Origin of the sequence: Corallococcus sicarius (assembly GCF_003611735.1) — a bacterium.
In the GTDB taxonomy this organism is placed as follows: Bacteria; Myxococcota; Myxococcia; order Myxococcales; family Myxococcaceae; genus Corallococcus; species Corallococcus sicarius.
On the sequence record NZ_RAWG01000027.1, the window covers coordinates 1 to 52,541 of the forward strand.

The following is a 52,541-nucleotide window of genomic DNA, read 5'->3' on the forward strand; positions in this document are numbered from 1 at the left end:
CCCCAGCTCCCGGCCGCCCACCGAGCAGATGTTCTCCACCCACGCCGCCTGGATGAAGCGGTGGTGGGCGCCGACCTTCGCGCGCGAGTCGCGCAGGGGGTCGACCTTGAAGTAGCCCTCGCCCGTCCTCTTCAAGAAGGCCTTCCACTGCGCGGTGAAGATGGCGAACTCGACGAAGGTCTTCCAGGTGGGGAGGCTCCACCAGCACTCGAGCTGGACGAGCGGTTCGGGGTGCGCGGCGGTGTCCACCCACAGCTCGTGCATCGTCACGACCAGCTCGGGGCTCATCTCGAAGGGCGTCACCTCCGGGTTCAGCACCCGGGGCGGCTCGAACAGCATCAGCACGTCGTGCAGCAGCATGAACCAGCCGGCCACGTTGCCGGGCAGCGTGACGCTGGAGCCCTTCCGGTCCGGGTCGCTCAGCGTCAGCACCACGTCGTGGAAGTGCCGCAGGTGCAGCTCGCTGAGCAGCACCCGCTCATCCGCCTCCGCATCGCCGTTGCCCTCGCCCTTCGTCCCCCGGCGCGGCCACTCCAGCACGTCCGACAGGGTGGTCCGCTTGGAGCGGCGCACCGGCTTGCCCGTCAGGTCCAGGAAGATGAGCCCCTTGTCGTCAGAGCGGAGGATCCGGTTGAGCAATTGCTGGCTTGCCCAGGCGGGCAGGTCGCTTTCGTCAGTGGCGTTGCGCAGCATCTCCGTGGCCACCCGGACGGTCCGCTCCTCCTCCAGGACGGCGGCCTCCAGGGAGGAGGCGCGGGTGCTCTGGAGTTCGCGCCGGGCGGCATGCCAGAGGTCCTGCAGGGTGCGCGCCGGCAGGCTGAGGGCGAGCTTTCCCGGGTGGGTGAGGATGACCTTGCGCTGGGGCGCCTCCTTCCCCTCCGCCGTCGCGGCGCGATAGGTCGTCTTCACCGTGTCGGAGAGCCGGGGCGCCAGGTTGATGAGGTCCGCCAGGGAGCGGAGCACCTGCGTCTTCTCCCGCTTGGGAGGACAGGGCAGCCGCAGCTGCTCCAGGAGCACGCCCAGCGTCAGTCCTGCCTCCTCCGGCGCCACCCCCTGGGGGCGGAAGTCCCACGCCCGGTAGGGATCCACGGGCCCCAGGTTGATGCGGTAGCTGGGAGGCAGCGCGCGGCGCAGCGTGGTGGCGGACTGGCGCCGGGCGATGGAGAGCGTCTCGTCCTGGCCCACCGTCCCGATGCCCGTCTGCCCGGAGGTGATGAGCTCCTTCTGGAAGGAGCGCTCCATGAAGAGCTGGAACTCCTGGTGGCCCGCGGCCAGCACGAACCAGAGCCGGGGGCTGGCCACCATGTGCGTGAGCTTCACGATGTTGTGGAGGTGCTCGATGCTGCGGTTCACGTTGTCGATGGGCAGCACGAGGATGATCTGCTCGCCCTGCGCGGTGCCGAAGCGGGGCAGCGCCAGCGTCTTCGCCACGTCCTCCATGGCCCGCGTGAAGCGCGGCTGGAAGGTGGCGTAGATCTCCGCGGCCTTGATCTGCTGCTCCGCCCGCGCCCGCATGTCCAGCGTCGACGCGCTGTCCTCCCACATGAACGAGGCATCCCGGATGAGGTGATCCAACTTTCCCCAGGCCTCCTCCGCGCTCTCCTCGAGGATGGAGGAGGACCACCGGCCGCGTCCGGTGCTGGGGGAGGTGTCCTCCTGCGGGGCATCCAGGGCGGCACGCACGCGCACCAGCAGGGTGGCCAGGAGGTTGGCCCCCGTGGGAACCGGCTCCAGGTCGAGCGGCTCCAGCCAGACGACGCGCCCCTCGATGCGCTCGAGCGTCGTGCACAGGTCCCTGCGCATCGCCTCCCGCCCCGAAGCCACCGCCCCGCTGGCACCGGCCTCCAGCCGCCCTCCGGGCTTCATCCCGAGGAACGCCCGCCAGTGCCGCAGGGCCTGGACGGCGCTGAGCAGCACGGTCGTCTTCCCCGCGCCCCGGGGGCCGGAGATGAGCAGGCTGGTGGAGAGGTGCTCGTCCCGGGTCTCCCTCATGCCCAGGCTGCTTCCGCACGCGGCTTCCAGCCACGAGAGGAGTTCGTACAGGCCCCGCTGCGCAGGCTCCAGCAGGTCGTCCCAGGCAAAGGCCCTGGACTCGGGGAAGGGCGTGGGGACGTAGTGGCGCGTCTCGTCCGCGGGGCTGGGTTTCGCGTCCATTCAGAAGGATAGGGAGGCCCGGCCGGGACGTGCATCACCGGGAGCCCGCTCAGGCGGGGGGCCGGCCCACCGTGAAGTCGAGCACCCGCTCCCACAGCGTATGGAAGTGCTCCTCCTGGAAGCGGGAGCCCGACTTCAGCCAGCTGATGTATTTCTCCGGCTGGTCGAAGTGGCCCATGACGTCCAGGTGGTCGCCTTGGGCGACGTGGATGACCTCTCCCCAGACCTGTGAGCGGCTGGGGACGATGCCGTCGCTCCACGATTCGAACTTCCCGCCAAAGGCCTCCTGGAGCGCCTGCGTCTGCGCTGGCGTGCGCTCGGGAATCCTCAGCTCCGCGGAGTGGGGCGCGCTCTTGCCATACAGGAAGCAGAAGATGGCGTAGAGGAGCGAGTCCGGGGGCAGCAGCAGGTCGGGAGACAGGCGGCTGAAGATACTGGGGGGCGGTGCGCCCGTGACGACGCAGCCGTAGCGCACGCCCTCCCGGTCCGCCGTGTCCGCGTTGAAGGACTGCACGCTGAGCGGCATGAGGTCCCGGATGAGCGTCTGGTCCTCTCCCACCCGGCTGAAGAACCGGAGGAGCTCCTCGCGCTCGCTCTCGGAGAGGTCCGCCGTCAGCCGGGCGATTTCATTGAAGAGGTTGGGCGGCAGCTTCACCTGCTCGCCCAGCAGGATGATCCGGTAGCACGCCTGGAGCGCGGCGGCCCTGAAGGGCATGGCCTTGCGGTGCAGGGTGAGGAAGGTGAAGAGCCACAGGTAGCGCAGCAGCGTCTTCCCCACGTCGCCCTGGTGGAAGTAGGTCGCAAGAGGGGTGCCGTGATGCGGGGTGGAAATGGTCACCACCGACCGCACGCGCTTCACGAAGGCCGGGGCCTCCTGTGCCATGCGCAGGGAGACGACGCTGCGCGCATCCAGCCCGCCCGTGGAGTGCCCGACGAGGTGGAGGTCCGCGTCATCCTCGTTCGCCGTCCGGGCCATCTCCCGGAACACGTCGCGCGCACGCGCCTCCAGCCCGGAGGTGGGGGAGGAGGCGACGGGGTGCACCTGCGCGTCGATGCCCCGCTCCTTGAACCGCTGCTGGAGCAACCCCGGGACGTGCTGGAAATAGGCGATGCGCTCCGTTTCCTTGTCGCCCATCTGGGTGAAGCCGAAGAAGCCCGGGACAAGATAGACGCGGTGCCTTGTGGCCATGAAGCCAGTCTAGCGGCCAGCTCCAACGTCAAGGCCGGGTGGGAGGCTTCACCGTGAAGTCTCGAACCCTTGCGCCCGGGCGCACCAGGGCCTTCTCACCCTCCAGGGCATCCACATGTTGCGTTAGTCTGCGAAACCCCATGGTCAAGATCACCCGCTCACCCGCCCCGAAGCTTTCACAGATCTCGAAGGTGGACGTGCCAGTCACGAAGGCGCCTGCCACGGCGGTGCCCTCGCGCGCTCCCAGCGCGGCTTCATCCATGGCGGCGCCGGTCGCGGCGGGCAAGAAGGCGCCCTCGCAGCAGAAGGTTGAACAGCAGGTCGCCGCGCTCCCGGAAGGGGCGACGCGACAGGCTTTGATGCAGGTGCTCTCCGGAGCGCTGCCGGCCTCCGTCGTCGCCACCGCGGCTGAGGCCATCGCCGGGTTCAGCCCCGCGCAGCAGAAGGAGCTGTCGGCCCTGCTGTCGAAGGCGGGCCTCAGCGCCAAGGCCTCACCCCGCGCTGACGCGGGCGCCGAGCGCGCCTTCCTCTTCAAGGCCATCGCCAGCGGCGCGAAGGGCGCGACGCTCAAGCGCCTGGCCGAGCAGATTCGCGGGCGTCCGCCCACCAACCAGGCCTTCTCCTTCAACCCGATGTCCGTGATGTCCACGAAGCGCACGGCCAACGCCAGCCCCGCGGACGCCGCCGCGGCGAAGTTGAAGGCCGCGATGGATGACATCTGGGGCACCGACGAGGCCGCCGTCCACGAGGTCCTGGAGGGCCTGGACCCGGCCCTGCTGCCGCAGGTGGCGGAGCGCTACGAGAAGCTGACCAGCACCCCGCTGCGTGAAGCGCTCGACCTGGAACTCGAGGGGCCGGACCTGAAGCGCGCGCTCGCGGCGCTCGGGCGAACGGTGTTGGCCGCCCCCACCGGGCCGGCGCAGGCCCCGGCGAAGACCGCCGCCGCAGCGCCGGTACAGGCCCCGGCGAAGGCCGCCGCGACCGCCAGGACTTCGGCTCCCGACGTCCAGAAGAACCTCGACGCCCTCCAGGTGACCTCGAAGGACGAGGGCGTCATCAAGCGTGGCAACGCCGTGGAGTTCAATGACATCATTCCCAGCAACATCGCGAGGTGGAAGCCGTCCAAGGTGGAGATCTACACCCCGCTGAAGAAGGCGGTGGAGGCTCGCGTCAAGGCGCATGCGGCCGTCGCCAAGGCGACCACCGAGCCCGCGAAGCAGGCCGCGCAGGCGAAGCTCGCCGCCGCCGACGCGCAGGTCGCCGCCCAGGGTGAGAAGGTCAAGGCCTGGATGAAGGAGCACATCGGCTCGAACCCGGGGCTTCTGCAGGCCGACAAGGCCGTGAAGGTCGCCGGGGACCGGGTCGCCGCGCTGGAGAAGAGGCACGCGAAGGCGAAGGTGCCGAAGGATGCGACGCAAGCAGAGATGCTCAAGCAGACCCAGAAGGCGGACCTGGACGCGGCGAAGGCGAAGCTCACCGAAGCCCAGACCCACCAGAAGACGCTGAAGGACGGCCTGCTCGCCCGCGTCGCGGCCTACACGCCGATGGTGGACGTGCAGCAGACCCGCACGGACGTCACGGTGGGCGACACGACCGTGCGGATGCGGGATGGCCGTGAGACGGCGTACACGAACTCGTGGTCGGCGGTGGATGGCGGCGCCATCGAGGGGGACCCGGTAGACAATATCGCCACCCAGCTGGAGAAGAGCGGCATCAGCGAGGACCGACAGAAGATCCTCGCGTCGGTCTCCGCTCGGGAGGGCACCTTCAGCAAGGTCAACACCTGGGACACCGGCCGCGTGTCATGGGGCTTCACCCAGTGGACGCTCGGCAAGGACGGCAATGGCACGCTGGCGGATTTCATGCGCGACCTGAAGAAGGACGACCCGGCGCAATACGAGAAGCACTTTGGCAAGTACGGGCTCGACATCGACTCCAAGGGTGTGGTGCTCACGCGCGGGGATGGCACCGTCCTCAAGGGCCTGGAGGCCGCCGAGGCGATCCGCACCGACGTGAAGCTGGCGGCGGTCTTCATGGCCGCGGGCGCGGATCCGGCGATGCAGCAGGCGCAGGTCCACTTCGCCAGCGAGGGGAAGATCTCCAGCATCCGCAACGTCCAGGTGCCGGTGGTGGGCAAGAACGCCGAAGGTCAGCCCGTGAAGGCGAAGCTCCAATTGAAGGACGTCATCACCAGCGAGTATGGCAATGCCCTCATGGTCGACCTCGCGGTCAACGCGGGCTCGGGTCGGCGGGTCGCCGTCGCGGCGCTCGAACAGTACGTGAAGGACAAGGGCGTCGACCCCGCCAAGGTGAAGGAGTGGGGCCCCGACGCCCAGAAGTTCGTCATCAAGGCGCTCGAGGGCGCCTCGCGCAGGGAGCGGGTGACGTTCTACAGCGAGTCCGGCTACAGCAAGGAGCCGGACACGTTCACGGACTGAAGGCGCAGCGGGCATGACATCGCCCCCGGTCAACAGCCCCGGAGGCGACGGTACTGCCGGTGTGCTTGCCGTAGGGCGAAAGCTACACCGTGGGCATGAAGACCTTCAGCCCGGAGCGGCCACCGGCGCCGAGCGTGTTGCGCTCGATGAAGTCGCTCACGGACGAGCGGCCGTCGCCGGTGGTGATGGCGGTGTGGCCGTAGATGCTGCCCAGGCGCGAGGACGTCTTCTCCCAGGTGAGCACGAGGCCCGGCGTCTTCAGCGCCTCCTCGAGCGACATGTTGACCTGCTTGAACTTGTCGCGCGGCAGGTTGTTGTCAATCTGGTTGCCATTGCCCCAGACCTTGACGCCGTAGGCGTTCTGGATGGCCCGGCTCACGCCCGTGGCGCACAGGCCCTGGCTGTTGTACCCGCCCATGCCCATCGCGGCCGCACGGCCCGCATCCGCGAGCTTGCGCATCGCGGGCGTCGCGTTGCCCGGCCCGGCCCCACCGCTGCCCTGGACCTGTCCGCCGCCCTTCGAGCCGCCCGTGCCGCCGGAGCCCTTCGTGCCGCCGGAGCCCTTGGAGGGCTCGAAGCTGTCGCCCTTGCCGGGGATGCGCAGGGACTTGCCCGCGAAGATGAGGTTCGGATTGGAAATGTTGTTGGTGCGCGCCAGCGCCGAGACGCTGGTCTTGAAGCGAGCGGCGAGGGCCGAAAGCGTGTCGCCCTTCTGGATGCGGTAGTTGGACATGAAATCTCCTTGAGCGATTGTCGGGACCTCGCTCGCGGAGTTGCGCTGATTTCCCAGGTTCTTGGAGTTTCCCCGGTTCGATCCGCTATCGCTTGAAAATCTCAGTCATGCCGCTGCGACCTGAAAGGCCGAGAGGGGATGCCTCGCGGCCCGGCCTGCACCTTCAACTCAGGGGACGGTGACCGTCGCGACGTTGCTCCGCTTGCTGTTGCCCGCCCGGTCCACGGCGATGGCGACAATCTGGTGCGTGCCGGACTTGCCGGTGGTGTCCCACGTCTTCGTGAACGGCGAGCTGGTCGAGAAGGGCGTCAGCATCTCGCCGTCGACCTCGAACCGGACGTAGAGCAGCGCCTGGCTGTCGCCCGCATAGGCCGTCAGCGTGACGACGCCGCTGACCTGCGTGCCGTTGGCCGGAGCGACGAGGTTCACCGAGGGCAGCGCGTTGTCCACGATGAGGTTGCGGGTGCTGGTCTGGACGTTGCCGGCGTTGTCGGTCGCCCGGAGGGTGAGGGTGTAGGAGCGATTGCCCAGCACCCGCGTGTCCCACGAGTAGTAGTAGGTGGAGGCGTCCGGGAGGCCGGAGGTCGAACCCATCCAGGCCCCATTCTGGAGGAACTCCACATACGCCACGCCGGAGAGGCTCTGGTCCGTCACGGCCCAGCCCACGTTGACGATGCCGCGCACGTAGTTCTGGTTGCTGGGGTTGTACTGCGGCGGGCCGATGAGAATGATCGGGACGTGGTTGTCCACCAGGACGCTCACCGCGCTGGAGGTGCCCGGGTTGCCGGCCGCGTCGAAGGCCTGCGCCGTCAGCGAGTGCGGGCCCGACGTCGCCGTCGTGTTCCAGTTCACGGTGTACGGGGCCTGGGTGGCGGTGCCGATGACCGTGGCGCCGTCGAGGAGGAAGTCCACGCGGGCCACCCCCACGTCATCGCTGGCGTCCGCCGTGAGCGCCACGGTGCCGCGCAGGAAGCTGTCCAGGGCCGGTGAGGTGAGCTCCACGGTGGGCGGCACGACGTCATCGTCCAGCAGGTTGGCTACGTCGTTGGCAGTGCGCCGCAGCTCCTGCTCACCGGCAGCTCCCGGGGCGGACACCGGATCGTTCGCGCTGACCTGGGCCGCGGTGTTCTCCGGCGTGCCCTGGACCTCACCACAACTCGTGGCAGCCAAGGCCCCCGCACCGACCAGCGCGACGGCGAAGCCACGGGCACCACTCATAAAGATTTTCATCTGGGTTTCCCCTCCGTTCAGGCGCCCGCAGGGAGGTGGGGCGCCCGTGGGAATGGGCATATCAATCTTGTCTGATATTGGTGCCAGGGAAGCCGCGCCGGATGTCGATTGACGCACTGCGTATTGTGGGCGCCCCCTCCGGAGCCTAGAAAACGGGCTATTGGCAGGTTGCCAATAATCACAAGGAGGCCGCGCGCATGAGACTGCGATGGAGCCGTGAGTGGGCATTACCGGGTTCCCTGATCGTCACGCTGTGGGTTGCCAGAGCGGGCGCGGAGCCCCTGCCGCTGCTGGAGTCCACGACGCTGCGCGCGCCGTTCGCGGCGGCGTGTCAGGGGAAGCCGGACTCCACGCCGTTGCCGGTGGACCCGCGCACCCTGGTCGTGCCGGGCGTCAACAAGCCGGGGGCCGCGGTGCAGTTCAACGCCTACTGGTTGGACCTGCACAACCCGCCCGCGCCGTTCGTCTCGACGCTGCCGCCCAATCCCCAGACGTGCGGCGAGTTCCGCGCGAGCGTCAACCGGGGGCGCACGAACATCGAGACGCGCGCCTACTTCCAGCCGTTCAGCACCTCGCTGGCCTACTACAACATCTTCATGCTCTGGGGTTACCCCTTCCGCCCCGCGGACTTCGACGAGCAGGTCATCAAGCGCTACGGGCTCTCCAAGGCGCCGTTCCGCAATCCCTACCCGCTGCCGTGGGAGAACCCCAACCTCACCCAGGGCGGCAGCGGCCAATTGCCCCTCGGGCTCGTGCAGGAGCGGGACTCGAACGGGCGCTTCACGGGCAACATCGCCTCCAGCTGCTCGGGCTGCCACGACTCGCGGCTCGGGACCGAACAGGAAGCAGGCTTTGCCTGGGGCCGCTCTGGCGACGCGGTGGACGCCGGGCTCATCCAATCCGACATGTTCCGCTCGACGGGCATCGGGACCGTGCTGGAGATCATCCCCGTCCCCTGGAGCGTGGGCCGTGGCTCCAGTGACGCCATCGGCATCGTCGACCTGCTGCCCGCGCTCTTCGACATGGACTCGCTGGGACTCGCGCCCAGCTTGCTGGAATACTTCCCGACCCATGCGGGAGGCATGTCCCGCGCGCCCAACTGGTGGCAGCGCGCCTTCAAGACGCGGCAGTTCTGGGACGGGGCCCTCTCCTCGGACAACGTCCGCTCGGAGATGGCCTTCGGGGTCGCGAACCTGACCCGCTCGCCCGCGGAGCGCCGGGCGCTGTCCAACGAGTTCGAGGACAACGACAACTTCTTCACCTCGCTCTCACCCCCGGCCTACCCCAAGGCCATCAACACCGCGCTCGCGGAGCAGGGCGCCATCCTCTTCCACGAGCGCGACCTCTGGGCGAACGGCGCCAACGCCAACATCCCCAAGGCCCCGGGCAATGGCTCCTGCGCGAGCTGCCACGGCGTCTACTCGCCGCGCCACGCGGCGGACCCCGCCTTCCTGCCCGACCCGCGGCTCAAGGGCATCGCGGGCGTCATCACGCCCATTGAGACCATCCGGACGGATCCGGCGCGCAAGGGCCTGATGGCGGATGAGCGCAAGCGCAGGGCCTGGAACACGTCCTTCCTGGCCTACAACGACCAGCACCCCGACCACGGCCCCTTCTACGACGGCATCGTGATGAGCGCGCTGCGCCGCGTGCCGCGCGCCGCCTACGACAACGGCACCGGCCCCGTGTACTCGCCCGTGGGACCGAACGTGTGGAACGAGCCGTTTGGCTACATCGCGCCGCCGCTCTACGGGGCGTGGGCCTCCGCTCCCTACTTCCACAACGGCAGCGTGCCCACCCTCTGGGACGTGCTGAAGCCATCGGACCGGCCCGCGGTGTGGAAGCGCAAGCAGACCGCCCCCAACGCGCTGGGCACCAACGCGGGCTACGACATGAGCTACTCGGCGTATGACTTCGCGAAGCTCGGCTGGAGCGTGACGCCCATGGCCTGCGCCAACAAGCCCGCCAATGATCCGTTCATCCCCTGCACCCAGGACATGGCGACGCCTGACGTCATCTTCGCGAACATCGCGAACCTGGTCGCCAACTACAACTCGCTCGCCTACCAGTCACCGCCCCCCATCACCCAGAAGCAGATCCGCTCGCGGATGATCTTCAACTCGTACCTCTACGGAATGGGCAACGGCGGACATGACTTCAACCAGTCGCTCACGGACAACGAGCGCTGGGCGATCATCGAATACGTGAAGACGCTTTAAGCCCTGACGGAGGGAGGCAGGTGGCGCCAGGAGCCCGGCGCCACCTGCACCCGCCCACCCGTCACAGGAAGCGTTTGAAGAGGCCGAGCTTTCCGACGTACGGCGGGTAGCGCAGCTTCATGTCGAGCGCGAACGGCCGCTTCACCACGCTCTTCTTGTGGCTGAAGGCGTCGAAGCTCGCCTGGCCGTGGTAGCCGCCGGTGCCCGAATCGCCCACGCCGCCGAAGGGGAGCCCCTCCGCGGCGAAGTGGACGCACACGTCATTCGTCACCGCGCCGCCGCTGGACGTCTCAGAGAGGACGCGGTCGTTCACCGCGGCGTCCTGCGCGAAGCTGTAGAGGGCGAGCGGCTTCGGGCGGGCGCGCACGAAGCGGATGGCGTCGTCGATGCTCGGGCAGTCGACGAGCGGCAGCAGGGGACCGAAGATCTCCTCCTGCATCAGCGGGCTCGACAGGGGCGCATCCGTGATGACGGTGGGCGCGAAGTAGCGGCTGGCCGCGTCGCGCTCGCCCCCGAAGGCGATCTTCCCGTCGGCCGCGAGCGCGCAGATGCGCTCGAAGTGGCGGGCATTGATGATGCGTCCGTAGTCGCTGCTCTCGCGCGCGTTCGGGCCGTAGAAGCTCCGGACGGCCTTCTGCACCAGCTCCGTGAAGCGCCCCTTGAGCTCCGGGGGAATCAGCACGTAGTCCGGCGCGATGCAGGTCTGCCCGGCGTTGACGTACTTGCCCCAGGCGATGCGTCGCGCGGTGACCTCCAGGTCCGCGCTCCGGTCGACGATGCAGGGGCTCTTGCCGCCCAGCTCGAGGACGGTGGGGGTGAGGTGCCGGGCCGCGGCTTCCGCCACGACCCGGCCCACGCTGGTGCCTCCGGTGAAGAAGATGAGGTCCCAGCGCTCTTCCAGGAGCCGGCGGCTCTCGTCCGCGGCCCCCTCCACGACGGCGACGACCTCTGGAGGGAAGGCCTGGCCCAGCATCCGCGCGAGCACGCGCGACGTCTCCGGCGCGTGCTCGCTGGGCTTCAACACGGCCGTGCAGCCCGCGGCGAGCGCCCCGATGAGCGGTGCGATGGACAGCTGGTAGGGGTAGTTCCACGGGGCGATGATGAGCGTCACGCCCAGCGGGTCCGCGTACTGGTACGCCCGCGCCGGCTGGATGACGAGCGGCGCGGAGCCCCGTCGTGGCTGCATCCACGCCTTCACGTGCTTGAGCGCGTTCTTGAGCTCGCCGTAGATGCTGCCGACCTCGGTGAGGTACGCCTCCTCCGGGCTCTTCGCCAGGTCCGACTTGAGGGCGGCGAGGATGTCTGCCTCGTGCTCGCGTGCCGCCCGCTCGAGCGCCCGCAGCTGCTCCCGCCTCCATTCGAGCGGGAGCGTGATGCGGGTTTCGAAGAAGGCGCGCTGCCTTGCCACGAGCGCATTCGCGTCGAGAGGTGTTCGGACCATGGGACATCCCCTTCCGTGAGAGGTGGCTACTGGAGGAGTTCGCCTTTTTCGGCCTTCGCGACGAGCGACGCGGGGGGCAGGAAGTGCTTCCCGTAGCGCTCCGCCAGCTGGCGCGCGCGCAGGACGAAGCCGCGCGGCCCCGTGCCGGTGGGCCCTTCGTAGCCGTTGATGTACTGCACGACGCCGCCCGTCCACGGCGGGAAGCCGATGCCGAGGATGGAGCCCACGTTCGCGTCCGCGACGGAGCGCAGCACGCCTTCGTCGAAGCAGCGCACCGTGTCGATGGCCTCGGCGAAGAGCATCCGCTCCTTCATGTCCTCGAAGGGGATGGTGTGGCCGGGCTTCGTGTAGTGCTGGGTGAGCCCCGGCCACAGGCCCGTGCGCTTGCCGTCCGCGTAGTCGTAGAAGCCTCCGCCAGTGGAGCGGCCCTTGCGCCCGTGCTGGTCGATCATCGCGTCCATCACCGCGTAGCTGCCGTGCACCTGCCACGTCTGGCCCGCTGCCTCCACGGCGGCCTGGGTCTCCAGGCGGATCTTCCGGGGCAGCGTCAGCGTCAATTCGTCCACCAGCTGGAGCGGGGCGGCGGGGTAGCCCGCCTGGAGCCCGGCCTGCTCGATGGAGGCGGGCGGGATGCCTTCACCCACCATGGCGATGGCCTCGTTGAGGAACGTGCCAATCACGCGGCTGGTGAAGAAGCCCCGGCTGTCATTGACGACGATGGGCGTCTTGCCAATCTGCACCGCGATGTCGATGGCCTTCGCCAGCGTCGCGTCACTCGTCTGCTTGCCTGCGATGAGCTCCAGCAGCGGCATCTTGTCCACGGGGGAGAAGAAGTGCATCCCGACGAAGTCGGGCGGCCGCGTCACCCCTTCGGCGAGCAGGGAGATGGGCAGCGTGGAGGTGTTGGACCCGAGCACCGCGTCCGGGGCGACCACGCCTTGAATCTCCTGGAAGACCTTGTGCTTGAGCTTCACGTCCTCGAACACGGCCTCGATGACCAGGTCGCAGCCCGCGAGCGCGGCGGGGTCCGCGGCGGGGGTGATGCGCGCGAGCAGCGCGTCTCCCTTCTCCTTCGTGGTGGAGCCCTTCTGGACGGCCTTCTCCACGAGCTTCACCGAGTACTGCTTGCCCTTCTCCGCGGAGGCGAGGCTCACGTCCTTGAGCACCACGTCGATGCCGGCCTTGGCGCACACGTACGCGATGCCCGCGCCCATCATCCCGGCGCCGAGCACGCCGACCTTCTTCGCCGTGTGCTGCGGGAAGCCCTTGGGCCGGCCGCCACCGGAGTTGATGTGCTGCATGTCGAAGAAGAACGCCTGCATCATGTTCTTCGCGACCTGGCCGGTGGCCAGCTCCGTGAAGTAGCGCGACTCGATGGTGAACGCGGTGTCCACGTCCACCTGCGTGCTCTCCACGGCCACGGCCATGATGGCGCGCGGGGCCGGCATGTTCGCGCCCTTCAGCTGCTTGCGCAGGTTGGCCGGGAACGCGGGCAGGTTCGCCGCGAAGGACGGGGAGGACGGGGTGCCGCCCGGAATCTTGTAGCCCTTCGCGTCCCACGGCTGCTGCGAGCTGGGGTTCGCCTTCACCCACGCCCTGGCCGCTGGCAGCAGCGCGTCCACCGACTCCACCACCTCGTGCACGAGGCCCAGCTCCTTGGCCTCCTGCGGGCGGTAGCGCTGGCCCTGGAGCAGGACCTTCATCAGCGCGTCCGTGATGCCCAGCATGCGCACCGTGCGCACCACGCCTCCGCCACCGGGCAGCAGTCCCAGCGTCACCTCCGGCAGGCCCACCTGGGCGCCCTTGACGTCCGCGATGATGCGCCGGTGACACGCGAGGGCGATCTCCAGCCCGCCGCCCATCGCCGCGCCGTTGATGGCCGCGACCACGGGCTTGCCCAGCGTCTCCAGCGTGCGCAGCTGCGACTTGATCTCCTCGCCCAGCTCGAAGACCTGCTTCGCGTCCTCCTTCTTCACGCGGCGCAGGTCGTTCAGGTCGCCGCCCGCGAAGAACGTCTTCTTCGCGGAGGTGATGATGATGCCGGTGATGCTCGCCTTCTCCTGGACCAGCCGGTCCACCGCCGCGCGCATGGACTTCACATAGGCGGCGTTCATCGTGTTCGCGGACTGGCCCGGGTCATCCATCGTCAAGACCACGATGCCGTCGGCGTCTTTTTCCCAGCGCAGGGTGTTCTGTTCGCTCATGGGGCTTGGCTCGAAAGGTGTCGAAAGGGGGAGGGGTTCAGACGCGCTCGACGAGGGTGGCAACGCCCATCCCACCGCCGACGCACAGGGTGACGACCGCGCGGCGCGCCTGGCGCCGCTCCAGCTCGTCCACCACGGTTCCAAGGATCATCGCGCCGGTGGCGCCGAGCGGGTGGCCCATGGCGATGGAGCCGCCGTTGACGTTGAGCTTCTCGTCCGGGATGCCCAGGTCCTTCTGGTACTTGAGGACCACGGAGGCGAAGGCCTCGTTGAGCTCGAAGAGGTCGATGTCCTTCACCGTGAGGCCGGCGATGCCCAGCAGCTTCTGGGTGGCCGGGATGGGACCCGTGAGCATGATGGTGGGGTCCGAACCGGACGTGGCGATGGCGGCGATGCGCGCGCGGGGCGTGAGCCCCATCGCCTTGCCGACCTTCTCCGAGCCCACCAGGACGAGCGCCGCGCCGTCGACGATGCCGGAGGAGTTCCCCGGGGTGTGCACGTGGTGGATCTTCTCCACGAAGTGGTACTTCTGCAGCGCCACCGCGTCGAAGCCGCCCGCCTCGCCCATCGCGGTGAAGGACGCGTTGAGCTGACCGAGCGACGCCACGGTGGAGTCCGGGCGCATGTGCTCATCGCGGTCCAGCACGGTGAGGCTGTTCTGGTCCACCACGGGGACGACGGACTTCTTGAAGTAGCCGTCCGCCCAGGCCTTCGCCGCGAGCGCCTGTGAGCGCGCGGCGTAGCGGTCCACGTCCTCGCGGGTGAAGCCCTCCATCGTCGCGATGAGGTCCGCGGAGATGCCCTGCGGCACGAAGTAGGTGTCGTAGTTGGTGGCCGGGTCCAACGCCCAGGCGCCGCCGTCCGAGCCCATGGGGACGCGCGACATGCTCTCCACGCCGCCCGCGATGACCAGGTGCTCCCAGCCCGAGCGCACCTGCTGCGCGGCCAGGTTCACCGCCGTCAGGCCGGAGGCGCAGAAGCGGTTGAGCTGCACGCCGCCCGTCGTCTCCGCGAGGCCCGCCGCGAGCACCAGCGTCCGGGCGATGTCCGCGCCCTGGTCCCCCACGGGAGACACGACGCCCAGCACCACGTCGTCGATGCGCTGGGGATCCAGGTTCGGGTTGCGCTGCTTGAGCGCCTCCACCAGGCCGACGAGCAGCGACACCGGCTTGGTGCCGTGCAGCGCGCCCTTCTTGCCCTTGCCGCGGGGGGTACGAACGGCGTCGAAGATGAATGCTTCCTGGCTCACTCGGAGCCTCCTTGGAGATGCAGGTGATGGGGCTACAGGGAACGGGCGACGAGCTCTTTCATGACCTCGTTCGCGCCGGCGAAGATCCGCAGGACGCGGGTGTCCGCGAACAGGTGGGCGATAGGGTACTCCTTCATGTAACCGTACCCTCCAAACAGTTGCAGGCATCGGTCCACGACGATGCACGCCTGGTCCGTTACCCAGTACTTCGCCATGGCCGCCGTGGTCACGTCGAGCCTGCCTTCGAGGTGGGCCGTGATGCAGTCGTCAACGAAGGTGCGGCAGACCCGTTGCAGGGTCGCGCACTCCGCCAGCTCGAAGCGCGTGTTCTGCAGGGCGAAGAGCGGCTTGCCGAAGGCGTGACGCTGCTTCGTGTACTCGACGGTCACCTGCACCGCGCGCTCCAGGCTCGCCATCCCGATGATGGCCGTGATCAGCCGCTCCGGCGGAAGCTGCTGCATCAGCTGGACGAAGCCCCGGCCCTCCTCGCCGCCGAGCAGGTTGCCCACCGGGACCTTCAGGTCGTCGAAGAAGAGCTCGGTGGTGTCCTGGCCCTTGCCCCCCAGCTTGTCGAGGATGCGGCCTCGCTGGAAGCCGGGCGTCGTGTCGGAGACCTCCGCGCACACCAGCGAGATGCCCGCGTGGCCCTTCTGGTCCCCGGTCCGCACGACGATGATGATGAAGTCGCAGACGTGGCCGTTGGAGATGAACGTCTTCGCGCCGCTCACCCGGTAGAAGTCACCCTCACGCACCGCGCGGGTGGTGATGGCCTGGAGGTCCGAACCCGTCCCCGGTTCGGTCATGGCGATGGCGCCCACCCACTCGCCGCTCGCGAAGCGGGGCAGCCACCGCTGCTTCTGGGCCTCGGACCCATAGGCGAGCAGGTAGTGCGCGACGATGGTGGAGTGCACGGCGAAGCCCATGGAGGGGTCACCCGCGCGGATCTGCTCCTCGATGAGGATGGCCTCGTGCGCGAACGTGCCGCCGCCGCCGCCGTAGGCCTCCGGAATGGACATGCACAAGAGGCCCAATTCGCCGGCCTTCCGGTAGAGCGCCTTGTCCGGATACCCCTGGGCCACGTGCTTGGGCACGTTGGGGAGGACCTCCTGGGTGAAGTAGCTGGCCGCGAGCCCGCGCACCTGCTCGAGCTCGTCCGAGCTCCATCGGGGACGTGTCGTCATGTCTGCCTCCTAGAGTCCGAACGTCTTGCCAATGATGTCGCGCTGGATCTCGCTCGTGCCGCCGTAGACGGTGGAGATGACCGTGGCGCGCAGGTGCGACTCCATGTCGTATTCGGTGGCGTAGCCGTAGCCCCCCATCATCTGCATGCCCTCCAGGGCCACGCGCTTGGCCGTCTCCGTCGTCTTCAGCTTCGCCATGGAAGCCTCGCGGGGGAGGGTCTGCTCGGGGGCCTCGTCCACCATGGCGGCCACGCGGTAGACGAGCAGCTCACAGCAATCCAGTTCGGTGGCGAGGTCCGCGATGCGGTGCTTGAGCGCCTGGAAGGAGCCGACGGACTGGCCAAATTGCTTGCGCTCCTTCACGTAGGCGACCGCGTCATCGAACGCGCGTCGCCCCCGGCCGAGCATGGCCGCGGCGAGGATGAGCCGCTCGCTGTTGAGCCCCGCCATCAACTGGGGCCAGGCGCGGTCCACGGCGCCCACGACAGAGTCCTCCGGCAGGAAGCAGTCGGTGAAGAAGACGTCGTTGACCTCCTTGCCGCCCATCGTCGGGATGCCGCGAACCTCCATCCCCGGCGTGCCCGCGGGGACGCAGAACAGGGTGAGGCCGTCGTGCCGCGAGCGGGTGGCGTCGGTGCGGGCCACCAGCAGGATGTGGTCCGCGAGGTGCGCGTTGGAGCACCAGGTCTTCTGCCCGTTGACGACGAAGCCCCCGGGGGCGCGGGTGGCGCGGCAGGTGAGCGCGGCGACGTCCGAGCCCGCCCCGGGTTCGGAGATGGAGATGGCCTCCACGCGGCCCCGTGCGATGCCTCCCAGGATGGTCGCGCGCTGCGCCTCGGTCCCGAACCGCGCGTAGGGACCGGCGGCGACCGCCGTGGTGATGTAGCCGCCCACCGGGGCGAGCCCGTAGGCGGTCCGCTCCGCGAAGAGGCAGACGTCGGACATGCCACCGCCGGAGCCGCCATGCTCCGGGGGAAGCCCCACCCCGAGCCAGCCGAGCTCCGCCATCTCCGCGTAGAGGGCGGGGCTGTGGGCTTCGGCGCCGTGGTTCGTCAGGGCGTCTCGCTGCGCGCGCGTCCCCGTCCTGTCGCGACAGAACGCGTCGATGGCGGAGGCGAAGGCAGCCTGCTCCGGGGTTCTCACATGCATGGGGGCTCTCGTGGATCCGGCGGGTGGGGCGTCAGGTGTTCGCGTAGAGCGCGGCGATGCGCTCGGCGTACTGCGCGAGGAGGACGCGGCGCTTGAGCTTGAGGGTGACGGTCAGCTCGCCCGTCGCGGGGGACCACGCCTCCGGCACCACCGCGAAGGACTTGATCTGCTCCGCGCGGGAGAGCCGGGCGTTGGCCGCGGCGACGAGGACCTCCAGCTCCGCGCGGACGCCGGGATGGCGGGCGAGGTCGGCGAGCGACTCCGACGCGAGGCCCTGGGCCCGGGCCCACTGGGGCGCGACTTCCGGGTCCAGCGAGAGGAGCGCCGTCACGTAGGGGTGGCCATCGCCAATCGCAAGCGCCTGTCCCACCAGGGGGTGCGCGCGCAGCATGCCCTCGAGCCTGGAGGGCGCGATGTTCTTCCCGCTCGAGGTGATGAGCAGCTCCTTCTTGCGGTCGGTGATGGTGAGGAACCCGTCCGCATCGAGCGTGCCGATGTCGCCGGTGGCGAGCCACCCGTCCGCGTCCACCCCGCTGACGACCTGACCGTCCGCGGCGAGGTACCCGGAGAACACCACGGGGCCCCGGACGAAGATTTCACCGTCCTGGGCCAGCCGCAGTTGCAGCCCGGGGATGGGCTTGCCCACGGCGCCCAGCCGGAAGTCCGCGGGCGTGTTGATGGTCGCGCAGCCGGTGGTCTCGCTCATGCCCCAGACCTCCAGCACCTGGATGCCGAAGCCCCCGAGGTACTCGAGGATCTCCACCGGGATGGGCGCCGAACCGCTGCTGGCCCATCCGAGCGCGTCCAGGCCGAGCATCTTGCGCAGGGGGGCGAGGACGCGGGCCTCCGCCTCCGCGACCTTCTGCTGAAGCTCCGGGGGCACGGCCCGTCCGGAGCCCTGGAGCTGGAAGGACTCCAGGGCCAGCGCATGGGCCGCGAGCAGGGGCTCGCGCCGCGAGGGTTCGAGCGCGCCCACCTTCGCCCTCAGGCCGCCCGCGAGCTTCTCCCAGAAGCGCGGCACGCCGAAGAACGCGGGAACGCGCGCCCGGGCCAAGAGCGGCATCAGGTCCGCGGGATCCGCGCAGATGTGCACGTGCAGCGCCTTGTAGAGCGCGCGGTACAGCCCCAGCTCGCGCTCCGCGACATGCGCGAGCGGGAGATAGGCGATGGACGGCACCCGCATCGGGACGGGGATGGAGGCGTCCACGGCAATGGCCTCGTAGAAGGCATTGCGGTGGCTCAGCACCACGCCCTTGGGGTCGCCGGTGGTGCCCGACGTGTACATCATCGCGATGGGGTCGTCAGGCCGGATGTCCTTCCAGCCGTCCTCGAAGACGCGGGGCTCCGCCTGGTGCAACGCCTGTCCCCGGGCCGCGACGTCCGCGAAGGAGACGAAGCGCGCATCCCCGGCGGGAACGGCCGCCGCGTCCAGGACGATGATGCGCTTGAGGGCCCCGAGCGTCTCGAGCACCGGCCACCACCGCGCGACCTCGTCCTTGCCCTCCAGCACCACCACCGTGGCCCCGCTGTGCAGCGCGACGTAGCCCACCTGTTCGGTGCTCAGGGTCTGGTACGCGGTGCAGGGAATGGCCGACAGGTGGACCGCGGCATGGTCCACGACCCAGTGCTCCGGCCGGGCGGACATCATGATCAGCATCCGCTCGCCCTTCTTCAGCCCCAGCGCGTCCAGGCCCCGGGTGAGCGCGGCGGTCTGCTCACGCAGCTGCGCCCAGCTGAGCGTCCTGTCTCCGGCGGTGAGGGCGGGGGCATCCGCGTACTCCTCGGCGTTGCGTTTGAGGAGGAGCGGCAGCGTGAGCTTGTCCGCCAGGGATTGGCACTGCGCCTCCAGGTCTGCGCGCGACAGCTCCATGGGCACCTCCTCCGATGCGTTGGTCAAACGTGCTGTGGCGCTTCCCGTCAGGGGTCGACGTAGAGGTCGAGCACCACGTCGGGACCGCCGCCGTACCGGCTGAAGTCGGTGACGCCTTCGGCGCGCAGGACGTCTTCGTCGATGAAGGTCTGCCCGGTGCAGGTCCGCGGCGGGCGCTGGAGGAGGGCCACGGCCGCGTCCGCCATGATCTCCGGCGCGCGGGCCCGCTGCATCGACGTGTCACCGCCGAGCAGGTTCCTCACGGCGGCGGTGGCGATGAGCGTCCGGGGCCAGAGCGCGTTCGCGCCAATGCCAGCCTCCGCGAACTCCGCGGCCCAGCCGAGCGTGAGCAGCGTCATGCCGTACTTGGCGAGCGTGTACGCCGGGTGCAATCCCATCCACTGCGGCGCGAGGTTGATGGGGGGCGAAAGCGACAGGATGTGCGCGTGGGGGGAGCGGCGCAGGTGCGGGAGCGCCGCGCGCGTCAGGAGGAACGTCCCGCGCAGCTGGATCTGCTGCATCAGGTCGAACCGCTTGACGGACAGCTCCTCCGTCTTGAGCGGAGCGAGGGCGCTCGCGTTGTTGACGCAGAAGTCGATGCCGCCGAAGCGCGCCACGGCCGCGTCCACGGCGCGTTGCACATCCGCCTCGTCGCGCACGTCTCCCACCACGGCGAGCGCCCGGCCCCCCGCGGCTTCGATCTCCGCGGCGGCCGTGTGCACCGTCCCGGGCAGCCGGGCATCTGGCGTGTCGGTCTTCGCCAGGAGGGCGACGTTCGCGCCCAGCCGTCCCGCCGCGACCCCGATGGCCAGCCCGATGCCGCGGCTTCCGCCGGACATCAGGAGCGTGCGGCCGGCGAGCGGACCCTGGGGTGTCGGTCCCGTCACCGCTTGGGCCCCGTCTTCGGCGCCCGGGCGTCACCGCGCGCGGGGCCGTCCTGCTGCGCCAGCTGGGGGAAGACGTCGCGCACGATGACGATCAGCGCTTCGCTCAGGAGCAGCTGGGTGTCCTCGCGGGAGAGCGTCCCGCCGCGGATCCACTCGCGGATGGAGGCCTTCACCAGTCCGCCGTAGGAGCGCATCATCGCCCGGTGGCGCGCGTCGTTTCCGACCTCGACCTTGAGCCCCAGGAACTCGAGCGTCTTCGCGGCGGCCACGTCGTCCGCCTCGGAGATGATGCGCTCCAGCTCCGGGTCGGAGCCAATGCCTCCCATGCCGGTGACGGCCACGTACGTCTTTCCGTGGGTCGCCACGGTATCGAGGTACCACTCGACGCTGCGCTCCACCCGCTCCCGCAGGGTTCCCGTCATGGTCACGCTCTCCTCCAGGCCGGGCATGAGCAGCATCCTCTTCACGACCTTCAGATAGAGGTCCCGCTTCTGCCCGAAGTAGTGGTTGAGCAGTCCCCGGGCGACCCCCGCCTCCCGGGCAATGTCGGTGGTGGAGACCTCCGCGTAGGGGCGCTCGCCGAACAGCCGCGTGGCGCATTCCAGGATCTGCTCCCTGCGCTCGTCGGGTTCGAGCCGCTTCCAGCGGGGCGAGGCGGCCGGGCTCATGGGTGCTCCCTCCAGGGGAGGAACGCGGGCAGGTCCTGCGTCACCGTCCGGGAGAACTTCGCGGGTCGCTTCTGCATGAAGGCCATCACGCCTTCTAGCGCATCCGCGCTCTGTCCCAGGCTGGCGATGAGCTGGCTGTCGAGCTCGAAGGCGGGCTCCGGAGAGGGCAGGGCGCTCATCCGGTAGAGGGCCTGACGGATGACGGCCACGGACACGGGCGCGGTGGTCTCCACCAGCTCGCGGGCGAGCGTCTGGGCGGCGTCGAGCAGCGCCTCGGGTTCGTGGAGCGAGCGGACCAGCCCCGCGCCGAGCGCCTCCTCCGCCGGGATGAGCCGGCCACTCACCATCCAATCCAGCGCGCGGCCCATGCCGACGAGGCGCGGCAGGAACCAGCTGGAGCCGGCCTCCGGATAGATGCCCCGCCGGCTGAAGACGAAGCCGAAGCGGCTGCTCTTCGAAGCGAGGCGGAAGTCCGCGGGGAGGATCATCGTCGAGCCGACGCCCACCGCGGCGCCCTGGATGGCCGCGATGATGGGCTTTCGCAGCGCGAACATCTGGCGCGTCACCCGCGTCGCCGGTTCGACCCAGTAGCCCTCGGGAGCCTGCGTCTGCGTCACCTCGAGCGAGCTGCCGCTCAGGTCCGCTCCCACGCAGAAGTCCTTGCCCGCGCCGGTGAGGACGACCACGCGCACGCCTTCATCCGCATCCGCGTGGGCGAGTGCGTCCGCCAGCTCATCCGCCATCTTCACGGTGAAGCCGTTGCGCGCCTCGGGGCGGTGCAACTCCAGGGTGGCGACCCGGTCCGCGACTGAAAACCGGATGTGCTCGTAGCTCATGGTGAGGGCCTCTTTGCTCCTGTCCGCGTCATGATGGTAGCTTGTTGGCGGACCGTCAACAGCAAGTGTCATTGCAAATGCCGTTTGGCTTTCGACCGTTTGCGTCATCCATGACTCCTTCTTCCTTTAGTCTTGAGGGCCGTCGCGCCCTGATCACAGGCGCCTCGGGTGGGTTGGGGCTGCACTTCGCCGGGGTGCTGGCGCGGGCGGGCGCTGAGGTCGTGTTGGCGGCGCGCAGTGCCAACAAGCTGGCCGCCGAGGTCGAACACCTGCGCGCGTCAGGGGCGCGAGCCCATGCGGTGTCGCTGGATGTGACCCGCTCCGAGTCCGTGCAGGCAGGCGTGGCCGAGGCCGAGAGGCTGGCGGGCGGTGTCCTGGACGTGCTGGTGAACAACGCAGGCGTGTCCGGTGAGCACTTCTTCCTCCAGGTGGAGGAGCCCGAGTGGGATGCCGTGATCGACACCAACCTGAAGGGAGCCTGGCTGGTGGCGCGGGCCGTGGCCCGTCGGTTGGTGGAGGCAGGCACGCCCGGCAGCATCATCCACATCGCCTCCATCCTGGGGCTGCGCGTGGGCGGTTCGGTGTCGCCGTACTGCGCTTCCAAGGCCGGGCTGATCCACCTCACCAAGGCCATGGCGTTGGAGTTGGCGCGTCACCGGATCCGCGTGAACGCCCTCGCGCCGGGCTACATCGAAACCGACCTCAACCGCGGCTTCTTCGAAAGCGACGCCGGCCAGAAGATGAAGGCGCGCATTCCCTTCCGTCGCCTGGGGCTCATGCGGGAGCTGGAGGGCCCGCTGTTGCTCCTGGCGTCGGAGGCTGGCAGCTACATGAGCGGCAGCGTGCTGGAGGTGGATGGCGGCCACCTCTGCTCCACCTTGTAGTCCTCCTGGAGTCCCTGATGGATTTCTCTCTCTCCCCCGAAATTGAAGACCACCGGCTGCGGGTGCGGGCCTTCGTGGCGCGGCACGTCCTGCCATTGGAAACCCAGCCAGACGCCTTCGACGCGCACGAGAACCTCCGCGAAGACGTGGTGGCCCGGGTGCGTGAGCGGGCCCGCGCCGAAGGGCTCTGGGCCTTCCAGGTGCCGAAGTCGCGGGGCGGGCAGGGCCTGGGCGTGGTGGGCATGGCGGCCTGCTACGAGGAGGCGGCCCGTTCGCCCTTCGGTCCGGTGATGTTCAACGCCGCGCCCCCCGATGACGGCAACATGATCCTCCTGGAGAAGGTGCTCGCGACGGAGGCGCTGAAGGAGCGTTGGCTTCAGCCCATCATCGACGGCCGGGTGCGCTCGGCGTTCGCCATGACGGAGCCCGACGGCTGCGGCTCCGACCCTTCGCTTACCTATACGCGGGCGGAGAAGCAGGGGGACGCGTGGGTCATCACCGGCCGCAAATGGTTCATCACCGGCGCGCAAGGGGCCCAGCACTTCATCCTGGTGGCCCGCACGTCGGAGGATGAGCGCAAGGGGCTCACCGCCTTCCTCTTCGATGCGAGCCAGCCCGGCTGGCGCATCGAGCGCCGCATTCCCATCATGGGCCCGGAAGAGCATGGCGGTCATTGCGAGCTCGTCTTCGAAGGGCTGCGGATTCCGGACGAGCACCGCCTGCTGGGCGTGGGCGATGGCCTCAAGGTCACGCAGATCCGCCTGGGCACCGCCCGCCTCACGCACTGCATGCGCTGGCTGGGGCTCTCCAAGCGCTGCCTGGAAGAAGCGGGGGGCTATGTCTCACGGCGCATGAGCTTCGGAGAGACCCTGGCCCGTCATGAAGGCGTGCAGTGGATGCTGGGGGACGTCGCGAAGGACATCCATATCGGCCGGCTGCTTACGATGAGCGCTGCCTGGAAGCTGGACCAGGGTGACTTCGCTCGCGCCGACATCTCCATCGCGAAGATGCACGTGGCGGACACCCTGCACAAAGCCGCCGACACGGCCATCCAGTTGATGGGGGCGCGGGGCTACTCCAAGGACACGATTGTCGAATGGATCTACCGCTACGCCCGACAGGCGAGGCTGGTCGACGGGGCGAGTGAAATCCACAAGATGGTGCTGTCACGCGCGTACCTGGCCGAAGGCCCGGACTTCTTCAAGTGGGGCGTGTCCTCCGCTTCCTGAAAGGTGTGCCCCATGCGGGATGAGCAGCGGCAGGCGCTGGAGCAGTTCCTGGCGGCAAGGGCCGGTGCCCATGCGGTGCGGATCCACGATGTGCGCCTGCTCTCCGGGGGCGCCATCCAGGAGAACTGGTCGCTGTCCACCTCCGTGACAGGAGGCCCGCATGAGGGCGAGCTGGAGTGCGTGCTGCGCTCCGACGCGCCCTCGGGCGTCGCCGTGTCCCACAGCCGCGCGCAAGAGTTCGCCCTGTTGCAGGTGGCCTTCCGGGCCGGCGTGACGGTGCCGGAGCCCCTGTGGCTGGGAGACACCTCCGTGTTCGGTCGGGACTTCTTCGTGATGCGCAAGGCGAAGGGGACGGCCTCCGGTCATCGCCTCGTGAAGGAGCTGGACCTGGGCGGTGACCGGGAGCTGCTGGTGGAGCGCCTGGGCGAGGAACTGGCGCGGCTGCATGCCATCCGGCCGCCGGTAGAAGGACTCGCCTTCCTCCGGCCTCCCACGCTGTCGCCCGCGCTCCAGTGCGTGAAGGACTCCCGTGAGTTCCTGGACGGGCACCGCGCGGCGTTTCCGGCACTGGAGTGGGGCCTGCGCTGGCTGGAGCGGCACGCGCCCGTCACCCCGGCGCTGGTGCTGACGCATCGTGATTTCCGCACGGGAAACTACATGGTGGATGAGACGGGCCTCACGGCCGTGCTGGATTGGGAGTTCGCGGCCTGGTCGGATCCGCTGGAGGACCTCGGCTGGTTCTGTGCGCGCTGCTGGCGCTTTGGCCAGTTCGACAAGGAGGCCGGGGGCATGGGCTCCCGCGAGGCGCTGTTCCGCGGCTATGAGCGCGTGAGTGGCCGGCGTCCCGAGCGTGAGGCGGTGTTCTATTGGGAGGTGCTGGCCCATGTGCGGTGGGCGGTGATTGCCCTCCAACAGGGCGAACGGCATCTCTCCGGACAGGAGCCGTCCCTGGAGCTGGCGCTGACGGCGCATGTCGTGCCGGAGCTGGAGCTGGAACTCCTGCGCATGACCGGGGGACACCATGCGTGAGTGCCCCGACGGTGCCGCGCTGCTGGCGATTGCCCGCGAGGTGCTGCGCAAGGAGCTGCTGCCCCTGCTGCCTGGGGACAAGGCCTATGCGGCGTTGATGGTGGCCAACGCCATGGGCATCGCCGAGCGCCAGCTGCGCAATGGTGAAGGCCCCCAGCGGGAAGAACAGCAGGCGTTGGCGACCCTGCTCGGTAGGGAGGGGTCGCTGGCGGACCTGAACCGTGAGTTCGCGGCGAGGATCCGCCGGGGCGACATCGACATTGACAGCGATGCCGAAGCCCGCCGGCTGCTCTGGGAGTCCACCGTGCAGCGGGTGCGTGAGAGCGCGCCCAAGGCCCTGGCCGCCTACAGCCCGAGCGCCGCCCGGCACGTCTTCGTGTAGAGGTCGCGAAAGACGTTGTCCGGGTCCGTGCGCTGCTTCACGGCCTGGTAGGTCTCCTTGTTCCAGAGGGTCCAGAAGGTCTCTTCGTCGTAGTAGTTGTAGGAGATGAGCGTCTTGGTGCCGTTGACCCGCTGCAACGCGTCCTCGAACTCCTTGTAGAGGTTGCGGCCGTCGGGCTGCGGGAGGCCGTAGACGGCCAGGTCGAGGAACAGCGGATCATGCACGCCACCCCACCACTGGGGCGTCAGCCACTCGTAGTCCCGCGTCCGGCGGAAGGGCACGCACCACACCGGATAGAAGTGCATCTCGCGGTGGTACCAGTCCATGAACTCGGCCGTGCGCGAGAAGGGCACGAACACGTCCACGATGACGTTCGGGTTCTTGTCCGGCAGGAAGCGGTGGAAGCGGTCCGCGGCCCTCAGCACGCTGTCCGAGTGCACCAGCCTGCCGAACAGCGCCCGGCCCAGGAGGCTCCGCGGGCGGACATGGGTGACGCCCCGGTTGTAGCGGAAGAGGTAGTCGTAGGTCGTGAGGAAGTCCTCGGACAGGCGCGGGATGCTCTCGCAGTACGCCTTGAGCCAGTCGTAGCGGCTCACATGCGGGGCGCGCTCCACGAAGCGGCCCACGCACAGCACGTGCTTCGTCGGGGAGAAGATCTGCCCGTCCAGGTAGTCCACGTCCTGGGCGTTGAAGTGGCGCCAGATGCCCTGCTGGAACGCCTCCAGCGTGTCGTAGGTCTCATACTTCACGTGCACGTACGGCGCGACGCGCACGAGCTTGAAGCGCAGCTTGGAGAGGATGCCCAGCGTCCCGAACGAGCCGTGGATCATCTGGAACACCAGCGGGTGGTGCTGGGGCGAGCAGTACAGCACCTCCCCCTTGGCGGTGATGATCTCGTACTCGAGGCACGTGTCGTGGAAGCCGCCGTGCCGGAACGACATGGACTCGATGGAGCACCCCGCGACGGCGCCGCCCAGCGTGATGGTCTTGTGCTCCGGGACGATGATGGGCGTGAGCCCGTGGCGCAGCGTCGCCTGGACCACCTCGTCGAAGGTGACCGCGGGCTCGGCCGTGCAGGTCATCCCCACCGGATCGATTTCGAGGATTTGATCCAGGTCCCCCAGGTCGATCTTCTCGTCGGTCCGTCGCTTGTCATTGCGCTTGGGCACCTGGTGCGGCGGCGACTTCTTGCGGAAGGACACGGGGCGCGTGCCCGTCCGCGTCCGCAGCTGGCGTGCGATCCGCTCCACCTTCGCGTCGTGGAGCGACTCCTTGTGGGAGGGGTTTTCGACCCGCCGCACACCGGACACTGACTCCATTGTCATCTCAATCCTCCGAACTTCCGTTGCGGCAATGGTGGGGAAGGGCCCTCGGTGTGGGGAGTCACCGCTCATGCACCGGCCACCGGCTGGTCGGCCGCCTGACATGCACCGGGTGTCTGGGCGTCAAATCGCTACGACCCGTGTCCAGTGGCCTCCCGCGCAGGGATGACCGGCTGCGTCGCGACCTTCGGGGTTCGCAACAAATTGTCGGCTTTATCGAGAATGTCCTGTTTCATGAGAGGGCCAGGTCGCTTGTGACCCCTCTCCCTTCCCCCCATGAACGGAAGAACATCCTTGATGAACTCCCCCTCTCTCCGAATGGGCTGGCGCGTGCGCGTCCTGCTGCCGGTGCTGCTGTCCGTGGCCTGCGGCGAAGCCCCGTCCTCCCCTGACTCCCTGGGCACGGAAGCGTCCGCGCTCGGGCCCCCTGTCACCGTGTCCTTCCAGGAGCAGGTGTCGCCGTCGGCGGCGTACACCGGCGTGTCGGAGACGTCGCTGCTGCAGAGCACCCCCGGCGTGAACACCGGCGCGGACACCACCCTGCGCATGGACCGGGACTACCCCACCAGCTCCGGGCAGGTGAGCAACGGCCTCCTGCGCTTCGACGTGAGCGCCATCCCCGCGAACGCGACGGTGCAGTCCGTCCGGCTGACCGTGTTCGTGAAGAACGCGACCACGGGCGAGGGCTACTTCGTCCACGCCGCGGGCCGTGCCTGGAACGAGGCGCAGGCCACCTGGACGAACGCGACGAGCACCACCGCCTGGGCCGCGGGCGGCGCCAGCGGCGCCACGGACCGGGGCGCCACGAGCTTCGCCACGCTCCTGCCGGGCGCGACGGGCAGCTACGGCGTGGACCTCAACGCGGAGGGCGTCGCGGCGGTGCAGGGCTGGGTGCAGAACGCGGGCACCAACCACGGCTTCGTGCTGGACGCGCTCACCAACATGGACGGGCTGGAGCTGGACTCGTCGGAGTCCGCCACGCTGGCCAACCGTCCGAAGCTGACGGTGACGTACGCGCTGCCCACGTCCAGTGGCGGCACGGGCCTGCTGGGCCAGTACTTCACCGGCGCGAACTTCCAGACCCTCACCGTGGAGCGCACGGACCCCACGGTGAACTTCGACTGGACGACGAACGCGCCCGTGTCCGGGGTGCCGGCGGACGGCTTCAGCGTGCGGTGGACCGGCCAGGTGATGCCGCTGTATTCGCAGACCTATACGTTCTTCACCCAGAGCGACGACGGCGTGCGCCTGTGGGTCAACGGCCAGCAGCTGGTGAACAACTGGACCGACCACGCCTCCGTGGAGAACAGCGGCACCATCACGCTGACGGCGAACCAGAAGTACGACGTCCGGATGGAGTACTACGACAGCACCGGCAGCTCCGTGGTGAAGCTGTCCTGGGCGTCCGCGAGCCAGCCCAAGCAGATCATCCCCGTGGACCAGCTCTTCCCCGCCGCGGCGCAGGAGCCGGGCAACCCCGGCCTCACCGGCCTGGACAACACGGGCAAGACGATCCCGGACACCAACTACGCGATTCCTTCCGGCGCCATCTTCCTGGCGACGAACGGCAATGACAGCAACGCGGGCACGCAGGCCGCGCCGGTGGCCACGCTCAACCGCGCCATCGCGCTGGTGCCGGCGGGGGGGACCATCGTGGTGCGCGGCGGCGTCTACCGCGACTGGTACAACAACGGCGCCGGCAACTACCGCGTCGCGACCAAGGTGATGACGCTCCAGGCGTATCCGCACGAGCAGCCCTGGTTCGACGGCACGGACGTGAAGCCCGCCTCGGCCTGGACGTCCGACGGCGCCGGCCACTGGTACATGGACTGGAGCACGCCGTCCTTCTGCAACGGCGGCTACTACAACTTCAAATACGACGCCCAGCCGACGACGAACACGGGGCCGTGCAGCCACTTCGACATGTACGGCGATCCGGCGAACCCCGCCGCGGGCGACCCGCAGATGGTCTTCATCGACGGGGCGTACGTGCACGAGGTGAAGACGCTCGCGGAGGCCACGCCGGGCAACTTCTTCTATGACTGGAACAACCGCCGCATCTACATCGCCACCAACCCCACGGGGCACACGGTGGAGGTGGCCGCGCGGCCCGTCGCGCTCGTGCTGGGCGTCACCGGCTACACGCTGAAGGGCCTGGGCTTCCGGCGCTACGCGACGAACGAGTACAGCGGCACCACGAGCGCGGCCGTCTACATTGGCGCGACGAACAGCCTGGTGGAGAACTGCGTCTTCACGCAGATGGCGGCGGGCTCGCTCAGCATCAAGCCCCAGGGCGGCGTGGTGCGCCGCTCCGTCTTCGCCAGCAACGGCTTCACGGCCATTGGCTCCAACGGCTCCACCAACTCCAACCCGGTCGTCCCGGACGGGCTGCTGCTGGAGGAGAACATCGTCAACGCCAACAACACGGAGCGCTTCGGCACCAACTGCTCGCGCTCTTGCGCGCAGGCGGGCGTGAAGATTGCCCACATGAATGGCTTCACGGTGCGCAACAACGTCTTTGAACACAACCTGAACGGCGCGGGCTTCTGGTGCGACGAGGACTGCCGCGGCGGCGTGATGGTGGGCAACATCTCCCGCAACAACAAGATTGGCATCTTCTACGAGGTGTCCGACACCGGCATCATCGCGTCCAACCTCATCTACGACAACACGTACGCCGGCATCCAGACGTGCTCGTCGAACACGAAGATCTACAACAACACCCTGGTGGACAACGCGGCCATCAGCATCTGGATCTACGACGACTCGCGCAACGAGCAGGACCGGCGCGGCTCCGACATCGGGCCGGACACGGTGAACGTGGACGTGGCGAACAACATCATGTCGGGCGGAAACATCACGACCCTCAAGGCCTCGCGCTCCGACAACAACTTCACCAACACGGGCCCCAACACCTTCTTCTCGGAGCTGGACTACAACAGCTACTACCGCTCCGGCGGCACCGGGAAGTCGCTGGTCAACTGGGTGGACACGGGCGGCGTGAACTACACGTCGCTGGCCGCGGTCCGCGTGGACCGGGGCTGGGAGCTGCACGGCCACGACCTGGCGTCGGGCGGTGACCCGTTCTTCGTGAACCAGTCGCTGCGCAACTACGTCGTGCGTCCCTCCAGCGTGGCCTACAACAGCGGCAAGCCGCTGCCCGCGGACGTGGCCCAGGCCATTGGCGTGCCCGCCGGCACGGTGACGAGCCGGGGCGCCATCACCTGGCCGGGCCGGTAGTCCCGTCTTGAGTTGAGTGCGCAGGGCCCGGAACCCAGAGGCTCCGGGCCCTGTGTCTTTTTCAGCGGGGGCTCACGGCGACGGGGCTTCCAGTTGCTGGCGCAGCTCGCGGGTGCTCATCACCGGGGTGCCGTCCCGGCCCAGCAGGGTCTGTCCATCCGGGGAGTAGAGCGCCGGGCGCCGGAACAGCATCCGCAGCGCGTGCCGGTGCGGGTAGACGATGGACGCCCGGGGGTTCAGGGCCCGCAGGTGCTTGCGCAAGAGCGGGGCGTACCTGGGGCTCTGCGCCGGGAAGATGTGGTGCTCCTGGTGGTAGCTGAAGTTGAAGTGCAGCCAGTTCAGCACCGGGTGTGTCTCCACGCTGGCGGTGTTCACGAAGGGGTTGTCCGTCTCCTCCGACGCGGGCTGCATCCAGTGGTTCGTGGCGATGTAGATCATCAGCGAGACGTTGCCGATGAGGAGCGGGAGCACGAGCGCGTAGAACGCGGCCCGGGGGCCCAGCACCCACCCCAACGCGCCCCAACCGGCCGCGAGGAGCACGGTGAGCACCCGCTCCCGCGTGCGGTGCAGGTGCACGTGCTGGAACGCGGGCTGCCGGCAGTGGTGCCAGAGGAAGGCCTGCCCCTGGGCGGTGAAGAAGAGGCTGAAGCTGATGAAGCTGAGCCAGTGCCCCGACCCCGGGGACATCGCGTGGAACAGCTTCGCGAACTTCTGGGTGTGCCAGTCCGTCTGACGGGGCAGGACGTCCGGGTCGCGGACGAGGACGTTGGCGGCGCTGTGGTGCGCCTGGACATGCCAGGCCCGCCAGTTGCCGGGCGTCACCAGGAAGGGCGCGAAGCCGACCCAGCCGATGAGGTCCTCCATCGCCCGGCTGTGGAACACCGAGTGGTGGAGCGCTTCGTGCGCGGCGAGGCCCACGGCGGTGATGATCTGCCCGAGCACGAGCGCGATGAGGAGGCAGGCCCAGTCCGGCAGGGGCCGGGTCGCGAGGACGTAGATGAGGGCCGCCGCCACGGGCACGAGCCCGAGCGCGATGAGGCCGCGCAGGGGCTGCCGCTCGAAGGCCTCGGGCGGCAGCGCCCGGCGCAGCTCCGAGCGGAGCCGCTTGGGGTCATCCGCGGGGATGGGAACCGCTGGGGAAGGGGAGTCGTTCATGGAGTCCTCCAGGAAGGTGGGGGCTTCAGGCCATGGGACGGGCGAGGCCGCCTTCAACGAGCATCCGCAGGCGCCCCGCGTCGTCGTGCGCCGCCGCGGTGCCGCACTGGAGGATGTCCCCCTCCAGGCGCGGGGCGAGCGCCTTCAGGGAGAGGTGGCGGGAGGTGCCGCCGCTGCCTGCCGCCACCAGGTCCCGGTCGAACGTGGTCCGCTGGACCTGGATGGGCGCGAACACGTCGCCGGAGACACCCTCGACGTGCATCGCGCTCAGCCGCAGGGCCGCGTCCAGCACGAGCGCGGGCACGCTGCTTCCTGCCTCCCGGGGGGCTTCCGGCAGGTCCAGCCGCGCGAAGCGGGCGGTCTGCTCCAGCCGGATCTCCTCCAGGCAGTCGAACATCTTGCGCAGCTCAATCGGGGAGCCGGTGGCGCAATGCGGGTCGTGCACGGCCAGGCCATGGCCTGACGCCGTGGCCGCGTCGAGTTGGGGCGAGCCCCGGGGCGGCTCCGCCGTCAGCGTGAAACGGGCTTCGGCGTAGACGAGGTCGCGCTCGAGCACCACGCCGGAAGCATGGGTGATGTCGCCGGTCAGCCGGACCTGGACGCTGTGGCGGCCGGGGGCGTCGGTCAGCGGGGTGCACTCGGCGCGCAGCGACTGCCGGCTTCCCTCCTTCACGCGGATGAAGCGGGAGAACCGGGCGTCCTCGATGGTGACGGTGCGCAGCTCCGGCCGGGCGTCCCCCAGCGCCGCCTGGAGCATCAGGTCCAGGGCCCAGGCTCCCGGCAGGGTGGGGGTGCCTCGGACGAGGTGATCCGCGAGGCAGGGGACGCTCGCCGCGTCGACCACGATGTCCCGCCGCGTGGGCCGGGGCGGCTCCGGAGGCGGCTGTGGCGAGGCCAGCACCTCCAGGCCGTAGAAGCCCCGCTCGCTCTCGGTGAGCTGCACGTTGATGGGCTGGCACGGGCGGCCGTCCACCAGTTGCAGGAAGAGCGCCTCGCCCTCTTCGGCGCGGATGCCGCGGAGCCGGCGGCTGGCCCCGAGCACCTTGTACTCCGAGCCGCGCGTCATGCCGATGCCGTCCCAGGCCAGCCAGCCCACGCTGCACCAGCGGACCTCCTGGCTCGCGTCGCTGACCCAGGCGCAGAGCCGGTCCAACGCCTCGTTGGCCGCGCCGTAGTCCGCCTGTCCGTCGTTGCCGATGAAGCTGAACGCGGACGTCAGGACATGGAAGGGCACCGGGCGCGCGAGGCGGCTCGCGCAGGCCTCGCGGAGGTTGCGCAGGCCCAGGAGCTTGGTGTCCAGCGTGCTCCGCAGCTCCGAGAGGCGCCGGCGGTTCAGCTTCTTGGACACCTGCGTGCCGGCGCCGTGGACCACCAGGTCCAGCCTTCCGTGTTCGCGGACGAGCTCCTCCACCACCCGGTCCACCTCCTCGGGCCGGGTGACGTCCGCGACGCGGTAGATCATCTGGCCCGGAAGCCGGGTGAGCCCGTCGAGCGTGGTCCGCAGCTCACGCACGGCGAGGTACCGCTCGAAGCGACCGCGCAGCGCGGGCATCCGCTGGCTGCGGTCGCGGGCAAGCTCGGAGGCGTAGAACTCCCGCTCCACGTCTCCCAGCTCCTCGTCGCGTGCCTGGAGCACGCGCTCGGGGGCCTCGGAGGGGTCGCTCCGTCCGACGAGGATGACCTTGCACCCGTACCGCTTGAGCAGCGCCCCGGCGAGGACCGCCGTCACCCCGCGTCCGCCGCCCGTGAGCAGGACCACCGAAGCGGAGTCGAGCCCGGCCGCGGGCTGTGCCGGGACCTCCGTGGGCTGGAGCAGCCGGACGCATCGCAGGGGGCCGTCGAAGCAGACCTCGACAGGGGCGCTGTCGTCCTCCGTGCCCAGCTCCGAGCTGACGCAGTCGAGCGCGGCCGGGAGCGGGAGCGGGGTGGTGGCGAGGGCCCGGATGCTGCGCGCGGGAACCTCGCGCCCCAGTGACTTGAGCAGGCCGGCGAACAGGCCCGTCACCGGATGCAGGGTCCGGCGCGGACCGACGCCCCCGATGCAAAGGCTGGCCAGCTCCACCGCTCCGGACGTCAGCCCGGCGTAGGCGCGCCGCGCGGCGAGGAAGAGCAGCTCCAGGGCCTCATGGCGCAAGGCCGTGTCGGCGACCACCGAGGATTCGCTCGCGCCGGACTCCATCCGGCAGACCGCGAGGATGACCTGCGGTTCGAAGCCGAGCGCGTCGAAGCCGGCCTCGGCGGTCTCCTCCCGCGAAAGGTCGATGCCGTGGATCCGCTCCCCTGCGTCGGAAGGGCCCGCGTGCAGGATGCGGTAGCCGGAGCCGCACAACGCGCGAGCCTGGGGCACGAGCTCGCGAGCCATGGCCTCATCCTGCGCGATGAACAGCACGCGTCGGCCGTTGAGCCGTGACGGTCCTCGGCTCCGGCCCGGACGCTCCACGAGCACCGGCGCGTGGTAGCGGATGAGCGCCGAGTGGTCGAAGCCGTCGGACGTCTCCGCGCTGGAGGAAGCCGGCTCCTCCTTCCGAGCCGGGGGCTCGGCAAGCACGGGTGCGTGGGCGCGGAGGGGCGCTGCGGAGGTCTGGACTCCCTGCCCGGGGCTGAGCTGAAGCTCCAGCCGGACGCCGGTCGCCGCATCCGGGTGGAAGCGCAGCGTGGTGGCCCGGCCTTCGGCGGCGGCCCGAACTGCCCGGAGGATCTCCAGGGACTCCGCCGCCGAGTGCGGCGGAAGCACGACGTGCGGCCCATGCCCCCCACCGGCGGACATCCGCAGGTGACACAGGGGCTTCAGGCCTCGCTGCTCCGCCTTCGCGGCCGTGGTGATGGCCAGCATCGCCATGCCCTCTTCGGGCGCGGACGCGGCCGGTGCCTCTCCGGGACGACGCACGTGGGGACTGCCCACGAGCACCAGGTCGAACCCACTCGCCAGCAGGGCCTGCGAGGCGCGCAGCGACGCGGCCAGCGAGCTGGCTCCCGCGTCCACCACGAAGTTGGGCCCCTTGGTGTCGAGCGCTCCCGCCACCCGCCCCGGGGTGACGTTGGGCATCATTCCCTGGAGCGTGTACGGCCCCGAGGGACGCAGCGTGCCCATCACCGCTTCATGCAGGCGATCCGCCAGGGCCAGGACCAAAGCGGACTCCGGCGCATGGCGGGCGTGCTCGCGCAGCCGTCGCCGTGTGGACGCGGCCAGCACGCGGCAGGTGGCCTCCACGCCCCGGCGCGTCTTCCCCTCCAGCCCCAGGACGATGGCGGTCCCCGCGCGCAGCGTGGCGAACCCCCCGAGCTTCTGGACGAGGCCGCTCGCGACGATGAGCCCCAGGTGCTGCGTGAAGTCCATGTCCTCGGTGATGTCCGGCAACAGCCGCACGGACGCGGGCAGGCGGAGGGCGCGCATGTCGAAGCGCGCGCCCGTCGCATCCGGCACTCCCGCCACGGGCGTTCCACGTGCATCCGGGAACAACCCCTCCGCGGCCACCACGACGAGTCCGTCTCCCGCGGAGGGCGCGACCCTGGCGCGAGCCGCCTGCGGCCCGCCCCGGTACTCCTCCAACAGCAGGTGCGCGTTGGTGCCGCCAAAGCCGAAGCCGTTCGTGGCTGCCCTGCGGGGATGGTCCCCGTTCTCCGGCCACGGCTGCTCCCGCGTGCTCACCACGAAGCCCGGCCCCAACGCGCGCAGCCCGGCGCCAGGACGGTCGAAGTGGGACTGCGGCGGGAAGCGCCGGTGCTCCAGCGCCTTGCACAGCTTGATGACCGAGGCGGCGCCCGCGGCCCACCCCACATGCCCAATCAACGCCTTGACGCTGGCGAGCTGGAAGTCGGAGCGCTTGCCGCCGAAGACCCTGCCAATCGACTGCAACTCGGTGGTGTCACCGGCTGGCGTGGCCGTCCCGTGCGCCTCGATGTATTGGATTGAAGCCGGGTCCACCCGGGCCGCCGCGTAGCACGCCTCCATCGCGGCCACCTGTCCGTCCGCGCGCGGGACGTTCGCGGAGCTGCTGCGGCCATCGCTGGAGAGTCCCGCGCCACGGATGACCGCGTAGACCGGCAGTCCGGCCGCGACCGCTTCCTCCAGGCGCATCAGGCCGACCACGCCCGCGCCCTCGCCGAAGATGACGCCATCCGCGCGCTCATCGAACGGCCGGCTCCCGGTGGCGGAGAGCCCCTTGAACTGGGAGAACAGACAGCTGTTGCCAGGGCCTGGAGAGAAGACACCCCCCGCGAGCACCAGGTCGGCCTCCCGCCGCTCCAGCGCCTTCATCCCCAGCGCGATGGCGTAGAGCGAGGAGGCGCAGGCCGCGTCGAGCAGCATCGTGGACACGCCCGCGCCCACCACGTCCGTCACCACCGCCTGCAGGGTGGGGTGCGGCGCCAGCTCCGAGGACCGCGACTCGACGCCGAGGACCGTCCTCATCGCCCGCGTCAGCAGGGCCAGCTCCGAGGCCTTCTCGCCCCGCTCGCGCAGCAGCGCCTCTCCCGCCTCCAGGCACAACGCGTCGTCGTATTCAGGCGAGCCGTCCGCGGTGGAGCCCAGCAGGCACTGGATGCGCCCAGGCGCGCGCGGCGCGGTGGAGCGCAGCGCTCCCATGGCCTGCGTGAGCGCGATGGCCAGCAGCTTCTGCTCCCGGCCGTAGTGCTGGAAGCGCACCGGGTCCATCCCGGGAGGCGGCACGAGGTCGGCGTCATGGACCCGCCCCGTGAGCAGCGTGTACGTGCGATCCGGGGTGACGGCCGGGCCCACGAAGTCCACCACCTGGTCAGGGTGGAGCAGGCCCGTATCGACGATGCCGCTGACGCCCTGCTGGATGTTCTTCCAGTAGGCCTCGGGATCCTTCGCGCCGCCCGGGAGCATGCAGCCGAGCGCCACCACCGCGATCACAGGCTCCGTGTCCTGGCCCCCCTCACGCGCGACCGCGGGCGCTTCGGCCTGGGCGGGCAGCAGGCCCTCCACCGACGTCAGCTCCACGGGCGTCGGCGAAGGGACGATCTTCTGGACGATGCGCGACAGCCGCCCGCCCGTGCCGCAGTCCACGAAGCGGGTGCAGCCCGCTTCCACCAGCAGCTCCACCGTGCCGAGGAAGTCGAACGGACGCACCAGATGGGACGCGAGCGCCCCGGCCAGCTCCGCCCGCGTGCCGGCATACACGCGCCGCTCGATGGGCGAGTAGATGGGGCCCCGCGGCGGGTGCACCGTCATTCCCGTGAGGCCTTCCCGGAACGCGGTGACCGCGGGGGAGAGGCTCCGGTGGTGGAAGGGGTAGCGGCTGGAGATGAACGTGAGCCCCTTGCCCTGTCGCTCCAGGAAGGCGCGCAGTTGCTCCAACTCCGCGCGAGGCCCCGCGACCACCGTCTGTCGCGCGTGGTTGCGGCCGGCGACCTCCAGGTTCCGGGCTCCGCACTCCGCCAGGGCCCGGACGGTCTCCGGTTCAGCCAGCGTCACGGCCGCGAGCGTACCCAGCTCCTCCGAGACCGTCTGGAGCGCCAGGATGCGCCGGCAGACCACCCCCGCGCCCGTGCGCAGGTCCAGCGCCCCGGCGGCGGTCATGGCCGCGATCTCCCCGAAGCTGTGCCCCACGAACACGTCCGGCCGCACGCCCTGGTGCTGCATCCACCGGGCGCCCAGCACACCCGACAGGAAGATGCCGAGCTGATCCAACAGCGGCGCCTGCTCCAGCGCCCGAGTGACGGCACCCACGTCCTCCGCCGCGAGCAGGGGCGTCACGTCGATGCCCAGCGCCCGGCATGCCTCGGAGACCGTCGCCAGCTCCTCGCGCAGCTCCGGCTGGAGCGCCTTCAACCGCAGGAAGAGGGGAGGCTCGAACGTGCCCTGGCCCGCGAACAGGAACGCCGTGGCGCCAGCGGGCAGGTGCGGTGCCCGCGCCGGCTCCGGAGCCGGGGGCAGGGGCTGCGCGAGCGGCTCCGCCGGAAGGGTGACCCGCCGCGAGATGCCGCGCGGCGCGGTGTCCGCCAGCAGGGTCCTCGCCAACTGGCGCACGGCCTCCGGGAACAGCGCGTTCACCGCGCCGCCGCCCTGCAGCGCGCGGTCGCGGAAGCTCTTGGGACCTTCGGGCTCATGGATGCCCGCCAGCGTGTCGAAGCTGCGCTGGAAGGACGCCGGGAACGAGCACAGGGTGCCCTGGGCCTTGTCGGCGCAGAGCACGGTCTGGTAGCCGCAGGCCACCGGGGTGCCGTCGCTCTTGAGGGTCCGGAAGCAGAAGCGCAGGGAGACCTCGCCGCGCTCCTCCAGGGTCGTCAGCACCACCAGCCGGTCGCCCAGGTTCGCCGGGGCGAGGTTGCGCGAGTAGCCCTCGTAGGTGAGCAGCAGCACCTGGTCGAAGTCGCGCCGGAACTCCGGCACCTCGAAGGCGTGCGGGCTGAAGAGCAGGTGCTCCCGCCCGGCGCACTGGAACTTGAAGTTGGTGAGGAAGTGATGGCTCCCGTAGGCCATCGTGTCGTCGAAGTGGATGTCGTACGGGACGGCGAAGAATTCCATGGCGGTGGCTCCCGGTAGGACGTTCAAGACGGGCGAGCGGCCGGCAACAGCCCGTCCACGGTTCCAGAGAGGCCGGCGTCCACCACCCAGATGGCGCCGTTCACCCGCTGGGTCTTCGGCCCCAGGAGCAGCTCCGTCACGTCGGCGACGTCGTCCGCGGTGCACAGCCGCCCGCCGGGCGTGGCCGCCTCCCAGCGCGCGACCCGCTCCTGCGCGTCGGGGAACATCCCCAGCAGCTCCCCATGCACGGGGCCCGCGGACACGCAGTTGGTGCGGATGCCCTGCGGGGCCAGCTCCGCGGCCAGGTAGCGCGTGAGCGACTCCACGCCCGCCTTCACCACGCCCTGGCACCCCAGGTCGTGCATGTACCGCTGGGACATGGACGTGGACATCGTGACGATGCTGCCGCCCCCACGCGCGGCCATCAGCGCACGCGCCCGCATCGCGCACTCATAGGTGCCCGTGATGCAGGTGCGGAACGCCTTGTCCCAGTCCCTCGGGGAGATGCGGTCAAACGGACCGATGAGCCCGTTGGACGCGTTGCACACGAGGAAGTCCAGCCCGCCCAGCTTCTCCACCAACGTGGAGAACATCCGCTCCAGGTGCTCCTCCTGCGCGACGGAGCCCCACAGGTGGAGCGCCTTCCCTCCAGCCTCCACGATGTCCCGGGTGGTCTTCTCGCCGTCCTCGCGCGAGTGGAACGAGTTCACGACCACCGTCGCCCCCGCTCGCGCGAGTCGCGTGGCGATGACCCTGCCAATGCCCTTCCCCGAACCCGTGACGAGCGCGACCTTGCCCGCGAAGGGCAGCTCCGTCCGGATGGGAAGCGGCGCGGGCGCGACGTGCACGGCGGGCGCACGGGGCGCCACGGCCGGAGGTGCGGCGGCAGGCATCAGGGCGCGCGCGGCCTCGCAGATGGCGGCCATGGTCCGCGGACGCACGGCCGGCTTCGGACCCTCGCCCAGCCCCAGCTCCTTCACGAGCACGGCCATCACCTCCGCCTGCTTCACGGAGTCGATGCCCAGCTCATCCTCCAGGTCCGCGTCCAGCGTCAGGAGATCTTCGGGGTAGCGGGTCACCCGAGCGAACACGGCGCGCACGCGTGCCTCAAGCTCTGGGCCAGCGCGTGGCGCGGAGGTCACCGGCACCGCGACGGGCGGCACGGGAACAGGAATGGACACCGGAACGGAGAGGGGCACGGCGCGCGCGGGGGCCGCGGAGGACTCCGCCATCACCTCCGTCACCAGCCCGGCGATGGCCCCGAGCGTCCGCGCCTTGCCGCCCCGCGGCAGTCGCTCCGGAGGCAGGTTGAATTCACGACTGACGACCGCGGCGATCTCCGCGAGCTTCACGGAGTCGATGCCCAGCTCGTCCTCGAGCTGCGCGTCCCCAGTGAGGATGTCGAGCGGATAGCGGGTGACGGAGGCGGCGCACTGACGGACGCGCTCCAGGATGTTCGAGGGCGCACCGGCGCCCTGCTGCGAAAGATGTACGGACATGCTGACCCCTGCCTGTTCACTGCCTGGCGGGGCCGAATGTGCAGTGGGGGTCTGACACGCCCCGAAAAACGACTCAGCGCGTGGGGTGCGGACGCTCGTGCGGCGCGTCTCCGGGAATAGGCGACGCGTCCTCTGGAGGCATCACGGAGGCCCGCCGCCAGCCCAGCCACAGCGCGATGAGCAGGGCCGGCAGCGTGAACAGATCCGTGACATCCACGGTGTGTTGCGTGGGCGCCACAGAGGGAAGGCGCCCACCCGCGACCCAGGCCCCGAGCACACGGAAGGGCCACTGCACCCCCCCCAGCGCCCAGCGCCACATATTCCCCGCCTCCACCGAAACCTTCGTCGCGCCGAAGCACAACCCCGTCAGTAGCACCGCCACCACAATCACCGCGCGCGAGGGCCGGAAGGCTCGTGCGCGGAGGCTGGCGGCCTGCTCCCAGAGCGCCTGGAGGAGCACCGGGAACATGGTGAGCCCGGCGACGTCGGAGAGCTTCCCCGTCCACCACGACGGCCAGCGGGCCTTGAAGACGTGGTCGTTGAGGATGAGCAGGGCCACCGCCCCCAGCACCACGGGGTGCAGGAGGCCGCTGCCAGGGAAGGGCTTCCGGTCGCGCGCGGGGCTCACGGCGCGGAGATGAGCACGGTGAAGCCCGAGGGCACTTCGTCCATGCCCCTCACGGCGCCCCTGGCCAGGGACGTCCACTCCACCTCGATGGTGCCCTTGGGGCCGTCGGCCTGCATCTCGAAGCGCAGGTGCGCGAGCCATTCACACGGCCCCGTGAGCTCGCAGTTCGTGTTCAGCACGGTGAACTCCTCGAACTGCAGCGGATCGCCGGCCGCGAGGAGGGTGGCTGTCGTGCCCATCCCGGGGGACTCCTCCCCTTCGAACTGCGAGACATGAAGCCAGGGCAGCGCCGTCTCGTTGGGGTCCGCGGGGATCCACCGGGTGGTGATCGACGTCCGCACGTCCGCCTCGACGATGTCGGAATGCGGCTCCGCGGAGATAACCCGGACGATGATGTCGCGCGTCGTCCGCGGCGCCTCGTTCGTCAGGGTCACCTTGTCGCCGACGAATCCCTCGGAGAAGACGGGCGGAGACAGGAGTTCGGACGTGGCCACCGTACCCGCGCACGCAGCGATCAGCACCAGCCGTGCCGCCCAGTGCAGGAGCCGGGGACGCGGGGCCGGGGTGGGTGAAGACGTCTCCAGGGAAGAGGACTGCGTCGTTCCATTCATGGCGGCGAAGTGACTTTCTCCAGGGGGCCGGCCGCGCCCGGGTGAGGAATCCAAGTTGCGTGGGCGGGACGCTCAGCAAGCCGGATGCCATGGCGCCCCCAGAGGGAGACCGCGTCCCGCCATGCTCCACGCGCCCCACCCTGCACGACATGGCTGTCACATCCAGCAGGTGCTTCGATCTGCGCTAAGACGCGAATTTCCAAGGGCGGTGAGACGATGTTCCAACGCGTGGCGCTGGTGTCGCTGTGGTGCCTCATGGCTTGCGGAGGGACGCGGGTGCCCACGGGCCCGGGCTCTCCGCCCGACGCCACGGATGACGGCTGGGCCGTGGCGTCCTTCGAGGACCAGGGCGTGAAGCGCTCCTGGTTCGACGGGCTGGAGCACGACGTCCAGGAGGGCACGATGGAGATGCCCGACGCGGTGGTCGTCGCGCGCGATGGCAAGCTCCTCTACGAGCGCTACTGGAATGGCTTCACGCGCGACGAGGCGCACGACCTGCGCTCGGCCACCAAGAGCCTCACGTCGCTGCTGGTGGGCATGGCGCACGAGCGCGGCATCCTCCCGGACCTGGACGCCCCCGTGCTGTCGCTGCTGCCGCACCTGGCCCCGGTCCGCAACCCGGATCCGCGCAAGGAGCGCATCACCCTGCGCCACCTGCTCCAGATGCGCTCGGGCCTCGCATGTGACGACTGGGACCCGAAGTCGCCCGGCAATGAAGAGCAGATGTATGACACGGACGACTGGGCCCGCTTCATGGTGGATGTCCCCATGCAGGACGAGCCGGGCACCGTGACGCGCTACTGCACGGGCGGCGTGGTGCTGCTGGGCGCCGTGCTGGAGCACGCCAGTGGCCGCTCCGTCGCCGACCTCTCCCGGGAGTGGCTGTTCGCGCCGCTGAAGGTCCAGGACTTCGCCTGGCAGCGCGCCGGCAAGAAGGGCACGGACACCGGCGGCCACCTGCACCTGCGCCCGCGCGACTTCCTCAAGGTGGGCCAGGTGATGCTCGAAGGAGGGACGTGGCAGGGCGAACGCGTCGTCTCCGCGGAGTGGGTGGCGGAGTCCAGCAAGGCGCTCGGGCCGCTGGGTGACATGGAGTACGGGCACCTGTGGTGGAGCGCCCGCTACGTCATCCAGGGCACCCCGGTGGAGGTGACCTTCGCGCGGGGCAACGGGGGGCAGTACGTCTTCGCGGCCCCCTCGCTGGGCCTCACCGCGGCCTTCACCGCCAGTCACTACAACGAGGCCGGCTCCACGCTGCCGCTGGAGCTGTTCGGCCGGTACGTGCTCCCGGCGGTGCTGGGCCACGAAAGGCCGGGGCCGGGGGCGGCGGACGCCCCGGGGCCTACCCGGACTTCGCCGTCGGCGCAGCCGGGGCCGGGACGCACTTCGTCTCGAACTCGGTGAGGCGCCGCTTGAGCTCCTGGCGCGCTTCGTCCGGGGCGCGCTCATGGAGCATGTCGAGCGCACGACGCTCCATGGCCACGGCCTCCGTGCAACGTCCGGTCTGGAAGAACAGGGCCGCCTGGGTGTCCAGGATGAACGCGTTCCCGGGCATCAGCCGCACCGCGCGCAGCGCGGACGCGAGCCCCTTCTGCGGCTGCAGGGTGCGGGCGTAATACCAGGCGAGGTTGTTGTGGGCGTTGGCGCTGTCCGGCAGCAGCTCCGCGGCACGCTTGCGGGCCTGCTCCTGCTGGTCGGACAGGTCGCCTTGCGCGTCCAGCACGGCCGCGAGCATGTCCCACGCGCGTCCGTCCTCCGGGTGCTTCTCCACCAGCAGTCGCGCGAGCTTCAGCTGCTCTGGCTTCTCCATCTTCCCGGACCGCATCTGCTGGGCCTCCACGTGGAGGGGGTCCTCCTTCAACGCCTGATCCAGCTCCAGGTCCAGCTTGCGCTGGCGCTCCGCCCGGGACGTGTCGCCCGGAGCCCCGGTGAAGAGCAGGCCCCGGATGACGTGCACGTCCGCGGGCTCCAGGAGCCGTGTCTGGGTTTGCGTGGGCACCGTCGGCAGCGGCTGGGTGGTGATGGCGTAGCGGCCCAGCCGCACGTAGTTCGTGATGGCCTCCTGGTATTGGAGCTCTCCCTGAAACGCCGCGGCGAAGGCGCGGCGGGGCTCCTCGCCCCGGGACAGCCGGTCCTGGAGGACGCCGAAGCGCTCACCGTGCTCGTTGATCAGGTAGTGCACCCACAGCCACGCCGAGGCGTAGTGGCGCTGCAGCTCCGCCGTGCTCTGCTGCGTCTTTCCGTCCCACTGCCACAGCTCGTCCAGCGTCAGCCAGCCGTGCGAGCGCACATACGCGAGCAATGGCAGGCTGGCCCGGCCCAGCACCACGTCGCGGGTGCTGGGCTTGATGGTGACGGTTTGCAGGTAGGACGCCAGGCCTTCCGAGAGCCAGCGGGGCTGGCGGGGCAGGGCAAAGGCGCTCAGGTAGTGCGCCAGCTCATGCGCCTGGGTCTCCTTGTCGCCGGGGGCGTCTGGCAACAGGTAGCCGCCATCCCCCGTCATCACCATCAGCGGTCCGTCCGCGTCCTGTCTCACGAAGCCCGCGTACTGGCCGCCGGTGAACTCCTCCAGGTCGCGGGGATTGCTCAACAGGACGACGTTGACGCTGCCCGGCGGGTCGAAGTCCGGCCCCCACGCCAGCAGCAGCGCGCGGCGGAACTCCTCCAGCTCCACCGCCGACTGGGTCGCCGCCTTCTCCTCCAGGTTCGTGCGCACGCGGAAGTGCGCGCTGCGCACCTCGCGCCAGGGACGCCCTCCCTCGGCGGGGCACAAGGCCCTGCTCGCCGCGCAGCCTGAAAACAACGCCAATGCCAGCCCCAGAATCCCCAAACGCAAGGTCATGCTCGCGGCTTTTGTCATATCCACGGGATGAAAGACAGAGGCCCCGCGCAGGCTTCGCGTGTCGGGCTTTTCCTCGCTTCCCCTCAATCACTGCTCAATCCTTCCACGACCCGGACGGGTCCACGGTCACCCTCACGCGCACCGTGGCGAGGCGGAGCGCAGGGGTGGGGCCCGCGGTCCTGCCGGGCGCCGCTGTCGTCTTCCGGACGGTGAACCAGGGCGCGCATCGGGATTCCGACGGGGGCGCGCGCGTCGTGGGTGACCGCTCCCCTCGCGGTGGGCAACTTCCGCTCCGGCATGGCTCCTCCGAAAGCGTCCCGCACCCGAAAGAACTCCGACCCCTCCGGCTTCGTGCGCGTGCGCGGGGCCCGTGAGCACAACCTGAAGCACGTGGACGTGGACCTCCCGCGCGATGCGCTGGTGGTCTTCACCGGCGTGTCCGGCTCCGGCAAGTCGTCGCTGGCGTTCGGGACGCTGTATGCCGAAGCACAGCGGCGCTACTTCGAGTCCGTGGCCCCGTATGCCCGGCGCCTGATTGATCAGGTGGGCGTGCCGGAGGTGGACTCCATCGACGGGCTGCCTCCGGCGGTGGCGCTCCAGCAGCACCGGGGGGCGCCGGGTTCGCGCTCGTCGGTGGGCAGCGTGACGACGCTGTCGAACTCGGTGCGCATGCTGTACTCGCGCGCCGGGACGTACCCGCCGAAGCTGGGCCGGCTGGACTCCGACGCGTTCTCCCCGAACACGCCCGCGGGGGCCTGTCCCCAGTGCCACGGCATTGGACGGGTGTTCGAGGTGACCGAGCGCTCCATGGTGCCCGACGACAGCCTGAGCATCCGCGAGCGCGCCGTCGCCGCGTGGCCGCCCGCGTGGCATGGCCAGAACCTGCGCGACATCCTGGTGACGCTTGGCTACGACATCGACAAGCCCTGGCGTGAGTTGTCGAAGAAGGACCGGCAGTGGATCCTCTTCACCGACGAACAGCCCACCGTTCCCGTCTACGCGGGCTTCACGTCCGCGGAGGTGAAGCGGGCCCTGGCTCGCAAGGAACCGCCCAGCTACATGGGCACGTTCACCGGCGCGAAGCGCTACGTGATGACCACGTTCGCGACCACGGAGAGCGCGATGATGAAGAAGCGCGTCGCGCGCTACATGGTGAGCAGTGATTGCTCGCTGTGCCACGGCAAGCGCCTGCGTCGCGAGTCGCTGTCGGTGAAGTTCGCGGGGCTGGACATCGGCGAGCTGTCCCGACTGCCCTTGGACCAGGTCGCGGGCCTGCTGCGTCCCACGGCGGAGGGGAGGGCGGAGGGCACGGAGGCGATGGCCCGCGAGCACCCGGAGAAGGTCATCGTCGCCGAGCGCATCACGAAGGACCTGCTGGCGCGCATCCAGGTGCTGACGGACCTGGGCCTGGGCTACCTGTCCCTGGAGCGCAGCACGCCCACGCTGTCACCGGGGGAGCTGCAGCGGCTGCGGCTCGCCACGCAGATTCGCTCCAACCTCTTCGGCGTGGTGTACGTGATGGACGAACCCTCCGCGGGCCTGCACCCGGCGGACACGGAGGCGCTGCTGACGGCGTTGGACCGGCTGAAGGACGCGGGCAATTCGTTGTTCGTGGTGGAGCACGAGGTGGACGTCATCCGCCACGCGGACTGGATTGTCGACGTGGGGCCCGCCGCGGGTGAGCACGGCGGGCGCGTGCTCTACAGCGGGCCGCCAGAGGGGCTCGCGAAGGTGGAGGCGTCCCGGACGCGGCGCTACCTCTTCGACGAGGAGGCCGTGCGCCGCCGCGCGCCCCGGAAGGCCGCCGGGCGTCTGCGATTGGAAGGGGTGAAGCGCAACAACCTGCGCGGGCTGGACGTGGACTTCCCGCTGGGGGTCTTCACCACCGTCACCGGCGTGTCCGGCTCCGGCAAGTCGAGCCTCGTGAGTCAGGCCCTGGTGGAGCTGGTGGCCGGGAGGCTGGGCCAGACGCTGGCGCCGGAAGAGGAGGAGGGCGAGCCCCTGGACCGCGAGCCCACGGCGGCGAGTGAAGGCCACATCGCGGACGGGATGCACGCGCTCAAGCGGCTGGTGACGGTGGACCAGAAGCCCATTGGCCGCACGCCGCGCTCCAACCTGGCCACGTACACGGGCCTGTTCGACCACGTGCGCAAGCTGTTCGCGGCGACGCCCCTGGCGAGGTCGCGCAAGTACGGCGCGGGCCGCTTCTCCTTCAACACGGCGGGAGGCCGCTGCGAGACGTGCGAGGGCGAGGGCTTCGTCAGCGTGGAGCTGCTCTTCCTGCCCAGCGTGTACGCGCCGTGTCCCACGTGTCACGGCACCCGCTACGACCCGAAGACGCTGGAGGTGAAGTACCGCGAGCGGAACATCGCGGACGTGCTGGGGATGACGGTGGACGGCGCCTTCGACTTCTTCGCCGAGGAGCCGTCCCTGTTGCGGGTCCTCAAGGTGCTGAAGGACGTGGGGCTGGGCTACCTGCGGTTGGGCCAGCCCGCGACGGAGCTGTCTGGCGGCGAAGCGCAGCGCATCAAGCTGGCCACGGAGCTGCAGCGCACCCAGCACGGCGACACGCTCTACGTGCTGGACGAGCCCACCACGGGCCTGCACCCGGCGGACGTGGACAAGCTGATGGCGCAGCTGGAGGGGCTGGTGGACGCCGGCAACACCGTCATCGTCGTGGAGCACGACCTGCGCGTCATCGCCGCCAGCGACCACGTCATCGACGTGGGGCCCGGCGCGGGCAACGCAGGCGGCCGGGTGGTGGCCCAGGGCACGCCCGAACAGGTGGCGCGGGTGAAGGAGAGCCGCACCGCGCCGTACCTTTCGCGCGTCCTCGGTAGATAGGGTACATCCAGGGCCCGTGAAGCTCCCGACTCCCTCCCACCCCCACAAGGTGACGACGTGAACGACCGACTCCTGCGCACGGCGCGCCGCCAGCCCACCGACACCACCCCCGTGTGGCTGATGCGGCAGGCGGGCCGCTACCTGCCCGAGTACCGCGCCATCCGCGGCAACATCGCGTTCCTGGACCTCTGCAAGAACCCGGACCTGGCCGCGGAGGTCACCGTGCAGCCCGTCACCCGGCTGGGCGTGGACGCGGCCATCATCTTCTCCGACATCCTCATCCCCGTGGAGGCCATGGGCATCCACCTGGAGCTCGGGGACAAGGGGCCGCACTTCCCCAACCCCCTGCGCACCGCCGCGGACATCGACAAGCTGGGCGTCCCGGACCCCGTCGAAGGCACCGGCTTCGTCGCCGAGGCCATCCGCCGCACGCGCAAGGCCCTCAACGACTCCGTGCCCGTCATCGGCTTCGCGGGCGCGCCCTTCACCCTGGCCGCGTACATGGTCGAGGGCGGCGGCTCCAAGAGCTACATCGTCATCAAGCGCCTGCTCTTCGAGCAGCCGGAGCTGGCGCACCGCCTGTTCCAGAAGCTCACCGACACCCTCATCCCGTACCTCAAGATGCAGGTGGAGGCCGGCGCCAGCATCGTTCAAATCTTCGACTCGTGGGGCGGTGAGCTGTCCCCCTACGACTTCGAGCGCTTCAGCCTGCCGTACCTCACCCGCATGGTGACGGAGCTCAAGGCCACCGGCGTGCCCGTCATCCTCTTCGGCACCAACATGACGCCGCACCTGCCGCTGCTGAAGCGCACCGGCGCGGACGTCATCGGCCTGGACTGGCGCGTGAACGTGGACGAGGGCCGCCGCATCCTCGGGCCGGACGTCGCCACGCAGGGCAACCTGGACCCGCTGCACCTCTTCCTCCCCCGCGAGGAGCTGGATGCCCGGGTGAAGGACATCCTCGGCCGCGCGGGCCCCATCGGGCACATCTTCAACCTGGGCCACGGCATCCTCCCGCCCAGCGACCCGGACGCCGCGAAGTTCCTCGTGGACGCCGTGCACCGCCACGGCACCGCCCTGCGCCAGGGCATCGCCCTGCGGTAGCACCCCCCTGCCTCCCTGGAGGGGCCGCCCGCCCGCCCGCCTGCCCGGCAGTTGACTCTTGAATCAATCCGGCATTGACGCGGCGCATCGTCGGTCGTTAGAAGCGCCTCACTCGTCGCACAGAGGGTGAGGCACACATGGCAAGCGAGAAGCGCAACGGCCACCGTCGGGTGGCCATCGTTCGCGGATTGCGGACGCCGTTCGCGAAGGCGGGCACCGTCTTCGCGGGACTGACGGCGCTGGACCTGGGCCGCATGGTGGTCCAGGAGCTGGTGCAGCGCACCGACCTGGATCCGAACGAAATCAACCAGGTCGTCTTCGGCCAGGTCATCCCCACGCTGACGGCGCCGTCCATCGCGCGTGAGGTCGTGCTGGCCGCGGGCCTGCCCAAGCGCATTGACGCCTTCACGGTGTCGCGCGCCTGCGCCACGTCCATCCAGGCGCTGGTGGCGGGAGCGAACGCCATCGCGCTGGGGGACGCGGACGTCATCATCGCGGGCGGCACCGAGTCCATGTCGGACGCGCCCATCTTCACGAGCCGCCCGCTGGCGCACGCGCTCGTCGCGTCGTCCAAGGGCAAGAGCCTGCCGGACAAGCTCAAGCCCTTCCAGAAGCTCAAGGGCAAGGACCTGCTCCCCGTGCCCCCCGCCATCGCCGAGTACTCCACCGGCGAGACGATGGGTGAGAGCGCGGAGAAGATGGCCAAGGAGAACGGCATCAGCCGCGAGGAGCAGGACCTCATCGCCTTCAACTCGCACCAGAACGCGGCGAAGGCGTGGAAGGAGGGCCGCTTCAACGACGAGGTGATGCACGTCCTCGTGCCGCCCAAGTACGAGCAGTCCGCCACGAAGGACAACATCGTGCGCGAGGACACCAGCCTGGACGCGCTGTCCAAGCTCAAGCCGGTGTTCGACCGCCGCTATGGCAGCGTCACCGCCGGCAACGCGTCCCCGCTCACCGACGGCGCCGCGGCGCTCATCCTGATGAGCGAGGAGAAGGCGAAGGCGCTGGGCTACGAGCCGCTGGGCTTCCTGCGCTCGCACGCGTTCGCGGCCACGGACCCGGGGGACCAGCTGCTCCAGGGCCCGGCGTACGCGGCGCCCGTGGCGCTCAAGCGCGCGGGGATGAAGCTCGCGGACATCGACCTGGTGGAGATGCACGAGGCCTTCGCCGCGCAGGTGGCGAGCAACATCCAGGCGCTGGCGTCGAAGGAGTTCGCGAAGAAGGCGGGCTTCAGCGGCCCCGTGGGCGAGGTGGACCGCTCGCGGCTGAACGTGACGGGCGGCTCCATCTCCATTGGCCACCCGTTCGGGGCCACGGGGGCGCGCATCGTCACGCAGGCCCTCAACGAGCTGAAGCGTCGGAACAAGAACACGGTGCTGTGCACCGTCTGCGCCGCGGGCGGGCTGGGCGCCGCGGTCATCCTGGAGCGTGCGTGATGGCGACCAAGCATGAAGAGGTCGAGGCGAAGCAGGGCTTGAGCTACGACGTCACGGACGGCGTCGCGGTCATCACCGTGGACCAGCCGGGCGCGCCGGTGAACACGCTGTCCCCGGAAGTGGGCACCGCGTTCACCCAGCTGCTGGAGCAGGCGGAGCGCGACCCGGCCGTGAAGGCCGTGGTGTTCATCTCCGGCAAGAAGGACAACTTCGTCGCCGGCGCCAACATCGACTTCCTCCAGACCATCAAGTCCCCGGATGAAGTCGTGGCCATCAGCCGCGCGGCGCACGCGCAGTTCGACAGGCTGGAGGCCTTCCCCAAGCCCGTGGTCGCGGCCATCCACGGCGCGTGCCTGGGCGGCGGCCTGGAGTGGGCGCTCGCGTGCCACTACCGCATCGCCACCGACAGCCCCAAGACGAGCCTGGGCCTGCCGGAGACGCAGCTGGGCCTCATCCCCGGCGCGGGCGGCACGCAGCGGCTGCCGGCGCTCATCGGCGCGCAGGCGGCCCTGGACCTCATCCTCACGGGCAAGAACGTGAAGGCGTCCAAGGCGAAGAAGCTGGGCGTCGTGGATGAAGTGGTTCCCGTGCCCATGCTGAAGGCGCTCGCGGTGCGGCGCGCGGCGGAGCTGGCGGCGGGCACGCTCAAGGTGGAGCGCGCGCACCAGGGCTTCAAGGCGGTGGCGCAGAGCGGCAAGACGAAGGGCCTCGCCGGCTTCTTCCAGGGCCTCATCAGCAAGGACCTGTGGGCGGAGGCCGCGCTGGAGGACAACCCGATTGGCCGCAAGGTGCTCTTCGACCAGGCGAAGAAGGCGCTCCTGAAGAAGACGCGCGGCAAGTACCCCGCGCAGGAGAAGGCCCTTCAAGTGATCCGCGTGGGCCTGGAGTCCGGGCGCAAGGCGGGCCTGGAGGCCGAGGCGAAGGCGTTCGGTGAGCTGGTGTTCACGGACGTGTCGCGGCGGCTGGTGGAGATCTTCTTCGCCACGACGGCGCTGAAGAAGGAGAACGGCACCGCCAACCCCAGCGTGAAGCCGCGCGAGGTGAAGAAGGTGGGCGTGCTGGGCGGCGGCCTGATGGGCGGCGGCATCGCCTACGTGGCGGGCGTGCTCCAGGGCGTGCCGGTGCGCGTGAAGGACCGGGACGACGCGGGCGCGGGCCGCGCGCTCAAGCAGGTGCAGACCGTGCTGGATGAGCGCGTGAAGCGCCGCTCGCTCACGCACCGCGAGGCGTCCGCGAAGCTTTCGAACATCAGCGCGACCACGGACTACAGCGGCTTCAAGTCGGTGGACCTCATCATCGAGGCGGTGTTCGAGGACCTGAAGCTCAAGCACCAGGTCATCGCGGAGGTGGAGGCCGTCACCGGCCCGGACACCATCTTCGCGTCCAACACCTCCAGCCTCCCGATTGGCGACCTGGCGAAGGGCAGCAAGCGCCCCGCGCAGGTGATCGGGATGCATTACTTCAGCCCGGTCCACAAGATGCCGCTGTTGGAGATCATCACGCACCCGGGCACCGCGGAGTGGGTGACGGCCACCTGCGTGGACGTGGGCCGCAAGCAGGGCAAGACGGTCATCGTCGTCAACGACGGGCCGGGCTTCTACACGTCGCGCGTGCTGGCGCCGTACATGAACGAGGCGGCGTACCTGCTGGCGGAAGGGGCGGACATCGTCCAGTTGGACAAGGCGCTCGTGGACTTCGGCTTCCCGGTGGGGCCCATCACCCTTCTGGACGAGGTGGGCATCGACGTGGCCCAGAAGGTGGGCCCCATCATGGAGGCCGCGTTCGGCAAGCGGATGTCCGCGCCCAAGGCGCTGGAGGGCGTGGTGTCCGACGGCCGCCTGGGCCGCAAGACGCAGAAGGGCTTCTACCTGTACGAGAACGGGAAGAAGCAGGACGTGGACCCCGCCGTCTACCTGCTCCTGCCGCACGGCAAGGACCGCAAGGCGATGGACCCCACGGAGATGGCGGAGCGTTGCGCGCTGCAGATGGTCAACGAGGCCATCCGCTGCCTGGGCGAGGGCATCCTGCGCAGCCCCCGCGACGGCGACGTGGGCGCCATCTTCGGCCTGGGCTTCCCGCCGTTCCTGGGAGGCCCGCTGCGCTACGCGGACAGCCTGGGCCCGGCCAACCTGCTGCGCAAGCTGGAGCACTACCAGGACAAGTACGGCGAGCGCTTCACGCCCGCGCCCCTGCTGGTGGAGAAGGTGAAGGCCGGCAAGGGCTTCTACGAGGCCTGAGCAGGTGACGGACCGGGGCGGGGGAGGGGCTTGAAGGCTCTCCCTGGCCCGGGCCCCGCTTGACGGCGGGGGCGGTTCTGGACCAAGGGCATCCCCTGAATGGTCCGCTCCGCCCCCCGTACCGTCCTGACCGCCGGGCTCGCCGCCCTGGTGGTGTGCACCGCGCTGGTGACGGTGTCCGCGCTCGTCTTCCCGCAGGGCTACAGCCCCGCGCGGCTGACGTGGCCGGGCGCCCCCACGCTCCTTGGCTGGGCGCACTTCGACGCCGGCTGGTACGCGAGCATCGCCACGGAGGGCTACCGCTACACGCCCGGTCAGCAGAGCCCGGTGGCCTTCTTCCCGCTGTACCCGCTGGTGCTGCGCGGCCTGGGCCTGCTGCACGTGGACACGTTCCTCGCGGGGATGCTCGTCACCATGGTGTGCGGGCTGGGGGCGCTCTACGTCTTCACGCTGTGGGCCCGCACGCGGGCGGACGAGGAGTCCTCACGCCACGCAGGGCTGCTGCTGGCGTTCTACCCGTTCGCGTTCTTCCTCTACGGGGCGATGTATTCGGACGCGCTGTTCCTGCTGCTCGTCATCGCGGCGTTCCTGCTGCTGGAGCGGGGGCAGTTGGGGTGGGCGGTGCTGCTGGCCGCCGTGGCCACCGCGGCGCGGCCCGTGGCGCCCGCGCTGGTGGTGGGGTTGCTCGCGCGGCGGCTGGAGTGGAAGCACGAGCGCGGCCTCAAGTGGAGCGCAGTGGACCTGCTGCCGGTGCTGGCGGCGGCGGGCTTCGTGCTCTACATGCTCTACCAGTGGCAGGCCTTCGGGGAGCCCTTCGCGTTCGTGAAGGTGCAGTCCGCCCCGGGGTGGGATCAGCAGCCGGGCTGGCGCACCTGGGTGAAGCTGCGCTGGTTCCAGGGCTTCAGCCGGGACATGCCGTTGTCGGATGGCCTGCGGCTCGTGGGGCACGCGGCCTTCACCCTGGGGGCGCTCGCGCTGGTGTGGCCGTGCGCGAAGCGGCTGGGGTGGGGCTATGGCGTCTACGTGCTGGCCATCGTGGGACTGCCCGCCCTGTCCAGCAAGGACTTCATGGGCATGGGGCGCTACCTGCTGGCGGCCTTCCCGCTGTTCCTCACGCTGGCGCTGCTCCTGCGGGAGCGGCCGAGGTGGCGCCTGGGCGTGCTCGCCACGAGCGCGGTGTTGATGCTGGCGCTGACGGTGGCGTACGGCGCCGCGGAGTACGTGTCATGAGCGGGCTTCTGGAACAGGCGCTGGCGCGCTACGCGGGGCTGCCCGCGGGAGAGCGCTTCCATGTGCACGCGCGGGCGTCGTCGGCCCCGCTGCTCGCGGTGGTGTCGCGCCTGCCGCCGGGGACGGTGGCGGACATCGGCTGCGGGCACGGGTTGCTCTCCGCGTTGATGGCGCTCGCGGTGCCGGAGCGGCGGGTGCTGGGCGTGGACCTGGATGCGCGCAAGGTGCGCTGGGCGCAGCAGGCGCTGGCGGGGCTGCCCAACGTGACGCTGTCGGTGGGGTCGGTGGAGCAGCTGGCCCAGGCGCATCCCGGCACGCTCGACGCGGTGGTGGTGTGCGACGTGCTGTACCTGTTGCCGGACGACCAGTGGCCCGGCTTCCTCAAGGCCGTGCGCGGGCTGCTCCGTCCCGGGGGGCGCTTCCTGTTGAAGGAGGTGGAGGGGGACGGCTCCTGGAAGCACGCCAAGGCGCTCGCGCAGGAGTGGGTGATGGTGTCGCTCCTGGGGCGCACGAAGGCCAGCGGAGGCATGGTGCTCAAGCCGCGCGTGGACGGCGTGCGGCTCCTGCGGGACGCGGGCTTCGAAGTGCGTGAGGTGGTGGGCCTGGGCGAGGGCTACACGACGCCGCACCTGCTCTACGACGCCGAGGCCCGCTGAAAGAGGCACATGGCCCGCCGATGCCCGGATGATCAGCTAAGCGCGCCGTAGCTCGAAAGCGCGATGCCCCGCTCCACGAGCTTCGCCTTCACCCGGGGGCTCGTGAGCGCCGCCAGCTCCGCGCCCCAGCTGTAGCGCCACGCCGGGTCCTCCGGCACGTGCGGCGCCCCCTCGCCGGGATGGCACCCCAGCTCGAAGTCTCCCGCCGGCAGCGCGTCCAGGACGGAGAGCAGCGCGGCCTCATCCAGCCGGCCCGCCTCGAACACGCCCCC

35 protein-coding genes are annotated in these 52,541 nt (G+C 69.9%); 14 read left to right on the plus strand and 21 right to left on the minus strand.

All coding sequences use genetic code 11. The annotated features are described in order from the left end of the window. Both D7X12_RS06240 and D7X12_RS06245 read right to left on the minus strand, forming a co-directional pair. A partial coding sequence (locus tag D7X12_RS06240) for a hypothetical protein (protein WP_147443545.1) occupies positions 1 to 2,154 on the minus strand: 2,154 nt, incomplete at its 3' end. A gap of 49 nt (positions 2,155 to 2,203) precedes the next feature. After that, on the minus strand, positions 2,204 to 3,343 hold the full coding sequence (locus tag D7X12_RS06245) for an esterase/lipase family protein (protein ID WP_120624346.1): 1,140 nt from the start codon (positions 3,341 to 3,343) through the stop codon (positions 2,204 to 2,206). Between the two features lie 197 nt (positions 3,344 to 3,540). Here D7X12_RS06245 and D7X12_RS06250 point away from each other — a divergent pair, with 197 nt between their 5' ends. Continuing rightward, positions 3,541 to 5,781 (plus strand): hypothetical protein, encoded by a 2,241-nt coding sequence (locus D7X12_RS06250; protein WP_147443546.1) that lies wholly within the window; start codon positions 3,541 to 3,543, stop codon positions 5,779 to 5,781. Between the two features lie 82 nt (positions 5,782 to 5,863). Here D7X12_RS06250 and D7X12_RS06255 read toward each other — a convergent pair whose 3' ends face one another. Both D7X12_RS06255 and D7X12_RS06260 read right to left on the minus strand, forming a co-directional pair. Then, positions 5,864 to 6,514 (minus strand): LysM peptidoglycan-binding domain-containing protein, encoded by a 651-nt coding sequence (locus tag D7X12_RS06255; protein WP_120624348.1) that lies wholly within the window; start codon positions 6,512 to 6,514, stop codon positions 5,864 to 5,866. A gap of 168 nt (positions 6,515 to 6,682) precedes the next feature. Beyond that, complete coding sequence (locus D7X12_RS06260) at positions 6,683 to 7,744, minus strand: Ig-like domain-containing protein (protein ID WP_244224389.1); 1,062 nt, start codon at positions 7,742 to 7,744, stop codon at positions 6,683 to 6,685. A 197-nt stretch (positions 7,745 to 7,941) separates the two neighbouring features. On the opposite strand from D7X12_RS06260, the gene roxA reads away from it, so the two are divergent. Beyond that, complete coding sequence (roxA, locus tag D7X12_RS06265; protein WP_120624350.1) at positions 7,942 to 9,963, plus strand: rubber dioxygenase RoxA; 2,022 nt, start codon at positions 7,942 to 7,944, stop codon at positions 9,961 to 9,963. A 61-nt stretch (positions 9,964 to 10,024) separates the two neighbouring features. Here the strand turns inward: roxA and D7X12_RS06270 are convergent, their stop codons facing one another. The 9 genes from D7X12_RS06270 to D7X12_RS06310 are packed head-to-tail and all read right to left on the minus strand — an operon-like array spanning position 10,025 to position 21,448. Beyond that, a complete protein-coding gene (locus D7X12_RS06270) occupies positions 10,025 to 11,404 on the minus strand; it encodes an aldehyde dehydrogenase family protein (protein WP_120624351.1) in 1,380 nt (459 codons plus the stop codon). 26 nt (positions 11,405 to 11,430) lie between these two features. Further along, positions 11,431 to 13,608 carry a 3-hydroxyacyl-CoA dehydrogenase NAD-binding domain-containing protein gene (locus tag D7X12_RS06275; protein WP_120624352.1) on the minus strand — a complete coding sequence of 726 codons (2,178 nt, stop codon included), beginning with the start codon at positions 13,606 to 13,608 and terminating at the stop codon, positions 11,431 to 11,433. Between the two features lie 37 nt (positions 13,609 to 13,645). Continuing rightward, complete coding sequence (locus tag D7X12_RS06280; protein ID WP_120624353.1) at positions 13,646 to 14,857, minus strand: acetyl-CoA C-acetyltransferase; 1,212 nt, start codon at positions 14,855 to 14,857, stop codon at positions 13,646 to 13,648. 32 nt (positions 14,858 to 14,889) lie between these two features. Continuing rightward, positions 14,890 to 16,038 carry an acyl-CoA dehydrogenase family protein gene (locus D7X12_RS06285; protein ID WP_120624354.1) on the minus strand — a complete coding sequence of 383 codons (1,149 nt, stop codon included), beginning with the start codon at positions 16,036 to 16,038 and terminating at the stop codon, positions 14,890 to 14,892. A 9-nt stretch (positions 16,039 to 16,047) separates the two neighbouring features. After that, positions 16,048 to 17,187: an acyl-CoA dehydrogenase family protein gene (locus D7X12_RS06290; protein WP_120624355.1), complete on the minus strand. Its 1,140-nt coding sequence runs from the start codon at positions 17,185 to 17,187 to the stop codon at positions 16,048 to 16,050. 31 nt (positions 17,188 to 17,218) lie between these two features. Then, positions 17,219 to 19,057 carry an AMP-dependent synthetase/ligase gene (locus D7X12_RS06295; RefSeq protein ID WP_120624374.1) on the minus strand — a complete coding sequence of 613 codons (1,839 nt, stop codon included), beginning with the start codon at positions 19,055 to 19,057 and terminating at the stop codon, positions 17,219 to 17,221. A gap of 47 nt (positions 19,058 to 19,104) precedes the next feature. After that, a complete protein-coding gene (locus D7X12_RS06300; protein ID WP_120624356.1) occupies positions 19,105 to 19,944 on the minus strand; it encodes an SDR family oxidoreductase in 840 nt (279 codons plus the stop codon). Next, positions 19,941 to 20,612, minus strand: a complete 672-nt coding sequence (locus D7X12_RS06305) for a TetR/AcrR family transcriptional regulator (protein ID WP_120624357.1) — start codon at positions 20,610 to 20,612, stop codon at positions 19,941 to 19,943. The genes D7X12_RS06300 and D7X12_RS06305 overlap by 4 nt, the downstream gene beginning before the upstream one ends. Further along, entirely contained in the window at positions 20,609 to 21,448 is an 840-nt protein-coding gene (locus D7X12_RS06310) for an enoyl-CoA hydratase-related protein (protein WP_120624358.1), read from the minus strand. The genes D7X12_RS06305 and D7X12_RS06310 overlap by 4 nt, the downstream gene beginning before the upstream one ends. A gap of 110 nt (positions 21,449 to 21,558) precedes the next feature. Here D7X12_RS06310 and D7X12_RS06315 point away from each other — a divergent pair, with 110 nt between their 5' ends. Genes D7X12_RS06315 through D7X12_RS06330 form a run of 4 tightly spaced genes read left to right on the plus strand, consistent with a single transcriptional unit; the run spans position 21,559 to position 24,972 of the window. After that, positions 21,559 to 22,332 (plus strand): SDR family NAD(P)-dependent oxidoreductase, encoded by a 774-nt coding sequence (locus D7X12_RS06315; RefSeq protein ID WP_120624359.1) that lies wholly within the window; start codon positions 21,559 to 21,561, stop codon positions 22,330 to 22,332. A 17-nt stretch (positions 22,333 to 22,349) separates the two neighbouring features. Further along, positions 22,350 to 23,561, plus strand: a complete 1,212-nt coding sequence (locus tag D7X12_RS06320; protein ID WP_120624360.1) for an acyl-CoA dehydrogenase family protein — start codon at positions 22,350 to 22,352, stop codon at positions 23,559 to 23,561. Positions 23,562 to 23,573: 12 nt separating this feature from the next. Then, the gene (locus tag D7X12_RS06325; RefSeq protein ID WP_120624361.1) at positions 23,574 to 24,590 is read left to right on the plus strand and encodes a phosphotransferase family protein; all 1,017 of its coding nucleotides are present in this window, start codon (positions 23,574 to 23,576) and stop codon (positions 24,588 to 24,590) included. Continuing rightward, entirely contained in the window at positions 24,583 to 24,972 is a 390-nt protein-coding gene (locus tag D7X12_RS06330) for a DUF6285 domain-containing protein (protein WP_120624362.1), read from the plus strand. Before D7X12_RS06325 ends, D7X12_RS06330 begins: the two co-directional genes overlap by 8 nt. On the opposite strand, the gene D7X12_RS06335 is transcribed toward D7X12_RS06330, so the two are convergent. Then, positions 24,936 to 26,297 (minus strand): FAD-binding oxidoreductase, encoded by a 1,362-nt coding sequence (locus D7X12_RS06335; RefSeq protein ID WP_120624363.1) that lies wholly within the window; start codon positions 26,295 to 26,297, stop codon positions 24,936 to 24,938. The two genes, D7X12_RS06330 and D7X12_RS06335, sit on opposite strands and share 37 nt — an antisense overlap. Before the next feature lie 294 nt (positions 26,298 to 26,591). Between D7X12_RS06335 and D7X12_RS06340 the strand changes: the two genes are divergently transcribed. Continuing rightward, positions 26,592 to 29,534 carry a PA14 domain-containing protein gene (locus D7X12_RS06340; RefSeq protein ID WP_158619981.1) on the plus strand — a complete coding sequence of 981 codons (2,943 nt, stop codon included), beginning with the start codon at positions 26,592 to 26,594 and terminating at the stop codon, positions 29,532 to 29,534. 72 nt (positions 29,535 to 29,606) lie between these two features. On the opposite strand, the gene D7X12_RS06345 is transcribed toward D7X12_RS06340, so the two are convergent. From D7X12_RS06345 to D7X12_RS06365, 5 genes are all read right to left on the minus strand, one after another. Beyond that, positions 29,607 to 30,689, minus strand: coding sequence for a fatty acid desaturase family protein (locus D7X12_RS06345; RefSeq protein WP_120624375.1), 1,083 nt, complete (start codon positions 30,687 to 30,689; stop codon positions 29,607 to 29,609). Positions 30,690 to 30,714: 25 nt separating this feature from the next. Beyond that, entirely contained in the window at positions 30,715 to 37,179 is a 6,465-nt protein-coding gene (locus D7X12_RS06350; RefSeq protein WP_120624365.1) for a type I polyketide synthase, read from the minus strand. 23 nt (positions 37,180 to 37,202) lie between these two features. Further along, positions 37,203 to 38,678, minus strand: coding sequence for an SDR family oxidoreductase (locus D7X12_RS06355; RefSeq protein ID WP_120624366.1), 1,476 nt, complete (start codon positions 38,676 to 38,678; stop codon positions 37,203 to 37,205). Between the two features lie 73 nt (positions 38,679 to 38,751). Then, complete coding sequence (locus tag D7X12_RS06360; protein WP_244224391.1) at positions 38,752 to 39,306, minus strand: hypothetical protein; 555 nt, start codon at positions 39,304 to 39,306, stop codon at positions 38,752 to 38,754. Then, positions 39,303 to 39,917, minus strand: coding sequence for a hypothetical protein (locus D7X12_RS06365; protein ID WP_120624367.1), 615 nt, complete (start codon positions 39,915 to 39,917; stop codon positions 39,303 to 39,305). Before D7X12_RS06365 ends, D7X12_RS06360 begins: the two co-directional genes overlap by 4 nt. A 216-nt stretch (positions 39,918 to 40,133) precedes the next feature. Between D7X12_RS06365 and D7X12_RS06370 the strand changes: the two genes are divergently transcribed. Further along, positions 40,134 to 41,321 carry a serine hydrolase domain-containing protein gene (locus tag D7X12_RS06370; protein ID WP_120624368.1) on the plus strand — a complete coding sequence of 396 codons (1,188 nt, stop codon included), beginning with the start codon at positions 40,134 to 40,136 and terminating at the stop codon, positions 41,319 to 41,321. On the opposite strand, the gene D7X12_RS06375 is transcribed toward D7X12_RS06370, so the two are convergent. Continuing rightward, positions 41,260 to 42,759 (minus strand): tetratricopeptide repeat protein, encoded by a 1,500-nt coding sequence (locus D7X12_RS06375; protein WP_120624369.1) that lies wholly within the window; start codon positions 42,757 to 42,759, stop codon positions 41,260 to 41,262. The genes D7X12_RS06370 and D7X12_RS06375 overlap by 62 nt on opposite strands. A 297-nt stretch (positions 42,760 to 43,056) precedes the next feature. Between D7X12_RS06375 and uvrA the strand changes: the two genes are divergently transcribed. The 6 genes from uvrA to D7X12_RS06405 all read left to right on the plus strand — a co-directional run bounded on the left by uvrA (position 43,057) and on the right by D7X12_RS06405 (position 52,269). Then, entirely contained in the window at positions 43,057 to 45,603 is a 2,547-nt protein-coding gene (gene uvrA, locus D7X12_RS06380) for an excinuclease ABC subunit UvrA (protein ID WP_120624376.1), read from the plus strand. Positions 45,604 to 45,660: 57 nt separating this feature from the next. Beyond that, a complete protein-coding gene (gene hemE, locus D7X12_RS06385; protein WP_120615835.1) occupies positions 45,661 to 46,707 on the plus strand; it encodes a uroporphyrinogen decarboxylase in 1,047 nt (348 codons plus the stop codon). Positions 46,708 to 46,844: 137 nt separating this feature from the next. Further along, on the plus strand, positions 46,845 to 48,146 hold the full coding sequence (gene fadI / locus D7X12_RS06390; RefSeq protein ID WP_120624370.1) for an acetyl-CoA C-acyltransferase FadI: 1,302 nt from the start codon (positions 46,845 to 46,847) through the stop codon (positions 48,144 to 48,146). After that, the gene (gene fadJ / locus D7X12_RS06395; protein ID WP_120624371.1) at positions 48,146 to 50,383 is read left to right on the plus strand and encodes a fatty acid oxidation complex subunit alpha FadJ; all 2,238 of its coding nucleotides are present in this window, start codon (positions 48,146 to 48,148) and stop codon (positions 50,381 to 50,383) included. Before fadI ends, fadJ begins: the two co-directional genes overlap by 1 nt. A gap of 99 nt (positions 50,384 to 50,482) precedes the next feature. Further along, entirely contained in the window at positions 50,483 to 51,613 is a 1,131-nt protein-coding gene (locus D7X12_RS06400) for a mannosyltransferase family protein (RefSeq protein ID WP_120624372.1), read from the plus strand. Further along, positions 51,610 to 52,269, plus strand: coding sequence for a class I SAM-dependent methyltransferase (locus D7X12_RS06405; RefSeq protein ID WP_120624373.1), 660 nt, complete (start codon positions 51,610 to 51,612; stop codon positions 52,267 to 52,269). Before D7X12_RS06400 ends, D7X12_RS06405 begins: the two co-directional genes overlap by 4 nt. Positions 52,270 to 52,301: 32 nt before the next feature. On the opposite strand, the gene D7X12_RS06410 is transcribed toward D7X12_RS06405, so the two are convergent. After that, positions 52,302 to 52,541, minus strand: a 240-nt coding sequence (locus tag D7X12_RS06410; protein WP_341868203.1) for a ChbG/HpnK family deacetylase, incomplete at its 5' end; no start/stop codon positions are given.

Coding starts and splice junctions, on each gene's coding strand:
- D7X12_RS06245 (WP_120624346.1), bottom strand. CDS start 3,343: ATGGCCACAAGGCACCGCGTCTATCTTGTCCCGGGCTTCTTCGGCTTC.
- D7X12_RS06255 (WP_120624348.1), bottom strand. CDS start 6,514: ATGTCCAACTACCGCATCCAGAAGGGCGACACGCTTTCGGCCCTCGCC.
- D7X12_RS06260 (WP_244224389.1), bottom strand. CDS start 7,744: ATGAAAATCTTTATGAGTGGTGCCCGTGGCTTCGCCGTCGCGCTGGTC.
- roxA (WP_120624350.1), top strand. CDS start 7,942: ATGAGACTGCGATGGAGCCGTGAGTGGGCATTACCGGGTTCCCTGATC.
- D7X12_RS06270 (WP_120624351.1), bottom strand. CDS start 11,404: ATGGTCCGAACACCTCTCGACGCGAATGCGCTCGTGGCAAGGCAGCGC.
- D7X12_RS06275 (WP_120624352.1), bottom strand. CDS start 13,608: ATGAGCGAACAGAACACCCTGCGCTGGGAAAAAGACGCCGACGGCATC.
- D7X12_RS06285 (WP_120624354.1), bottom strand. CDS start 16,038: ATGACGACACGTCCCCGATGGAGCTCGGACGAGCTCGAGCAGGTGCGC.
- D7X12_RS06290 (WP_120624355.1), bottom strand. CDS start 17,187: ATGCATGTGAGAACCCCGGAGCAGGCTGCCTTCGCCTCCGCCATCGAC.
- D7X12_RS06295 (WP_120624374.1), bottom strand. CDS start 19,057: ATGGAGCTGTCGCGCGCAGACCTGGAGGCGCAGTGCCAATCCCTGGCG.
- D7X12_RS06305 (WP_120624357.1), bottom strand. CDS start 20,612: ATGAGCCCGGCCGCCTCGCCCCGCTGGAAGCGGCTCGAACCCGACGAG.
- D7X12_RS06310 (WP_120624358.1), bottom strand. CDS start 21,448: ATGAGCTACGAGCACATCCGGTTTTCAGTCGCGGACCGGGTCGCCACC.
- D7X12_RS06315 (WP_120624359.1), top strand. CDS start 21,559: ATGACTCCTTCTTCCTTTAGTCTTGAGGGCCGTCGCGCCCTGATCACA.
- D7X12_RS06320 (WP_120624360.1), top strand. CDS start 22,350: ATGGATTTCTCTCTCTCCCCCGAAATTGAAGACCACCGGCTGCGGGTG.
- D7X12_RS06325 (WP_120624361.1), top strand. CDS start 23,574: ATGCGGGATGAGCAGCGGCAGGCGCTGGAGCAGTTCCTGGCGGCAAGG.
- D7X12_RS06330 (WP_120624362.1), top strand. CDS start 24,583: ATGCGTGAGTGCCCCGACGGTGCCGCGCTGCTGGCGATTGCCCGCGAG.
- D7X12_RS06335 (WP_120624363.1), bottom strand. CDS start 26,297: ATGACAATGGAGTCAGTGTCCGGTGTGCGGCGGGTCGAAAACCCCTCC.
- D7X12_RS06340 (WP_158619981.1), top strand. CDS start 26,592: ATGAACTCCCCCTCTCTCCGAATGGGCTGGCGCGTGCGCGTCCTGCTG.
- D7X12_RS06345 (WP_120624375.1), bottom strand. CDS start 30,689: ATGAACGACTCCCCTTCCCCAGCGGTTCCCATCCCCGCGGATGACCCC.
- D7X12_RS06350 (WP_120624365.1), bottom strand. CDS start 37,179: ATGGAATTCTTCGCCGTCCCGTACGACATCCACTTCGACGACACGATG.
- D7X12_RS06355 (WP_120624366.1), bottom strand. CDS start 38,678: ATGTCCGTACATCTTTCGCAGCAGGGCGCCGGTGCGCCCTCGAACATC.
- D7X12_RS06365 (WP_120624367.1), bottom strand. CDS start 39,917: ATGAATGGAACGACGCAGTCCTCTTCCCTGGAGACGTCTTCACCCACC.
- D7X12_RS06370 (WP_120624368.1), top strand. CDS start 40,134: ATGTTCCAACGCGTGGCGCTGGTGTCGCTGTGGTGCCTCATGGCTTGC.
- D7X12_RS06375 (WP_120624369.1), bottom strand. CDS start 42,759: ATGACCTTGCGTTTGGGGATTCTGGGGCTGGCATTGGCGTTGTTTTCA.
- uvrA (WP_120624376.1), top strand. CDS start 43,057: ATGGCTCCTCCGAAAGCGTCCCGCACCCGAAAGAACTCCGACCCCTCC.
- fadI (WP_120624370.1), top strand. CDS start 46,845: ATGGCAAGCGAGAAGCGCAACGGCCACCGTCGGGTGGCCATCGTTCGC.
- fadJ (WP_120624371.1), top strand. CDS start 48,146: ATGGCGACCAAGCATGAAGAGGTCGAGGCGAAGCAGGGCTTGAGCTAC.
- D7X12_RS06400 (WP_120624372.1), top strand. CDS start 50,483: ATGGTCCGCTCCGCCCCCCGTACCGTCCTGACCGCCGGGCTCGCCGCC.
- D7X12_RS06405 (WP_120624373.1), top strand. CDS start 51,610: ATGAGCGGGCTTCTGGAACAGGCGCTGGCGCGCTACGCGGGGCTGCCC.